The organism is Rhodococcus sp. NPDC059969, assembly GCF_042738325.1.
In the GTDB taxonomy this organism is placed as follows: domain Bacteria; phylum Actinomycetota; class Actinomycetes; order Mycobacteriales; family Mycobacteriaceae; genus Rhodococcus_F.
Window position 1 is genome coordinate 1 of record NZ_JBHWUF010000001.1, and the last position, 57,166, is coordinate 57,166.

The following is a 57,166-nucleotide window of genomic DNA, read 5'->3' on the forward strand; positions in this document are numbered from 1 at the left end:
CCCTCGCAGGTGGGAGTCGGTGTCCGTGTCGCTCTGACCTGGACAAAGTTACGCGAAGATCAACACAACACCAAATCGCCAGGTCAGAGCACTGCGGTCGGTAAACTTCACGGAACCCAGTACCTCTCGGCCAGTTCTTCGACGATCGGATCGCCTTCTTCGGCCTGTTCCAAGGCTTCGAGGTCGTCGTTGATCGAAACCAACCGGGGATCGTCACCCTCAGCTTCCTGAATCGGGTGCCGACCGTCCTCGGCGAGTTGCCGCAGCAGCTTCTCCTTGACGCGAGCTTTCAACGAATCAGCCATACCGCCAGCATGTTCCCCACCGGCTCAGTTGTCGAGACCTACTCGTCGTCCTTCTTGCCGAAGACACGCCGTGCCGTCGGAATCAGAATGATCAGCGCGCCGAGCAGAACGATGAGCGAAAAAACCTGCATTGCCATGTCGACCTCTTACCGTCACGCCGGCGCGAGCCAGCTCCCCCATGGGGTGTTTCGAACAACCGTAAATGCAACGAGAACTCCGAGCACCACGATCGTCACGGTCGGCCGAAGCACGATCATGCGATCCCGCGTGCCTTTCCAGCGGCGCACCGTCCAACCGATCCACGCGATCACCAATACCGCGACAAACGGCACGATCAAGATATTGCTGGACACTGCGGCACCAAGATCCAGATTAGTCAGGTCGTTGACCGCACGAAGGCCACCACACGCCGGGCACCACAATCCCGTCAACGCGTACATCGGACAAACGCCGTAACTACCCGCGCTGTGGGGATCGCGGAAATGGAGAACCGCGGCGGCCGTCACGGCCACGGCAGCGACACCGACGGGTGCGGCCAGCGCGCGTCGTCGACTTGCCACCGCTTCCAACTCCATGGCACCCACTGTAAGAGACCCCGGCAGCGACTAGCTCGCGCGAACGACTACCGATCGAACCACCATGTCGTGCCAGCACTGGTGCTTCGAGTCCCAGAGCGGCCAAAGATAGTTGAGGAAGCAGGCGCCACCCAGGATCGCCATCAAGATCCAACGAAGCAGCGCCACCACCGGTCCGAGAGGCACACCGTCGGACTCCCGAATCACAGAAATCCCCAGCCACTTCTTGCCGAGCGTCTGTCCGGTGTTCCCTTGTCTGAAGACGAGATTCCACACCTCGATCAAGAAGATGGCCAGTATGCCGACGACCATGACGATCACGCCGACCGGATTGCCGCCCTCAGCGCTCACGCTGCCGTCGTCGTATGTGGTCACTTCGGATCCGGAGAACGCGATCACCGCCCCGATGATCGCGAGGATGACCCCCGGAAGCGGAACGACAAAGCCGTCGAGGATTGACGCGAGAACACGAGAGATCCACGTTGCGTACGGATAGGCGGGCGTCGGTGACTGATAACCCTGCGGCGGCATGGGCGGCATCTGCCCGTACGGCGGCGGATTCTGCGGTGGTTGGCCCGATCCCCAGTTCTGATCCGACATCGAAGTCTCCCCTGCTCAGGCACGTGTTCGCCAGAATCAGGATAATCGGCACATACGTAGGAATGGGAACAAACGACAAGAGCCCCACATCCGAATTTCCGGGTGTGGGGCTCTTGGCCGAGCTGCCTGAGAGAATCGAACTCTCGACCTTTTCATTACGAGTGAAATGCTCTACCGACTGAGCTAAGGCAGCGTGCCTTTCGGCGGTGGCGAGTCTATCTGGTCAACCCCCGGATCGCGAAAACGGGGGTCTGAAAGCGGCTCCGATGGAGGCAACCATCGCGTCGAGCGCCCACTGCAACTTGACGTTGAAGTCGACAGCCTCACGGCATTCGAGCACGGCTTCGATGCACTTCAGCAACCCCTCCGGGGACGTTCGGGCAGCCAACTCGGCGGCCTGACGAGCCATGTCGGGATGGGTCGCCGTCGACGTCGACCCCAGTGAACAGGAAAGTGCGTCCCGGTACATGCCGGCCAGGTCGATCAGGGTCCGGTCGAGGAGATCGCGGCGGGCCCGCGTGTCACGCGATTTCTGACGCGCTTCGAGGTCTTTGATCAGACCAGCCGATCCGCGCAGAGTTCCGGCCGTTCCCTTGCCGGTACCACCGCCGCCCAGCGAGACCTTGAGCTCTTCGAGTTCCTGTTCCTTGAGTTCGGCGTAGAACGCCTTGGTGTCGGCCTCGATCGACTTCACCAAGTTCTCGGCCGCCTTGTAGGCCGTCGACGCACCGATCGCGTCGGCAGCTAGCCGCAACGAACGCTGACGCTCGTCCCGCGCACTCTCGTCGGTAGCAAGACGCCGAGCCCGACCGACATGTCCACCGCTGATCGATGCCGCGATTCTCGCCCGCTCCGGATCCAGGCCGTCGCGGTCGATCAGCACCTGAGCGATCGATTCGACGGACGGCGTCACCAACGGCATGTGCCGGCACCGCGAGCGCAAGGTGACAGACATGTCTTCCGGATCGGTCGTCGGCGCGCAGAGCAGGATGACCGTGCGGTCCGGTGGCTCCTCGACAACCTTCAGGAGTGCGTTGGCCGCGCCTTCGGTCAAACGATCGGCATCCTCGACCACGATGACCTGCCACCGCCCCGTCGTCGGCCGACGCGAAGCGATATTGACTATCTCGCGCATGCCTTTGACGCTGATGCTCAGGCCGTCGGGGATGATCCGTCGTACGTCACCGTGGGTTCCACCCATCGTCGTCGTACACGCATGGCACTCACCGCACCCTGGTGCACCCTCGGAGGTGCATTGCAGGGCCGCGGCGAAGCAGAGAGCAGCAACCGAACGACCTGAGCCAGGTGGCCCGGTGAACAGCCACGCGTGAGTCATTTCCGAGCCGCTGGTATCGCCGCGAGCCGACAGTGCAGCGTCACGCAGACTTTTCTCGACGTCGTGCTGACCCACCAGCCGACCGAACACACCTCGTTCGGCCACTTCAGTACTCATGCAAAAACCCTAACCGTCGCCACCGACGAAGCCCTACGAGTCCTTCTTCGCCGGAGCCTTCTTGGCAGCTGCCTTCTTTGCCGGAGCTTTTTTCGCAGCAGTCTTCTTGGCAGCGGCCTTCTTCGCCGGAGCCTTCTTGGCAGCCGCCTTCTTCTTGACCGGGCCGCGGGCCCGACGATCAGCCAGCAACTCCGACGCACGAGCATCGGAAATGGATTCGACGTCGTCGTCCTTGCGAAGGCTGGCGTTGGTCTCGCCGTCGGTGACGTACGGACCGAATCGGCCGTCCTTGATCACCATCGGCTTCTCGCTGACCGGATCGACACCCAACTCACGGAGCGGAGGCGTTGCCGACGCCTGACGCCCACGACGCTTCGGCTCGGCGTAGATCTTGAGCGCCTCGTCGAGCGTGACGGTGAACATCTGCTCTTCGTTGGCGAGCGAGCGTGAGTCCGTGCCCTTCTTCAGGTACGGACCGTAACGGCCGTTCTGCGCGGTGATCTCTTCCTTCGATTCGGGGTCGACACCCACGACGCGCGGAAGCGACAGCAGACGAAGCGCATCTTCCAAGGTGATCGTCGCCAAGTCCATGGACTTGAGCAGCGATCCGGTCCGTGGCTTGGGGCCTGCGACCTTCTTGGCAGCCTTCTTCGCAGGCGCCTTCTTGGCCGCGGCCTTCTTCACCGCAGTCTTGGTGCTGCCCGAACTGATTTCTTCCGGCTCGGGAGCGGTGACGGGAACGATGTCCGGTTCCGGCTCGGCCGGCGGTTCGGGCAGGATCTCGGTCACGTAGGGACCGAAGCGGCCTTCCTTCGCGACGATCTCGTGGCCCGTCAGCGGGTCGACGCCCAGCTTGCGGCCCTCTTGAGGCGTCGAGAACAACTTCTCGGCATACTCGGGAGTGAGCTCGTCCGGTGGCAGGTCATCGGGAAGATTTGCCCGCTGCGAGATCAGATCGCCTTCGGGATCGTCCGGATTCTGAACCATGCGCTCGAGATACGGCCCGAACCGGCCGACGCGCACGTGAACCTCGCGGCCCTCGGCGTCGTCGAAGAGACGGATGGAGTTGACCTCGCGAGCGTCGATCTCCTCGAGGTTGACGCCGACCATCTTCTTCAGCCCGCCCTCGCGGGCGACCGAACCTTCTGCGCCTGTCTCGCCGCCGAAGTAGAAGCTGCTCAGCCAGTTGCCGCGCTGCTCACGGCCGCCGGCGATCGCGTCGAGATCGTCTTCCATTCCTGCCGTGAAGTCGAAGTCGACCAGTCGGCCGAAGTGCACCTCAAGCAGTCCGATGACGGCAAACGCCACCCAGGACGGCACCAGTGCGCTGCCACGTTTGTAGACGTATCCGCGATCGAGAATGGTCTTGATGATCGACGAGTAGGTCGAAGGACGGCCGATGCCGAGTTCTTCGAGCGTCTTGATCAGGCTGGCTTCTGTGTAGCGGGCGGGCGGGTTGGTGCTGTGCCCGTCGGGATCGAGCTTGGTCGCCGTGACTTCCTGACCCTTGACCAGTACCGGAAGCCTGGATTCGGCGTCGTCGGACTGACCGCCGGCCTCTTCGTCGACACTTTCGACGTAAGCCTTGAGGAAGCCGGCGAACACGATGGTGCGACCTGAAGCGGAGAACGTGCAGTCCTCGCCGGTGCCTGCCGTGCCGGAGATGCGAAGCGTGAGCGTCGTACCGCGGGCGTCGGCCATCTGCGAGGCGACGGTGCGCTGCCAGATGAGTTCGTACAGCTTGAACTCGTCGGAGTCGAGCTTGGAGTGCAACTGACCCGGGGTCTGGAACACGTCACCAGCGGGGCGGATCGCCTCGTGAGCTTCCTGCGCGTTCTTGACCTTGCGGGTGTACTGGCGCGGGGTCGGATGAACGTATTCAAGACCGTACAACTCGGTGGCCTGCGCTCGAGCGGCAGCGATCGCCGACTCCGAGAGCGTCGTCGAGTCGGTACGCATGTAAGTGATGTAGCCGTTTTCGTACAGCCGCTGCGCGATACGCATGGCGCGCTCGGACGTGAAACGAAGCTTGCGTCCGGCTTCCTGCTGGAGCGTCGACGTCATGAACGGCGGGTAGGGCTTACGGGTGTACGGCTTGTCCTCGGCGGACGAAACCGTGAGGTCGACGCCCTGTAATGCTTCTGCGAGACGACGCGCATAGGCCTCGTCGAGCACGGTGACCGCGCTGCCCTTGAGCTTTCCGTCTGCTCCGAAGTCGCGGCCGGAAGCGACACGCGAACCGTCGACGGAGACGAGGCGTGCGCCGAAACTGCGCGGACTGGCCTCTGCACCGGCGTCGAGCGTCGCGGAAATGTCCCAGTAAGACGCCGACTTGAACGCCATGCGCTCGCGTTCGCGCTGGACGATGACGCGAGTGGCCACCGACTGGACGCGGCCGGCCGAGAGCTTCGGCATGACCTTCTTCCAGAGAACCGGGCTGACCTCGTAACCGTAGAGACGGTCGAGGATGCGGCGGGTTTCCTGAGCATCGACGAGGTCGGTGTCGAGTTCGCGGGTGTCTTCGGCGGCAGCACGGATTGCCGGCTCGGTGATCTCGTGGAAGACCATTCGACGAACCGGAATCTTGGGCTTGAGAGTCTCGAGGAGATGCCAGGCGATTGCCTCGCCCTCGCGGTCGGGGTCAGTTGCGAGGAAGAGCTCGTCGGCGTCCTTCAACAGAGACTTGAGTTCGGCGACCTTGCCCTTCTTTTCCGGGCTCACGACATAGAGCGGCTCGAAGTCGTGATCGACGTTGACGCCGAGGCGGGCCCATGACTCGCCCTTGTACTTGGCCGGAACGTCTGCTGCGCCGCGCGGCAGGTCGCGAATGTGACCGACCGATGCCTCTACGACGTAGTCCTTACCGAGGTAGGGAGCGATTTTGCGCGCCTTGGTCGGTGACTCGACGATCACGAGGCGACGAGGGTTACCGGACGCTCCCTGACCGCTGCCGTTGTCCGCTTTAGCCACCTGCTGCCCGAGCCTTCCTTTGGACGTTCACTGCCGTCGGCAGTTCTTCAGAACTAGACGTGTGGAGCAAGTTATACCCCGTGTCTCTCTTTACAGAGTGACATACCCGCAAGACATTCGTGCAGATCAGTACAGTATGGGCTCCGTCGGACACGCGGCATCGACACCGTCGGACATGCGACATCGGTACCGTCAGACGTGCGGCCAGGCGACCGAAGTGTCGACGTGTTTCGGCGCCTCACCGAGGTATTCGACGAGCTTTGTCAGTCTCTTCTTTCCCGACACGCGGAGTCCGGGACCCGGTGTCCGGTTACCCAGTTGAGTCGGCGCGATACCTACTCGCATCAAAGCCTGGGCGAGCGGAGCATGAGTTTCCTTGGCATGGGGGTCGAGGCCGAACACGAATCGTTCACCGCCTTCTTCGAGACGGCCGGCGGCGACGGCCCAGACTCGGAGTTGCCGAGAATTAGGAACCCACCCGACCGGCACCGCCTTCACTGCACCCTTGGTCCACTGCACGGACAGCGGAAGCAGTGCGGGCGTCGACTGAGTACGCACGAGTGGACTGCCCTCGTCACTGCGCGTCACCTCGGCCCCGAGTCCACACTGCGCGATCAACTCGGCCACGGCCTGCGCTCTCCAGTCCCGATCCACGACGATCGAGATCCGGGCTCGATCCTCCGAGGTCACGACCTGACCCGGTCCGGCCAGCATTCCGGCAAGGTCCGTCACGGCAGGTGGAATCGACTCGGCAGAGAAAAAGGACAGTTGGCTCACAGAGTGAAACGTAAGCCACGAAGGTAGTGACGGCATAGACGACCGGCCGTGGTCGAACAGCTGCGTGTATTCACTCCGGATGGAGAAGACTCTTGCTTGCACCGAAAAGATTTGTCCCCCACCGCACAGATGCGATGGGGGACAAATACTGTCCGAACTATTCGCTCAGCAAGTGAGCGGAAAAATCAGACCGCGCGAACGCCGGTAGCCTGGGGACCCTTGGTGCCCTGGCCGACCTCGAACTCCACACGCTGGTTCTCCTCGAGGGTACGGAAGCCGTTGCCCTGAATTTCGGAGTAGTGAACGAAGACGTCTGCGGAACCGTCTTCGGGAGCGATGAAGCCGAAGCCCTTTTCAGCGTTGAACCACTTCACAGTGCCCTGTGCCATGCTTTTCCTTCTCTTTCTAACACCGGATTCGGTGAACAGCCCTTACAGTCCACCGGGCCGGTTCCGACCGCTGTACGTCTTTATTTCCCCCTCAGGAAAGGCAGAGCACCGCGCCCGCAACAACGATCCTGCGAGCGTGCACTTTCTCAAGCCTACGAACACAGAAGCTGCGACCGATTGTCAGTCAACCATGTTCTCCGCGTGCACAACAGTCGAAAACGGAACTAAAAACGTTAAAAGTTCGCTACGAGAAAAACAGCCCGCGACCGTGGTTTCCCGCGTGCGCGCCGACCACCCGGTTTCACCAAGACCGTTGACGGTTGCGTATCATCAAAACTGCAGGTAGCGACAGTTTCCGATTGCCGCCACGCCCCTACGCCGAGCCCGGAGAGTCACGTGAACGCACCTTCCCCGATCCCCGCCCCGGGAGGGAAGCCTGGCGAGACCTACGGGCAGATGCTGCTCGATCGCGTCGTCGCCGGGGTCAGTGGAAGCGAAAAACCACTGATGTTCACCGCGCAGCTACCGGCTCGCGTAGCCGAGTTCACCGAATGGCCGGAGTGGGTGCACCCCAGCGTCGTACGCGCGCTCGCCGAACACAGCGTTCGGTCCCCGTGGATCCACCAGAGCGAGGCTGCCGGCCTCGCATACGACGGAAAACACGTGGTCGTGGCCACCGGTACCGCGTCGGGTAAGTCTCTGGCATACCAACTCCCGGTGCTGACGGCCATGGCAACCGACCCGCTCGCAACAGCCCTCTACCTCTCGCCCACCAAAGCGCTGGGCTCCGATCAACTGCGAGCGGTGCTGTCCCTCACCGACTTCGACGTGGAACTTCGCAGCACCAACGCCAGTGCGTACGACGGCGACACCTCGCAAGAACTCCGCACCTGGGCGCGCGAGAACTCACGCTGGCTCTTCACCAACCCCGACATGATCCACATTTCACTGCTCCGGACCCATCAACGATGGGCGCACTTCTTCCGCAACCTGAAATACGTGATCATCGACGAATGCCACTCCTACAGGGGAGTCTTCGGATCGAACGTCGCGCTCGTGATCCGGCGACTGCGAAGGATTGCGGCCCGTTACGGCGCCGAACCCACCTTCATCCTGGCCAGCGCAACCACCGCAGATCCCGGCGCGGCAGCCTCGCGGCTGATCGGCGCCCACTGCACCGAGGTCACGGAAGACGGATCGCCGCACGGCCCACGTACCGTCGCGCTGTGGGAACCGCCGCTGCTCGAAGCATTGACCGGCGAAAACGGTAGCCCGGTACGACGTCCCGCGGGTGCGGAAGCTGCGCGGATCATGGCCGACCTCATGATCGAGGGCGCCCGCACTCTCACCTTCGTACGCTCCCGCCGCGGCGCCGAGCTGACCGCGATGGCCACCAAACGTCTACTCGCCGAGGTGGACCCGGACCTCGCCGAGCGAGTCGCGTCGTATCGCGCCGGATATCTGGCCGAGGACCGACGCGAACTTGAAGCTGCACTCGCCGACGGCACACTGCTGGGCGCAGCCACCACCAACGCACTGGAGCTCGGCGTCGACATCGCCGGCCTCGACGCCGTTGTCGTGGCAGGCTTCCCGGGCACCGTCGCGTCGTTCTGGCAGCAGGCCGGTCGCTCCGGGCGACGCGGTGAGGGTTCACTCGTCGTGTTGATCGCCCGCGACGATCCACTCGACACCTACCTCGTTCATCATCCGTCGGCGGTACTGGACAAACCTGTCGAGGCGACGGTGACAGATCCCGGAAATCCGTACGTTCTAGGACCACAACTTCTCTGCGCTGCAATGGAACTCCCACTTTCCGACGCCGAGGTGGACGCATTCGGGGCTCTCGAAGTTCTGACCAGACTGTCGGAGGAAGGCAAGATCCGGCGCCGAAAGCACGGGTGGTTCGTCACCGCTGATTCGAACCCCCACGGCTCTTTGGACATTCGCGGCGGCATCGGAACGCAGGTGGCCATTGTCGACGGTGAATCCGGCCGGATGCTCGGCACTGTCGACGCGGGCCGCGCTCCGGCCACAGTTCATCCCGGCGCCGTCCACATCCATCAAGGCGAGACCTACGTCGTCGACGAACTGGACCTCGACGTCGGACTCGCACTGGTTCACACCGAGAATCCTGACTGGACCACCTCGGCTCGCGAGACCACCGAAATCACGATCACCGAACAACTCGAGCACAAGAACTACGGCGACATCGCCGTCGCTCTCGTCCAGGTCGAGGTGACACATCAAGTCGTCGGGTACCTACGACGGTTGACTTCGGGTGAAGTCCTCGACTCGATCGAACTCGACATGCCCGCACACACTTTGCCCACCAGGGCAGTGATGTACACGGTCACGCCCGAACTCCTCGAATCCATCGGGGTGCCGCCCGAACGGTTCCCCGGATCACTGCATGCCGCCGAACATGCAGCGATCGGACTTCTGCCGCTGGTGGCGATCTGCGACCGCGGAGACATCGGCGGAGTATCGACCGCGATGCACGCGGACACCGGACTCCCGACGGTCTTCGTCTACGACGGTCATGCCGGCGGCGCCGGGTTCGCCGACCGGGGGCACAGCGAACTGTCCCGATGGCTCACCGCGACGCGGGACGCCATTCTGTCCTGCGAATGCGCTCACGGCTGCCCGTCCTGCGTCTATTCACCCAAGTGCGGCAACGGAAACGATCCGCTCGACAAGGACGGCGCGGTGAAGGTTCTGACCGCCGTCATCGACACGATCAGCTGAGACACGATCAGCTGACCGGACCCGCACGAGCGTAAGCCTGCGCATCCCCGATCCCGAAGCCCGACAACAACACCGGTGCGCGTATCTCGACGACTACATCCCACCCCTGGACATCGCACTCCTCGAGCACCGTGCGCATCCGCTCCGCGATCACCGCGGACATTTCACACGCCGCCTCGTCACCGCCGTCCAAGGCGCCCGCACCGCCGAGGGCCGAAAGATCAGCCGCCGACTGCGCCGTGTGCCTGGCCACCACCGCGGACCCGACATGCAGTATCCCGCCGGTCACCAGCACGATCGCCGCCAGAATGCAGCATGCCAGAACCGTGGCAACACCTTCGTCGTCACGTAGGTTCACCCCTCTTCCACCTCCGGTTCCACTGCTGCCACCGCCTCGGAAGAGATGTCGACCAACGGCAGCAGCGTACTTTCGGCGCTGACGACGGCCACCGCAAAGCCGTCCACGATCTCCACCGAGACAGATGCACCGTCGGGTGCGATCCGGCGGGCCGTGGTGACCGCAGACTCACGATCACCACGTGCCACCAGACGTGCAGCCTCACGAGCGGCGTCAACACACCGAACCTGCATCGACACCGCCAGGACTCCGCCGATACACAGCACGACCACCGTGACGATCGAAGCCAGAGCAATCGCGGCCTCCACCGTCACGGCGCCGTCGTCGGCTTGCCGAATACCTCTCGTGGACAACATCACACAGCCGTCTTGAGCGCCTTGTCGATGATGCCCGTCAGCGCGGAGACGATGGAGTCACCGGTGACCACGGTGTACAGGACGGCTCCGAACGCCGCGGCCGCAATCGTGCCGATCGCATACTCCGCGGTGGACATGCCGTCGTCCTCCGTTACCAACAGCGCAAATCTGGCTGACACCGACCTCAACGTCTTCGAAATCATTTCTCCCCCTTCAATCGAAACCTGTGGCAGCACTTCTGCCGCAGGAGCTTTCACACGGATCCGGCTCACAGCAGGCCGTTGCCGAGCACAGTCGTGGCAAGCCCGATCACCACCGGGACGATGCCCAAGGCGATGAACGCCGGCAGGAAACACAGCCCGAGTGGGCCGCTGATCAACACTCCCGCGCGTTCGGCAGCGGCAGCCGCCAGATCCTCTGCCTCGCCCCGACTACGCTCGGCGAGCTCGGTCATGGACGAGGACAACGACGAACCCGAACGCGCCGAACGCCGGGCCATCCTGGCCAGGGCTTCGGTATCCGGATCGAGAGCGGCCTCGCTCCACGCGGCGTCGGGATCAGCACCGAGCGCAAGAAGGTCGGCGACGCGACGAAGCGAATCTGCCATCGGTTTCGGCGCGGTCGACGCCATCGCTGTGATCGCGGCGGAGACGGGAAGCCCCGCTCGTAGGCAGGCCCCGAGAAGGTCGAGACTTGCGGCAACTGCGAGTGGATCCGGCTTGTCCGGGACTGAAACCGAATTTTCTGTTGTTGTGTCCGCGAAGAGAATTTCTGCCGCCCTGGCCGAAGCACCGCGCCGAGCGGGAATGATCGCGAGCGCCAACGCCATCATCGCCACGGATGCCCAACTCACGACGTGACCTTCGCAGTTATCCGGTCGGTCCAGAGCAGACCAGCTGAGACACAAGCGGTTCCGATCACCAGGAGCACGCCGCCGAGCCCACCTCCGAACAGCACGCGCAGCGGCGAAGCACCCATCAATTGCCCGAGACCGATCCCCAACAGCGGGAGAAAGGCCAAGACCGCAGCGGTCGCCCGCGCGCCCGCCAACCCGGCCTCGGTGCGTTGACGAAAGCGTCTACGTCCCAACATGTCCGTCCGGACGGCGCCGAGTAGTTCCGCCAGAGCCAGCCCGTGTTGGTCTGCGACCCGCCAGACGGATCCGATGCGGGAGAACTCACGCTCGATGCCGGAATCCGGTACCACGAAGGCCGCTGCGGCAGAACCGCCGAGACGCGCCCTCGCCCCAGCGGACCGGAACACCGCGCTCACTTCGCCGGTACATTCCTCGCCTGCAACAGAACTGGCCGATGCAGGATGTGCGCCGACGCTCAACTCTGCGATCAGCACCTCCAAACCGGCGAGCAGCATCTTCTGTGAGAGGTCTCGGTTTTCGGCCGCCTTCGCGCGTCGGCCACGAAAGATCATGGTCCCGGCGAGGACGACCGCCGCGCACCCGGCCGGAAGACCTCCGAGAACCCACGCGGCCGAGATCGCGAGAAATGCGGCGACGAACTCCCATGGAATCTGCCGGGAGGGCTTGTGGATACTCGGGTTGTACGTTGCGAGCCGAGCTCGTGAATCCCTCACCGGCGCAATCGAGACCGCCAACGCGAACATCAAGAGCGAGACTGTCACGTCCCGACCTCCCGATTGCGAAGCCGGAACATCCGCTCGAGCTGCTCACGACCCGAACCGCCGTCCGGCCACGCCTGCGTGATTCGCACGTATCCGTCCGCACTGCGGTCGATGACACCGATCTGTTCGAGACGCCTCGATCCGTCGGCCAACCTGTGCACGTGCAGGATCACTTGAACCGCCGCGGCAAGTTGACTGTGCAGCGCGTGGCGATCCATACCGCCGAGTGCAGCCAACGCCTCGAGCCTGGCGGGCACCTCTTCGGGCGAATTGGCGTGGACGGTGCCGGCCCCGCCGTCGTGGCCGGTGTTCATCGCCGTGAGCAGATCCGTCACCTCTGCGCCGCGAACCTCACCGACAACGATGCGATCGGGACGCATCCGCAGAGCCTGCCGAACCAGATCGCGAACCGTCACCTCTCCGACGCCCTCGACGTTGGGAGCTCTGGCCACGAGACGGACGACGTGCGGATGCGGCGGCGCGAGTTCGGCCGCGTCCTCGACGCAGACGATTCGCTCGCGCGGGTCGACGGCACCGAGCATCGCGGACAACAACGTGGTCTTTCCCGCGCCAGTTCCGCCGATCACAAGGAAAGCCAAGCGACAAGAGATGATGTGATTGAGGAGCTCCCGCGCGTCCGGTTCCACGGCGCCGTGAGCGCACAGCGCGTCGAGGCCCTGTGTCGCCGGGCGCAGCACTCGCAGTGACACGCAAGTCCCGCCCTGGGCCACCGGTGCCAGTACGGCGTGCAGTCGCACCCCGAAGTGCCCGTCGCCGACGCCCCGCAGGCGCCCGTCTACCCACGGTTGGGCGTCGTCCAGGCGTCGACCTGCCGACAGCGCCAACCGTTGCGCCAGTCGACGCACAGCTGCCTCGTCGGTGAACCGCACCGCTGACCTTTCGAGGCCGACCCCGCGGTCCACCCAGACCTGATCCGGCGCTGTCACCAGTACGTCGGCGACACCGGGTTCGTGCAGCAGGGGTTCGAGCGGCCCTGCGCCCGTCAGTTCCGTCTGGAGCACCCTGACGACCTCCAACAGGTCGGTGTCCGCCAGAACGCCGGAGGACTCGGCTCGTACGGCATCGGCAACGGTGGCTGCCGTCGGCTCGCCGGCCGATGACGCCGTCAGTCGCTCGCGAACGCGGTCGAGCAGTTCGGCCGTGACCAACGCACTCATGCTGCAGCCCTGCGCGGGCGTGCGCCGGATTCGACGGCGTCGAGTACCGCTGTTGCCGCCAGACTCAACGGACAACCGCGGGTCAATTCGAGGCCACCGCGCTCGAGCATCGGCGCCAGCGAACGGTGGCCACGCATGACGGCCGTCAGGGGCAGGCCGAGCATGTCCGCCACATCGGCGCCGCGTAGCCCTCCCGGCGCCGGCCCACGCACGACGAGTCCGACGTTGGAGTTGTGTCGCATCACCCAGGCCCCGACCTTCTCGGCAGCGACACACGCGGCCACGGTGGCCGGAACCACGACGAGGACAAAATCCGAGATCTCCAGGACAGCTTGGCCGACTTCGCTGGGGTGACGCGGCAGGTCGCAGACCACGAGTCCACCGGATCTGCGACCTGCGTCCAGCACAGCACGAACAGCGGTGACCGTCGGACCGTCGATCTCACGCCGACTGCTCGCCAGAACCCTCAAGAACTTTCCCTTTGCCGGCAACGCATCACGCAGCGCGTCCGGCGCCAACCGTCCGCCCTCGACGGTCAGTGCACCCCAGCGCAATCCGGGGGCCGTCTCGATACCCAACAGGACGTCGGCGCCGGAACCGAGTGCGTCGACGTCCACCAGCAGCGTCGGGACGTGACGCGCCGCCGACGTCAACGCGACGGCCGCCGCTGTTGCCGAAGCTCCGCCGCCGCCACAACCACCCACCACGCTCACGACGGTGCCGTCACCCCCTACGTCGACGTGGTCGGCCAGAACTGCGACCAACGCGTTCTCCTCTTCGGGCAGAGACAGGACGCTGTCGGCTCCGATCGCTGTGGCGCTCTTCCAATCGTCGACGGTCGGTGTGCCGTCGCATACGAGGAACACTCGCGTTCGCTTGGGGGAACGAGCCAGCGCATCTCGCGCAGCCGACGCGTCCAATACGATCGCCGAAGCGCGGTTCCACTGTTGCCGGGACACGGGATGCTCGGCCTCGTCCACACGGCGGTCCACCGCGGCAGCGACGCGTCGCACACTCGCGAGGACCTTCGCGTCGTCGACGAGAACCAGAATGCAGGCGCCGGTTTCCCGAGAATTGATCGTCGTGTTCATGACTGCAGAGCCTGAACGAGCACGGGCACCGAAAACAGTGCGGTGAACGACCCTGTGGACAACTACGAAGTTGTGGAGAAACGGGCCGCAGACAAAGGACGACCCCCGCCAATGGGGGGAGGAGGCGGGGGCCGTCTGAGTTCAGCCCCGGGGGGTCGGGCTGAACTAGTTCGAACGAATCGAACAGCAACGATCTTACACCCGACATCGGCGAGAAACGCAAGCCTGAGCTGCACTGAACTGCTGTTTTTCGCCGAAAGAGGATGCTTGCCGAGGAGCACACGAACCGCCTGTCGGACTATCCTCATTCCTGTGACCGACAAGCCTGCGAACGGACTGAATACCGGGCGGACAGCCGCTTTCTTCGATTTGGACAAAACGATCATCGCGAAGTCGAGCACCCTGGCGTTCAGCAAGCCATTCTTCGCCCAGGGTCTGATCAATCGACGCTCGGTTCTCAAGAGCAGCTATGCACAATTCCTGTTCCTACTGTCCGGCGCCGATCACGATCAGATGGAGCGCATGCGCGAGCACCTGACGGCGATGTGTGCGGGTTGGGACGTGGAGCAGGTGAAGGCCATCGTCGCGGAGACTCTGCACGACATCGTCGACCCACTCGTCTTCGCCGAGGCGGCCGATCTGATCGCAGATCACAAGCTGCGCGGACACGACGTCATCGTGGTGTCGGCTTCGGGTGAGGAGATCGTCGCACCGATCGCCCGCGCCCTCGGCGCCACCCATTCCGTCGCGACGTCGATGAGGGAAGAAGACGGCCACTACACCGGCGAGGTCGACTTCTACTGCTACGGTCCGGGCAAGGTCGAGGCGATGGAAAAACTTGCCGCGGAGTACGGCTACGACCTCGCCGCCAGTTACGCCTACTCCGACTCGGTGACCGATTTGCCCATGCTCGCGGCGGTCGGACATCCCACCGCGGTCAACCCCGATCGTGCATTGCGCAAGGAAGCAGCCGTAAACGGTTGGCCCATACTGACTTTCTCGAATCCGGTCTCACTTCGTGCGCGATTGTCGGCCCAATCCACGACGACGGTGGCCACTACTGCCGCGGTGGGAATCGCAGCAGTGGTGGCCGGCGCCATGACCTTCGGGCTACTACGCCGGAAACGCTGAAATCCAAGGCCCACAAACAAAAATTGGTACTTGCTGTGAGCCCGGACACAGGGTACAAAGGAGTTACGGAAGAACGGAAGGCCAGGAACGGCTCGGAAGAGAAGGACCGTTTCCCCAACTGAAATTCCTAGCACGGGCACTAGGGCACCCACGCGGAGCACAAGCCACTATAAGGGCAGAAGCGTTGTGGGCCTGCGAGATTCGTTCAATTTGAGCGAGGACCCCGCACAGGTTGCGGGGACGACCTCAGAAAGTGCGATCCCTCGCCGAGGCCACCCACACAACCCACCGAGCACGCTTGGTAACGAGTAGTCCGTGCTGACGGGCGGCGAAGTCGATTTATCGGCAGCGCCGCCCGTTCGTTATGTTCCGACAGGGGCAATTGTCCGGACTACCCGGTAGCTGCGTTTGCAATCGAAGTCGCTTCTCGCGCACCGGCTTCGAGCGCACCGCAGCACAGGATCACCCAGCTGCCGACGCCCGCCGGATTTCCCGAAGCGAATCCCGCCGCGCCGTCCGTGTACGCCTGTGGCCGCCGAAGCCAACTGACCTCGGGGACCCCGAGATTGTGCGGATCCAACCCCGACGAGACCGCAACCAGACGCGAGGCCGCGCGGGCGACGATGCCGTCAGCTGTGCCGAACGGGCTCAGCGCCAAGAGTTCTCCGTGAACGACGGCTGCCAGAACCGGTGCCGGTGCAGTGGTTCCGCCGGTGACGAGTTGGGCGAGAGCGTCCAAGCGCTCCCCCACGCCGCGGTCCGACCGCGGCCGTCCCAGTTGATCCGCGTCCTCGACGAGGTCTGCCGCGGCCAACAGGTGCAGCCGGGCCAAAGCCTGCAGTGGGGCGCGCTTCCACGTCGACTCCATGAGCGGAAGGCTGTCGCCGTCCAGAGCCTGAGCTACCCGGAGCGCACCCGCGAGAATCGGGTCGCCGGCCATGCCCTCGGCCGGCAATTCGGTGGTGCCGCCGGCCAACGAAGCGGAGGCTCGCGCAGCGCGAACCGCGGCTTCGGCGGCAGTGGTGGGCCAACCGCGACGGTTGGTCTTGTGCCGATGAACCTCACCCAGAGCGTCGCGCGCATGATCGGCGGCGGCGCGTACGCCTGGAAGATCGACGAGGGGCTGCAAGGGGTCCGTCACGATTAACGACGGTACCCTTGCAGCCCCTCTGCGGACTTGCCTACCTACCTGTTGCGTCAGCTTCCCAGCTTGATGGACCCACCGGGAATCGCGTCGAGCAACTTGCGTGTGTAGTCCTGCTGCGGATTGCCGAACACGTCGTCGATCGGCGCCGATTCGACGATCGAGCCACGCGACATCACCAACACGTTGTCCGCGATCTGACGAACCACGGCCAGGTCGTGCGTGATGAAGAGGTACGTCAACCCGAACTCTGCCTGCAGGTCATTCAGCAGGGTCAAGATCTGATCCTGAACGAGCACGTCGAGAGCGGAGACCGCCTCGTCGCAGATCACGACCTCCGGTTGCAGAGCCAGCGCGCGCGCAATTGCGACGCGCTGACGCTGTCCACCGGAGAGCTCGTTCGGGAAGCGTCGCATGACCGACTGGGGCAGACCGACCTTGTCGAGAAGTTCGCGGACACGAGCCTCACGCTCGGCCTTGGTCCCGACCTTGTGGGTACGCAGCGGCTCCTCGATCGTGCGGTAGATCGAGTACATCGGGTCGAGCGTGCCGTAGGGGTTCTGGAAGATCGGCTGCACTCGGCGACGGAACGCAAAGGTTTCCTTCGCGCCGAGTTTCGCCACGTCCTGACCGTCGAAGACCACGTTTCCTGCCGTGGGCTCGAGCAGGCCGAGGACCATCTGCGCGACCGTCGACTTACCGGAACCCGATTCACCGACGATCGCCGTTGTGGTTCCGCGGCGGACCTTGAAGGACACGTCGTTCACGGCTGTGAAGTCGGTGGTCTTGCGGAAACCCTTGCGCAGCTTGAACACCTTGGTCAGATGATCGACGACAAGAACGTCGTCGGTCGCCTTGCCGAAGGACTCTGCCGTACTTTCCTCGGCTTTGACCGCTTCGGCGACCTCTTCCGCTTGTTCCCGAATCTCGGCGCGCGCTACCGAAGAACTGAGTCGCTTCGACGCCAACGACGGCGCAGCAGCGACCAGCTTCTGCGTGTACGGATGCTGCGGGCGCTTCAGAATCTCCAGTGCCGGACCGGATTCGACGATGCGCCCCTTGCTCATCACGATCAGGTGCTCGGCGCGCTCAGCGGCCAAGCCCAGATCGTGAGTGATGAGCAGAACTGCGGTGCCGAGTTCCGTGGTCAGACCGTCGAGATGATCGAGGATCTGACGCTGGACGGTGACGTCGAGCGCCGACGTCGGCTCATCCGCGATCAGAAGCTTCGGACGAGCGGACAACCCGATCGCGATGAGTGCGCGCTGACGCATACCGCCCGAGAACTCGTGCGGGTACTGCCCCAACCTGCTCTCGGCTTCGGCGAGGCCGGCCTCCTCGAGCAGTTCGGCGGCCCGAACCTTGGCAGCTTTACCCTTGGCGATCCCGTTGGCGGCCAGTGCTTCCTCGATCTGAAAGCCCACTTTCCACACGGGATTCAGATTCGACATCGGGTCCTGCGGAACCAAACCGATCTGGCTGCCCCGGATGTGGACGAAGTCCTTCTCCGAAAGCTTCGAGATGTCCTTGCCATCGAAGATGATCTCGCCTGCCGTCACCTTGCCGGTACCGGGAAGCAGATTGATGATCGAGTGGGCGGTGGTGGACTTACCCGAGCCCGATTCGCCGACGATGGCGACCGTTTGCCCCGGGTACACCGTCAGGCTGACGCCTCGAACTGCCGGAACCGGACCGGAATTGGACTGGAACGACACCTCGAGATCACGAATCTCGAGCAACGGAGTTTCCTCCGAGGTGAGAGTTTCCTTGGTGGTCATCGTGCTCACCGCTTCCGAGACTTGGGATCGAGAGCGTCGCGCAGAGCGTCACCCATCATGATGAATCCGAGGACGGTGATCGCCAAAGCCGTTGCCGGGTAGAACAGAATGGTCGATCCCTGACGCAACGTCACCTGAGCGTTGCTGATGTCGCCGCCCCACGAAACCTCGGTGGACGGAAGTCCGATACCGAGGAAGGACAGCGTCGCCTCGGCGACGATGTACGTGCCGAGCGAGATGGTGGCGACAACGATGATGGGCGCCAACGAGTTCGGGATGACGTGGCGGATCAGTGTCTTGAGCTTCGAGACACCCAACGCTTCCGAAGCCATGACGTAATCGTTGTTCTTCGCCGAGATCACCGCGCCACGGGCAATTCGTGCCATCTGCGGCCAACCGAAGAGTGCCAGGACGCCGACGACGGTCCAGATGGTGCGATCGGTGAACAGCTGCATCAGAACGATGGCAGCGAGGATCAGCGGGATACCGAAGAAGATGTCGGCGACGCGGGAGAGAATCGAATCGGTCCAGCCGCCGTAGAACCCGGAAAGCGCGCCGAAGATCACTCCGATCACCAGCACCGACGCAGTGACGCCGACGCCCACGAGTACGGACGCTCGAGCACCGTAGATGGTGCGCGAGTAGACGTCACAACCCTGGCGGTCGAACCCGAACCAGTGGCCGGAGGTCGGTCCCTGCATGCTGTAGGTGAGGTCGCAGAATCGCGGATCGGTACTCGTGAACAAGCCCGGAAACGCTGCGATGACGATGACCGCGAGGATGATGATCGTCGAGATGATGAACAGGGGACGCTTGCGCAGATCGCGCCACGCGTCGGTCCACATGCTCGTCGGCGCCTGGTCGAGTTTGACGGCGTCCGTCTCCCCCGGTGCCGCAACTTCGGGCGGTGCCACGAAATGACTTTGCCGGACGGCGCGTCCGGTCTTCACGGTCTCAGACATAGCGGATCCTCGGATCGAGCGCGGCGTACAAGAGGTCGACGAGCAGATTTGCGATCAGGTAGATCACGATGAGAATGGTGACGAACGAAACCACCGTCGGCGCTTCACCTCTGGTGACAGCCTGGTAGATCGTGCCGCCGACGCCGTTGATGTTGAAGATGCCCTCGGTGACGATGGCGCCGCCCATCAACGTTGCGAGGTCGGCACCCAGGAACGTGACCACGGGGATCAGCGAGTTGCGCAACACGTGCACGCGCACCACTCGTCCGCGGGAGAGTCCCTTGGCGGTGGCGGTGCGCACGTAGTCGGCACTCAGGTTCTCCGCCACGGATGTTCGGGTCAGTCGCAGTACGTAAGCGAACGAGACCGAACCCAGAACCAGGGCGGGGAGCAGGAGATTCTTGAAGCTGGTGTTGCCACCGACCGTCGGCGGGACGATGCCCCATTTGACGCCGATGAAGAACTGAGCCAGGAAGCCGATCACGAAGATCGGGATGGCGATGAGAACGAGGCTGAACAGCAGGACGGTGCTGTCGAAGAATCCGCCCTTACGCAGGCCGGCGATGAGGCCGAAGCCGACACCGAAGACCGTCTCGACGATCAGTGCCATGAAGGCAAGTTTCATCGTGATCGGAAATGCCTGTGCCAGAACTTCACTGACAGGTCGTCCGGAGAACGACGTGCCGAAGTCCAGCGTGAAGATGCCCTTCAGGTACAGCAGGTACTGCTGATAGAAGGGGAGATCGAGGTGGTAGCGCTCCCGAAGCTGTGCTGCCACAGCCGGACTGAGCGCCTTGTCGCCCGCCAACGCGGCAATCGGATCACCGGGAAGCAGGAAGACCATGGCGTAGATCAGAAGAGTGGCCCCGAGAAAAACCGGGATCATTTGAAGCACTCGGCGACCGATGTACCAGAGCATCGGATCACCTCCTTGTCGATGATCGTGTACGTCAGCGGACAGTCCGGTGTGAACACGAGTTCGGGACGGCAGGCAGGGCGCCTGCCGCCCCGAACTCACGTTTCAGATGCGGATCGTTCTACGCGTCAGTTCTTTTCGATGTCTTCGTAGACCGGAATGCCATTCCAGCTGATGGTCACGTTGGAGACGTTCTCCGACCATCCACTGGCTGCGTTGCGGTACCACGTCGGAATTGCAGGCAGGTCCTTGAGCAGCACTTCCTGAGCCTGATCGAGCAGTTCCTGAGCCTTCGCCTTGTCCGTCTGACCGGCCGATTCGCGCAGGAGACGGTCGAACTCGGGGTTGGAGTACTCACCGTCGTTGGAGCTGCCGCCGGTCTGGTAGTTCTGCGCCAGGAAGCCGTACTGCTGCGGGTAGTCGCCCTGCCAGCCGGAGCGGAACGCGCTCTGGATGGTGCGGTCGGTGGCTTCGGTGCGGATCTGCGCAAAGGTGGCGTACTGCTTTCCCTTTGCATCGATGCCGAGCGTGTTGCGGATGCTGTTCGCCGTGGCGTCGACCCATTCCTGGTGTCCGCCGTCCGAGTTGTATCCGATCTCGAAGCTGCCGGACCACGGCGCGATGGCGTCGGCCTTGGCCCAAGCGGCCTTGGCTGCCTCGGGGTCGAACTTCAGGTTGCCGTTACCGGTCAGCGAGTCGTTCCAACCCTCGATTGCGGGGCTGGTGAAGTCGAGAGCAGGCGTCCTGGTCTTGTTGAAGATCTGCTGCGTGATCTGATCGCGGTTGATCGCCATCGAGATCGCCTGACGGCGGAGCATGCCTTCTTCACCGCTGAAGTGCGCCAGGCGCCCCGGGATCGTGAACGTCTCGATGGTTGCCGACGGCTGGTTGACCGTGCGACCGGCAAGATCGGACTCGAAGGTCGTGACCGCGCTCGGCGGGACCTGGTCGAGGACGTCGACGTTGTTGGCGAGGAGATCGGTGTACGCCGTGTCGAGGCTGTTGTACATGATGAAGTCGACGCCGGCGTTCTTCGGCTTACGGTTGCCGTTGTAGTCCGGGTTCACGACCGTGTCGATGCGGACGTTGTGCTGCCACGCGCCGGTTCCGTCGAGCTTGTACGGGCCGTTTCCGACCGGGTTCTCGCCGAATGCGGTCATGTCCTTGAACGCGACCTCGGGCAGCGGGTAGTACGCCGTGAAACCGAGGCGGTCGGGAAACGCCGACTCGGGCTGCTTGAGTTCGATGGTGAAGGTGGAGTCGTCCACAACCTTCAGACCCGACATCGTCTGAGCCGTCGGAACCTCGGCGGCAACTTCGTCGTAGCCCTTGATCGGATCGAAGAACGATGCCTGGATCTGAGCGTTGGTGGAGAGGGCTCCGAAGTTCCATGCGTCGACGAACGACTTCGCGGTGACGGGGGTGCCGTCCGTGAAGGTCCAACCGTCCTTGAGCTTGACGGTGAAGTTCTGACCGTCGGTGCTCTCGATGGACTCGGCGACCTCGTTCTCCGTGCCGCCGTCGGCGGTGTACGAAACGAGACCGGCGAACAGGGAGTCGAGGACGCGGCCGCCCTGGTTCTCACTCGTGTTCGTGGGGATGAGCGGGTTCTGGGGCTCGCCCGCCCAGGCGTTGACGACGCCGCTGGACGATCCGCCCGACGAATCGCCGGACGAACATGCCGTGATCAGCACTGCCGTCATTCCGAGCGCGACCGCGCCGGTCGCTATGCGTGAGATACGCAAAGGAATTCCTTCCACATCTAAGTGACCCCGAGCATGCTCGCGGCCTGCCGACAGCCGTAACTGCCGGCGTCGTGTCGCCTACAACTGAAAGTGAACGTGACTTCGAGTTGCGGTCGAATAATGGTTTGACAATAGACACATCGAACCCGAAGCGCGCACCGCACCCATTGTTGGAAAATTGGGGGTAATTGAATTCGGACACATTCATTCGTCGGCAGATGCGACCACCCGTCGCATCGTTTCGACCGATCGTCGCAGGACAACGGGTTGCAACGTGATGCAACGGTGCGTTTGCGCGAGCTTGTGACTACCCTCACACGGAGTCAGAAAAGTGTCGATCAAAGTGGAAAGAAGGCCGTCAGCCATGACAAGCGCAGCCGAAACAGACGTCCCCCAGGCATATCCGCCGAGCGCAGAGTTCGCTGCGGCCGCCAACGCGGGACCGGAGTTGCAGGCTGCCGCAGATACCGACCGCCTCGCTTTCTGGGCGAATCAGGCTGAGCGCCTTCACTGGCACGAGAAATGGACCGACGTCCTCGACTGGACCGACGCCCCCGTCGCCAAGTGGTTCGTCGGCGGAAAACTCAACGTCGCCTACAACTGCGTCGACCGCCACGTCCTCGCCGGCAACGGCGACCGCGTCGCCATCCACTTCGAAGGCGAACCGGGCGATTCCCGCGATCTGACCTACAACGACCTCCTCGCCGAAGTCAGCCGTGCTGCAAACACTTTCACCGACCTCGGCCTCGTCGCCGGTGACCGCGTCGCGATCTACATGCCGATGATCCCCGAAGCGATCGTCACCATGCTCGCCTGCGCCCGCCTCGGCCTGACCCACTCCGTCGTCTTCGCCGGATTCTCCGCCACCGCCCTGCGCTCACGCATCGACGACGCCCAGGCCAAGCTCGTCGTCACCGTCGACGGTCAGTGGCGACGCGGCGCAGCAGCACCCATCAAGACCGCGGTCGACGAATCCGTCGCCGGCGCCGAATCCGTGCAGAACGTGTTGGTGGTCAACCGAACCGGCATCGACGTCGACTGGACCGACGGCCGCGACCTGTGGTGGCACGAGACCGTCGCACAGGCCTCACCCGAACATCAGGCGCAGGCTTTCGACGCCGAACATCCCCTGTTCATCCTCTACACCTCCGGCACCACCGGTAAGCCCAAGGGCATCATCCACACCTCCGGCGGCTACCTCACCCAAGCCTCCTACACACACCACAACGTCTTCGATCACAAAGCCGGACAAGACGTTTACTGGTGCACCGCAGACATCGGCTGGGTCACCGGACACTCCTACATCGTCTACGGCCCCCTCTCCAACGGCGTCACCCAGGTCGTCTACGAAGGCACCCCCAACTCCCCCGACGAGCACCGCCACTTCAACATCATCGAGAAGTACGGCGTCTCCATCTACTACACCGCACCCACCCTCGTGCGCACCTTCATGAAGTGGGGCCGCGAGATCCCCGACGCCCACGACCTGTCTTCCATCCGCCTCCTCGGCTCCGTCGGCGAGCCCATCAACCCCGAAGCGTGGCGCTGGTTCCGCGACGTCATCGGCGGCAACAAGGCACCCATCGTCGACACCTGGTGGCAGACCGAGACCGGCGCGATCATGATCTCCCCGCTGCCCGGTATCACCGCCACCAAGCCCGGATCCGCCATGGCGCCGCTCCCCGGCATCTCAGCCAAGATCGTCGACGACGACGCCAAGCCCCTCGGCCCCGGCGGCAACGGCTACCTCGTCCTCGACGAGCCGTGGCCGGCGATGCTCCGCGGCATCTGGGGCGACATGGACCGTTACCGCGACACCTACTGGTCCCGCTATGCCGAAGAAGGCTGGTACTTCGCCGGTGACGGCGCCAAGTACGACGACGACGGCGCACTCTGGGTCCTCGGCCGCGTCGACGACGTCATGAATGTCTCCGGGCACCGCATCTCCACCTCCGAAGTGGAATCGGCACTGGTCAACCACCACGGCGTCGCAGAAGCCGCCGTGGTCGGCGCCGCAGACGAGACCACCGGACAGGGCATCGTCGCCTTCGTCATCCTGCGCGAAGGCGTCGAGAACACCGGCGACGTCCTGATCGCCGAGCTCAAGGCTCAGGTCTCCACCGACATCAGCCCCATCGCCAAGCCCCGTCAGATCACGATCGTGCCGGAACTGCCCAAAACTCGATCCGGCAAGATCATGCGCCGTCTCCTGCGTGACGTCGCCGAAGGTCGAGACCTCGGAGACACCTCAACCCTGGTCGATCCCAAGGTATTCGACGCAATACGCGGCAAGTAGGGCCTTCGGCCCCCTGTGCGCCTTTTTGGTAGTGGGAACTACCAAGAAGGCGCACAGGGGCGGAGCCCCTCCCGCAACTTCACTTCCTCTTTCGACGTCAGCCAGGACTCCTCGGCCACGCGAATATCTGCAGCAACCCGCTTGTGCAAGGACTTTCCGCGCGCGGAGAGAAACACGCGCACCTTCCGGCGGTCGTCCTCACCGACCTCGCGATAGATGAGCGCCAGCGAGACCAACTTGTCCGCGACTCGCGTCAGCGTCGGAGCCGGCGTTCCCGTTCGATCGCGCAGCTCAGCCATCGTCAGCCCCTCGGTCGACGCCAAGGCTTCGAGCGTCATCCAGTGATCGAGAGTGAGATTCTCTGCCGCCAACGCCTTCTCCGCCGCTGCCGCGGCCATTCGAGCTGCTCGGACCAGCGCGGTCGTCAGCGACGCATCAAGAATTCCGGAGTCACTTTTTCCCACTGATCGCTCCCCCGCTGTTGCGTAGTTCACACTTCTCGGGCAATACTTTCAAATGAAATGATAGTAACCCAGGCCAGGCCGCTGACTCCCGATTCCGGCGGCGACGCATGAGCGCTACCGGCGCGCTCGAACGCGCGCGCAGCGCGGTATGGCGCCTGGGCATGGTGGTTCCCCTCCAGGGACCGGCCGGACTGTTCGGCCCCTCCTGCGAAGCAATCAGCGAATTGGCCGCCCGCGACCTCAACAACTCCGGTGGCGTACTGGGACGCGAAGTCCAGATCGAAGTGATCGACGGCGGCGCTTCGCCGAGCGCCGTCGCCGCCCGCGTGCAACAGCTACTCGACGCCGGCGACATCGACGCCGTCAGCGGCTGGCACATCTCCTCGGTGCGCCACGCGCTTGCGCCCGTGGTCGCCGACCGCATCCCGTACTCGTACACCTCGCTCTACGAGGGCGGCGAGGTCAGGTCCGGCATCTACTGCTCGGGTGAGACACCACGGCAGCAGATCGCGCCGGCACTGAAGTGGCTGCGCGACAACGTCGGAGCGCGTAAGTGGTTTGTCGTGGGCGACGACTACATCTGGCCGCACAGCTCACTGGGGGCCGTCCGACAGTTCGCGACCGAACTCGACCTCACCCTGGTCGGTGGTTCGTTTGTCGACCTGGGTCGCGGCAACATGAAACAGCTGGTCGAGACCGTCTCGAACTCCGGGTGCGACGGCGTGATCATGCTCCTCGTCGGCCAGGACGCCGTCGACTTCAACCGCGCCTTCGCCCGCCGCGGCCTCGACGAATCGATGATCCGATTCAGCCCGTTGATGGAAGAGAACATGCTGCTCGCAAGCGGACCGAGGGCAACCCGAAACCTGTTTGCCTCCGCCGCATACTTCCGTTCGATGGTCGACGGCAACTCCATGGACCTGCTCGGACGCTACGTCGCACTGCACGGCGCGCACGCCCCAGCGCTGAACAATGCCGCCGAGTCGTGTTACGAAGGGATACATACCCTTTCGGCCCTGGTTCGACGCGCCGACAGCACACATCCGCGCGACCTGGACGCCGTCGTCGAAGGCGCCGCGTACGACGGACCTCGCGGAACCGTCGAGTTTCGTGATCGTGTTGCACGGCAGAAGATTCAGCTTGCCGTCGCCGACGGACTCGACTTCTCGATCATCGCCACCCTCTGAAATCTTTCCCTGAGATTCACCTCTTGACTTCTGTGGCGCGCATCACTTAGTTTCATTTGGAATCATTTCATTTGAAAGTAACCCGTCCCGAAAGTAACCGGAGGTGCCCGATGGGCAGTGTTGGTTTGCTTTACGTGGGAGCCGTCCTCTTCGTCAACGGACTGATGCTGCTCGGCACAGTTCCCGTTCGATCCGCCTCGGTCCTCAACCTCTTCGTCGGCGCTCTTCAGTGCGTCGTCCCCACCGTCATGTTGATTCAGGCACAGGGAGATTCGAGTGCCGTCCTGGCAGCCTCGGGGCTCTACCTGTTCGGATTCACCTACCTCTACGTGGGCATCAGCAATCTCGCCGGCTTCGAACCGGAAGGAATCGGATGGTTCTCGCTGTTCGTCGCGTGCGCCGCACTGGTGTATTCCTTCCTCTCGTTCACGGTGAGCAACGACCCGGTATTCGGCGTCATCTGGCTCGCGTGGGCAGCACTCTGGACACTGTTCTTCCTGGTGCTCGGCTTGGGCCGGGAAAATCTCGGCCGCTTCACCGGTTGGGCAGCAGTCCTTCTGAGCCAGCCCACCTGCACGGTTCCCGCCTTCCTGATCCTGACCGACAACTTCCACACCACGCCTGCCGTCGCGGCCGGCTGGGCCGGAGCACTTCTGGTTCTCCTGGGTCTGGCCAAGATCCTCGCCGCCCCCAAAGCCGCAGTACCCCAATCCCGTCCAGTCTTCAACTGATCCACACAACCAAGGAGTGAAAGACAATGCGACACGGTGACATCTCCTCGAGCAACGACACAGTCGGCGTAGCAGTGGTCAATTACAAGATGCCCCGCCTGCACGATCGCGCGGGCGTCCTCGAGAACGCGCGCAAGATCGCCGACATGATGATCGGCATGAAGACCGGTCTCCCTGGAATGGATCTCGTGGTCTTCCCCGAATACTCCACGCAGGGAATCATGTACGACGAAGAGGAGATGTACGCGACAGCGGCCACCATTCCCGGTGACGAGACCGCGATCTTCTCCGCTGCATGCCGCGAAGCCGACACGTGGGGAATCTTCTCCATCACCGGCGAACAGCACGAAGATCACCCGAACAAGCCGCCGTACAACACGTTGATCCTCATCGACAACAAGGGCGAGATCGTTCAGAAGTACCGAAAGATCTTGCCCTGGTGCCCCATCGAAGGGTGGTACCCCGGTGACACCACCTACGTTTCCGAGGGACCCAAGGGGCTGAAGATTTCGCTGATCATCTGCGACGACGGTAACTACCCGGAGATCTGGCGCGACTGCGCGATGAAGGGCGCCGAACTGATCGTCCGCTGCCAGGGATACATGTACCCCGCCAAGGACCAGCAGGTGATGATGTCGAAGGCGATGGCCTGGGCCAACAATTGTTATGTGGCAGTTGCCAATGCGGCCGGATTCGACGGCGTCTACTCCTACTTCGGGCACTCGGCGATCATCGGATTCGACGGTCGAACGTTGGGCGAAACCGGTGAGGAAGAATACGGAATCCAGTACGCGCAGCTGTCCGTCTCGGCAATTCGCGATGCGCGCGAGAACGATCAGTCCCAGAACCACATCTTCAAGCTCCTCCACCGCGGCTACTCCGGCGTCCATGCAGCCGGTGACGGCGACAAGGGCGTCGCGGACTGCCCGTTCGAGTTCTACAAGCTGTGGGTCACCGACGCCCAGAAGGCTCAGGAACGCGTCGAGGCCATCACCCGAGACACAGTGGGTGTAGCGGATTGCCGCGTCGGAAACCTGCCGGTCGAGAAGACAATCGAAGCGTAAGGATCTCGCCGTGCCGTACATCACCGACATGCTCCATGACCGAAACCGTGCAGCACCACCACCGGCCGAGGAACGAACCGAACCCGCACCGGTAGGAGCCTTCGACGCACAGAAGCTCTCGAAGACCCTCGGTTCCAAGATCGTCGGACAACAGGCCGCCGTCGACGCTGTGGTTCGCGCAATTTCGATCGCGCATGTCGGTGCCACGGATCCGACGCGTCCGCTCGCCAACATCCTTCTGGTCGGCCCCACCGGCGTCGGCAAGACGGAGTTGGTGCGGCGGGTGGCCGCGGAACTACGTTCAGGACCCGACGATCTGTGCCGCATAGACATGAATGCTCTAGCACAAGAGCACTACGCGGCATCGTTCTCCGGCGCTCCGCCTGGATATGCCGGAAGCAAGGAGTCCTTCACACTGTTCGACAAGAACACCGTCGAGGGCGATCCGTACACCCCCGGAATCGTTCTGTTCGACGAGGTGGAGAAGGCCGACCCCACCGTGCTGCGTGCGCTCCTGCAGGTCCTCGACAACGGTGAGCTCCGGTTGGCGAACGGTCAGCAGAAGATCTCGTTCCGCAACAGCTACGTGTTCCTGACGTCGAATCTCGGTTCGGCTGCGGTGGCCGAACATCGACGGTCCCGGCTACGCCAGATCGCCGATCGCGTCCGGATCGATAGACCACGCCACGGTCACCACCTGGTGCAGCGCGCGTTGGAGAAGTTCTTCGACCCCGAGTTCTTCAACCGCATCGACGAAACCGTGATCCTCGACGAGTTCGACGAACGGACGGCGGAGCAGGTCACTCGGCTCGAAATCGGACTGATCACAGCTCGGCTGGCCAGGAGAGGCGTCGACGTGGAGGTGGACGACAGCGCCGTCGCTCTACTGCAACGACGCGGATTCGATCCGGTGTACGGAGCGCGCGGGCTGCGCCGGACCATCCGGAACGTCCTGGCTGACCCGGTGGCCGGCGCCGTTCTCGACCTGCGACCGGTCGGGACGCAGCCACTCGTCTTGCAGGCCCGGGCAGTTGGTGATCAGATACAGGTAAAGAAAGCCCCATGAGTGCTCGCTCACGTTGCGGATCGAATCCGCAACGTGGGCGACACATTTCAAACATGTCCGCGTAACGCCACCTCCCTAGGTTTGGTGCCTGCACCACAAAGTGCACATGCACAGGCACCCAGGGGAAGTGACGTCATGACAGCAGTAAACGAGCAGGTGTCCGCAGTCGCGCCGGGCAGCGCGAATCCCGGCCAGAACACCGCACTGAAGGAGACGCTGGAGGACTACACCCTCCGTTTTGCGCCGCGCAGCTACCGCAAATGGGGAACCGGGGTCGTCGCGACGTCCGCACTCGGCGGAATCGCATATCTCGCAGACTTCTCGATCGGCGCCAACATCGGCATCTCTTACGGCACCGGTAACGCGCTTCTGGGCATCGCAGTGTTTGCCGTCGTCATCATGGCCACGGGCTTCCCACTCGCCTACTACGCTGCGCGATACAATATCGACCTCGATTTGATCACCCGCGGAAGCGGTTTCGGATACTACGGTTCGGTTGTCACCAACGTCATCTTCGCGACGTTCACGTTCATCTTCTTCGCCCTCGAGGGTTCCATCATGGCCCAGGGTTTGAAACTGGGGCTCGGAATCCCACTCTCGATCGGGTACGCGGTCTCGACGCTGATGGTCATCCCACTGGTCATCTACGGAATGAAGGCTCTGGCGAAGCTCCAGGTATGGACGACGCCCTTGTGGCTCGTCATGATGGTTCTGCCGTTTCTGTATCTGCTGTTCAAGCACCCTGATTCAGTGAGCGCATTCTTCGCCTTCGGCGGCGAGGACGGCGCAAACGGCAAGGGCGTCAACTTCGGTTCGGTGATGTTGGCCGCGGGTGTCTGCCTGTCGCTGATCGCGCAGATCGCCGAGCAGATCGACTACTTGCGCTTCATGCCGCCCAAGACGCCGGAGAACACCCGTCGTTGGTGGGCTGCAGTTATTCTCGCCGGCCCCGGCTGGGTCATCTTCGGTGCGTTCAAGCAGATCGTCGGACTGTTCCTCGCCGTGTACATCATCGCGAACGTCGTCGACGGATCCTCGATCGCCAACCAGCCCGTGCACCAGTTCCTCGAGATCTACCAGGACATGATGCCGCACTGGCTCGCCATGACGCTGGCCGTGATCCTCGTGGTCATCAGCCAGATCAAGATCAACGTCACCAACGCGTACTCCGGCTCACTGGCCTGGACCAACTCGTTCACCCGCGTCACCAAGACCTACCCGGGGCGCATGGTCTTCGTTCTGGTCAACCTGGCGATCGCACTGATCTTGATGGAAGCCAACATGTTCGACTTCCTCAACACGATCCTCGGGTTCTACGCCAACTGCGGTATCGCCTGGGTCGTGGTCGTCGCCTCGGACATCGCGATCAACAAGTACTGGTTGAAGCTCTCCCCGAAGGTCCCCGAGTTCCGACGCGGGATGCTCTACGACGTCAATCCCGTCGGCTTCGTGTCGATGCTGCTCGCTGCGGGAGTGTCGATCCTGGTGTTCTTCGGCGCTTTCGGTTCGGCGATCAAGCCGTTCTCCCCGATCGTCGCCATCGTCATCGCACTGGTGATGCCGCCGGTCCTGGCCGTCGCCACCAAGGGCAAGTACTACCTACGACGCACTGACGACGGCATCGATCTACCGATGTTCGACGAGTACGGAAACCCCTCCGGCGAAACGCTTCTGTGCTGCGTCAGCGGAATCGAGTTCGAGCGTCCCGACATGCTCGCGTCGAACATTCCCGGCCCGAACGGCGAGAAGCAGTACATCAGCTCCTTGGCATTGAGCACCGACAAGACCGGTGAGCACGTCCTGCCGGCTCAGCCCTGACAACTGCTGTGCGCCTTTATTAACCGCCGGGGGTTAATAAAGGCGCACAGCAGGGGGCTACGCCCCTACATCATCCAGCGACTCACCCTTCGTCTCACGCATGACCAGCAGCGCAACAAAAGTCAGTGTCGCCGCTACGAGAAGGTAGATGCCGACCCAGCCGACGCCGTAGTTCTTCGCGAGGTAGACGGCGATGAACGGCGCCACCGCAGCGCCCAGGATGCTGGCCGTGTTGTACGCGATTCCCGAGCCCGTGTAGCGGACGTTGGTCGGGAAGAGTTCCGGGAGAACGGCACTCATCGGACCGAAGGTCAGGCCCATGAGCAGCATGCCCACGATGAGGAACGCCAACATGCGTCCGTCGTTCATTCCGTCCGGTTCGAGGAAGACTCCGAAGGTCAAGCCGAACACCATGATCAGGCCGGTGATGATCAGCAACGTGATCCGGCGCCCGTAACGGTCGGCGAGCCAACCCGAGACCGGCACGGCGGCGGCGAAGAAAACGACTGCGATCAGCTGCAGGACAAGGAAATCGGTGTATTTGAAGCCCGCACCGGTTCCGCCGTCGGCCGCCGTCTTGCCGGTTCCGTGACTGAGCACCCAGGTGGTCATGATGTAGAAGAGCGTGTACGTCGCGAGCATCACGAACGTACCGATGATCAGCTGGCGCCAGCTGGTCTTGAACACCTCGGCAACCGGGGTCTTGACCTTCTCGCCGCGCTCGACCGCACGCGCGAACACCGGGGTTTCTTCGAGCTTGAGCCGCACGTACAGGCCGATCATCACCATGATTGCGCTGAGCAGGAACGGAATTCGCCAACCCCAGCTCAGGAACGCACCCTCGAGGTCCGGGCTGGAATTGTCGTGGTTCATGAACAGCGTGATGATCAGGAACAGGCCGTTGGCCATGAAGAAGCCGATAGGGGCACCGAGTTGTGGCCACATCGCCGCCCGGGCCCGCTTGCCTTCCTTGGCTGTCTCGGTAGCGAGTAGGGCAGCACCCGACCATTCACCGCCGAGTCCGAGACCCTGGCAGAAACGCATGAGCGCCAACAACGCCGGGGCCAGCAGACCAATCTGGTGATAGGTGGGCAGCAGACCGATGAGGAAGGTCGCGATGCCCATCGTCAGCAGCGAGCCGACCAGAGTTGCCTTGCGTCCGACGCGGTCACCGAAGTGCCCGAAGAGAATCGAACCGAGGGGACGGGCGACAAACGCGAGTCCGAACGTCGCCAACGACGCGAGAAGCGCGGTGGTGTCGTTGCCCTTCGGGAAGAACAGGTGCGGGAACACCGATACTGCCGCGGTTGCATAGATGTAGAAGTCGTAGAACTCGATGGACGTACCCACCATGCTGGCAACCACGATTCGGCTGCGTGGCACTCCGGCGACGGTATCTACTCCACCGTCCTCGGGCTTGGGTGGGTTCTCACTGACTGACGTGCTCAAAGCATGCTCCTGCGCCGATTTTCGGAAGATGTCCAATTGGTGGGATGCTGTCCCAATCAGTAGGAATTGAACACCCGCGGGGTTTTCCTGCGCAAATCCGACTCCGCGAATTCGGCTCAGCGGGCAATCCGCGATAAAATTCCGTAAAGGTGAGCCGGGAAGTCTGGTCGGCACGTGCATTCGATGCGTCACAACGTCGAGCACGTTCATGTCTGTTGCAACCGAATTCGGTTGCACGAACAAAGGTCGTCCCCACGCGTGATCTCCACTCTGCGTTCCGAACTGTCCCGCTATCTCCGCACCGAAACGGTGGGCGGATCGATACTCCTGATCGCCGCTGCCGTCGCTCTGATCTGGGTGAACTCGCCTTTCGGTGAGAGCTACATCGCACTACGCGACTTCCAGATCGGCCCGTCCGCACTCCATCTCGACCTCAGCCTGGGCACGTGGGCGCAAGACGGACTGCTCGCCGTCTTCTTCTTCGTCGCCGGCCTCGAGCTCAAACGCGAACTGGTGGTCGGCGAACTCGCGGACCGTAAAGCCGCGATGCTGCCGATCATCGCGGCGTGCGGCGGCGTCCTGGTCCCCGCGATCATCGCGGCGTCCATCGGCTTCGGCACACCCGGCATGGACAAGGGCTGGGCCATTCCCGTCGCGACGGACATCGCTTTTGCCCTCGGCGTGCTCGCGCTCACCGGCTCGAAGATCCCGGCGAGCGCCCGAGTTTTCCTGCTCAGCCTGGCCGTCGTCGACGATCTGCTCGCCATCATCCTCATCGCCGTGCTGTTCACCGGTTCCCTCGCGATGCTGTGGCTGCTGACCGCGGCCGCCGCCCTGGCTGCCTACGCCTACGCCCAACACAAACGCATCACGACGCCGTTCCTCTACGTCCCGCTGGCACTACTGACCTGGTACGCGATGCACGAAGCGGGGATCCACGCCACACTCGCCGGCGTCGCGCTCGGCCTACTCACCCGGGTCAGGCGTGATCCGGACGAGGAGTACGCGCCGGGCAGCCGTCTCGAGCACCGCATTCAGCCGTACTCCGCAGGCTTCTGCGTTCCCGTCTTCGCACTGTTCGCCTCCGGTGTTCCGATCAACGCCGCGGTACTCGGCGACATTTTCACCGACCCAGTCGGGCAATCGGTTGTCGTCGGTCTGCTGGTCGGCAAAACCGTCGGAATCTTCGGGATTTCCCTGCTCGCGATCAAATTGGGGATCGCAACCAAACCCAAGACACTGGAATTGAGAGACATGTTTGCCCTCTCAGTTCTCGGTGGCATCGGGTTCACCGTTAGCCTGCTTGTAGCAGACCTCGCATTGGACGGGGTCGGCGATGGCAGCGAGGCCGAGATAGCGAAGGCCGCAGTTCTCGTGACATCGTTGGTGGCATCGCTGATCGGATCAGCGCTGCTGTGGCGACGTGGACGGGTTCATGCGGCTCGAGACGACGCTTCCACCGCCATTGCCACGGACGCGAGAGAACTACCTGGAGAGGTCGACAAGTGAGCTTGACCAACGGAGAGAGCCAGCGCTTCACCGGAGATGGAGTACCGAACACGGTCTCTTCCATCCCTCTCACCGATGTGGACGCCCGCACGCCGGGCGAGGCCACCATCGGGGCCCTCGTCAAGGATGCGACCGCACAGGTCTCCACCCTCGTGCGCGCCGAGGTTGAACTCGCCAAGGCCGAGGTCACGGGCGAGGTCAAGAAGGGCCTGCAGGGCAGTGTCTTCTTCATCCTGGCCTTCACAGTTCTGCTGTTCAGCTCGTTCTTCTTCTTTTTCTTCCTGGCCGAGATGCTCGACACCTGGGTGCCGCGCTGGCTGGCGTTCCTCATCGTCTTCCTGATCATGGTGGTGACCACCGCGATTCTGGCGCTGCTCGGCTATCTACGCGTGCGCAAGCTGAGGGCTCCGGAGAAGACGATCGAATCGCTCAAGCAGGCCAGGAACGTCATCCCCGGCAGCCATGACGACGCAAAGCCGTCCGTCGATTTCAACGCGCGCCGTTAGCGAGTCTGATCGAAAGTGGCAGCCCCAGATCCATCCACCGTCAGGTTCGACGGCCCCTGGATTCACCGGGACATTCACGCCAACGGCATCCGGTTTCACGTCGTCGAGGTTGGCGACGCGGAGCCGGATGCTCCGTTGGTGGTCCTGTTGCACGGATTCGCCGATTTCTGGTGGTCCTGGCGCCATCAGCTGACGGCGCTGTCCGAGCAGGGCTTCCGCGTCGTCGCGATGGATCTTCGTGGGTACGGCGATTCCGACAAGCCCCCTCGCGGCTACGACGGTTGGACGCTCGCCGGTGACGTAGCCGGCCTCATTCGTGCGATGGGTTACGGCAAGGCCACGCTGATCGGTCATGCCGACGGAGGTCTGGTGTGCTGGGCGACCGCCCTCCTGCATCCACGCCTGGTGCGGTCCATCGCGCTTGTCTCGTCACCACACCCGATGGCGCTCAAGCAAGCCGTCGTCCGCGACCCCTATCAGCGCCGGGCACTGTTGCCCTCGTTCCTGGCCTACCAGGTACCGCTGCGCCCGGAGCGACGGCTGACGGCCGACAAGGGCTCCGAGGTGGAGCGCCTCGTTCGTTCGCGGTCCGGCCCCACCTGGCCGCAGCAACCCGAGTTCGCGGACGTCATGAGCAAGATGCGATCCGCGATCCGGATCCCGGGCGTCGCGCATTCCACGTTGGAGTACCAGCGCTGGGCCTTCCGCAGCCAGCTCCGCCCCGAAGGGCGTCGCTTCATGAAGTTGATGGATCAGGTGCTTCGCATCCCGATCCTCCAGATCCACGGCGAACTGGACCCGTACGTCCTGACGCGCACCGTGCGCCGCGACAGGCACTGGGCACCTACCGAGAAACTCCACACCATCGCAGGCGTCGGCCATTACGCACATCAGGAAGCCCCGGAGCGCGTCAACAGCACGCTCCTGCACTTCCTGACCGACGAGCCTTCCTGACCGCTACAGAATGCAGGCGCCGGTCGGCACGGGCGTCGAGGCCGACGCGGCCGCGTTCAACTGACGCGAGACTTCCTGCGCGGTGAGGACGAATCCGGTGTCGCTGTCGTCGACGGCAGCGCCGAACACGACGCCGAGGACCCGTCCCTGATCGTCGACCATCGGTCCACCCGAGTTGCCCTGCCTGATGGATCCGCGAACGGTGTAGACCTCGCGCTGGGTGGTTCCGGCCTTGTAGATGTCCGGCCCGTTCAGGTTCAGAACCTCACGAACGCGGGCTGCGCTGGCCGTGTACGGACCACCGCCGGGGTAGCCGAGCACCAACGCGTTGTCACCGGTCCGAGCTTGCTCCGGAGCAAACGGCAGCACCGGCGCGTCCAATCCGGGAACCGCCAGAATCGCGATGTCGACGGCGGAGTCGAAGAGAACCACCTGCGCGGGCAGTGCGCCCTCCATGGTGTCCACCGTGATGCTCTCGGTTCCGGCAACCACGTGTGCGTTGGTCATGACGCGTTCGGGAGCGACGATGAATCCGGATCCCTCGAGCGCGCGCTGGCAACTCGGTGCGACGCCGTTGATGCGGAGGACGCTCGGACGCAACTGCGCCGCCAACGGACTGGCCAGAACGCTCGCGTCGGGTGCTTCGACCTCGGTGATGGGAGTGCGCCCGAACGGGCCGATGACGTCCGGCAGGCCGGAAGTGTCGAGCAACGCCGAAAACTCGGTCGGGATGCGGCGCAGCCACTGCGGCGCCACTTCGTCGACACTGGCGAGTACATCCGAACCACGAACAGCGGCGGCAATATTCGGCTGCGACGAAGAAGTGAGCGGAATCGCAAGCAACCATGCCGCGACCACGACGGCCACCGCCTGTAGACCCGCACCGATGACGCTGTCGACGGATCTCGCCGTCGGACTGTGCATTCCGCTGCGCGCTGCGCGTCCGAGCACCATGCCGGCGACCTCGCCGATGATGACCAACACCACGATCAGCGAGATGCCCGCGAGGATGCGCAGTTTGCCTTCGGTGACGTGCACGAGCAGGTGCGGCGCCAACAGAATTCCGGCGACGGCACCGAGGATCACTCCGACAAACGCCAGCGCCGACGCCACCGCACCCTGACGCCATCCGGACGTGGCCGCGATGAGAGCGACCAGAACGATGGCGATGTCCACCCAACGAGAACCTGTCATCGCGGCACCGCCGAATCCTCGACACCTTCACCGAACTCGGACAGCGCTGTGTCCAGGTCTCTCACGTCCTCGTAGTTCCACGGAATCTCCCAGCCGGACACCGTGAACAGCGCCGCGAGGATTCCTGCTGTGAACCCCCAGACCAGCATGCCGTCGGCGCGGAACGCCGGGCCCTGGTATCCGAGGGGATGTCGAACCTGAAACCGGTTGTCTGGGTCGAGCAACGTGCGCAGCGGCACCCTGGCCACCCGTCCGACCTCGCCCTCGTCCTGAATGCCCACCGTCGTCGGCTGCTCCCAGTAGCCGAGCACCGGCGTCACGTCGAAACCTGACGGCGGGATGAAGATCTCCGGCAGCACGGTGAGCGGCTGAACACCGCTCGGATCGAGTCCGGTCTCCTCCTGGGCTTCACGCAGCGCGGTGCCGATGGGACCGTCGTCGCCCGGGTCGGCTGCGCCGCCGGGGAATGCGACCTGTCCGCTGTGCTGACGCATCGTCGACGCCCGCTGGGTCAGCAAGACGTCTGCGCCATCAGGCAAGCCGCCGACGGCCAGAGGATCGGCCTCACGCGGGCCGCCGAAGAGCACCAGCACCGCGGCCGGACGCGTCACGGTGCCGCGCGGGGCACGACGCTCGAGGACGGGGTTGATCCGGTGGGGATCGGTGGGCTGTGTGCCGGCGACAGCACGCAACCACTCGGGAACCGGTGTACTCATACGACGACTCCCAGATATTGCGCCGCAGCGGCGGCGATTTCGTCCGCACTGCGGAAAGGTTGGGGCAAGACCTTGGCGACTGTTCCATCGGCGCGCACGAGCACCGAGACCGGCAGCACCGGCGGTGCGCCCACCGCGATCCGCACCTTGCCGTCACCGTCCTGGACGCCGGGCAAACGCACGGAGTAGTCGATGAGTCGCGTCAAAGCGTTCTCCTGATTCGGATCGGAATGCACCGTCAGAACGTTGATGCTGCCGTCGGCACGCTCCGCGAATTCCTGAAGGTACGGAAGCTCTTCGGCGCACGGCGCACACCAGTACGCCCACAGATTGAGCAGAGTCGGCTTTCCGCCCACCGCTGCGGCAAGGTCGACGGGCGCTCCGTCGGAGACGCAGTCGAGGGTGATTCCGGCGAGAGCCGAGCCGGCAGGCGCTTCGCCGGTCGGAGTCGGGCAGGGGGCCAGAGCCGCCTGGCTACGGAGTTGATCGAGCGATTCCGACGACGGCGTGAACGTCGGCGGCTGATACGCGGACGAGGACGGACCCGTCGACGTAGGCGTCGTGTCGTCCCCACCGCGAGGCCAGATCGCCACGACGAGAGCGGCGACGACCACGAGCGCAGCGAGAGACCATCTTCCGGCACTTGTCATCGGCGATCACAACCCTGCCAGGGCGAGCAGGTGGTCGGTCTCGGGGCCTTTCACCAGGGCCGCGGCCTCGGTTTTGTCGGTCGGGCCGAGACCGTACGACGGGCAGTCCTTGGCCAGAACGCACACTCCGCACGCCGGCTTGCGCGCGTGGCAGACCCGTCGACCGTGGAAGATCACGCGATGTGAAAGCAGCGTCCATTCCTTACGTTCGATCAGTGCCCCGACGGCGTGTTCCACTTTGACGGCGTCTTCTTCCTCGGTCCATTTCCACCGCCGCACGAGCCGGCCGAAATGGGTGTCGACGGTGATTCCCGGAATGTCGAAGGCATTGCCCAGCACGACGTTCGCGGTCTTGCGTCCGATGCCGGGGAGTTTCACCAGATCTTCGAGCTTGTTCGGGACCTGACCGTCGTGGCGTTCGAGTAGCGCCTGACCTAGTCCGATCAACGACGTCGTCTTGTTCCGGTAGAAGCCGGTGGAGCGGATGTACTCCTCGAGTTCGGTCCGATCGGCTTCCGCGTATGCCTTGGCGTCGGGATAACGCGCGAACAGTGCGGGCGTGACCATGTTGACGCGGACGTCGGTGCACTGCGCCGACAGGATTGTCGCTACTGCCAACTCCAACGGTGTCGTGAAGTCGAGTTCGCAATACACGTGCGGAAAGGCCACGGCGAGCTCACGATTCATCCGACGCGCCCGGCGCACCAATCCGAGGTGTGATTCTTCTTTCCGCGCACCCCCCGAACGCGGTTTCTTCCGCTGCTCTGAACTGCCTGTCGGGGTGGTCTGCACTCAGACAACTGTACGGATACGACATGAGTGGAGACTCCGTCGTGTCGATTCTGAGACCTTCGACGTGTTTACTTCCCCCTATGCAAGGACTCGCAGTAATTCTCTTTCCGCTACTGCTGATGCTCTTTGCCCTGGCGATGGAACGAGTCGAAGGGCGATTGCGTCGGCTCTCGGTTCAAGAGCACGAAGTAGAAGACTTCCTCGATCAGGCAAGTCACGACGACGTCGCCCGCCTGGCAAGCGATGGGTTTCCCCATGCTTTCGCTCGCTTCCACCGGAAGCGGAAGGGCCGTCAGTCGGAGGCTCCCGAAAGCGCCAGCCTGGGCGAAATCCGGACACAACGGGCAAGTTGACGGCCATACAAAGTAGTCATCACGGCGGATTCCGGAAGAATTTTCGGCTCTTACGTGGCATCAATCACTCGTCGCGAGCTATCGGGACGTAGACTTCGATGCCGTACCTGTTGCATTGAACACAGATTGCATTGGACACAGTGTCTCACTCATGAGGGCTGAGCCTGTGTACGACGGTTTGTGCGCGGCGCGGGTACAAAGATAGATAGCGCAAAAATGACACCACAAACGAACAAATCCCAACAAGGAGCGCACGTGGACGACGTCCTGGCAAGAGCCGGCATCTTCCAAGGAGTCGAGCCCTCAGCGGTAGCGGCGCTGACAAAGCAGCTGCAGCCCGTCGACTTCCCCCGTGGACATGTCATCTTCAACGAAGGTGAGCCCGGTGACCGCCTGTACATCATCGTGTCCGGCAAGGTGAAGATCGGTCGACGCTCACCCGACGGTCGCGAGAACCTGCTGACGATCATGGGCCCGTCCGACATGTTCGGCGAACTGTCCATCTTCGACCCCGGCCCCCGCACCTCGACGGCTACGACCGTCACCGAGGTTCGCGCCGTGAGCATGGACCGCGACGCTCTCAAGGCATGGATCCAGCAGCGCCCCGAGATCGCCGAGCAACTGCTGCGCGTTCTCGCCCGCCGACTGCGTCGTACCAACAACACCCTGGCCGACCTGATCTTCACGGACGTTCCCGGCCGTGTCGCCAAGGCGCTCCTGCAGCTCGCGCAGCGCTTCGGCACTCAGGAAGGTGGCGCCCTGCGCGTCACCCACGACCTCACGCAGGAAGAGATCGCCCAGCTCGTCGGCGCTTCCCGCGAGACCGTCAACAAGGCACTCGCCGATTTCGCACACCGCGGATGGCTTCGCCTCGAAGGCAAGAGCGTTCTGATCTCGGATTCCGAGCGTCTGGCCCGTCGCGCACGCTAGTTCTTCCTGTTCTACTTTTTCGGCCGCTCCCACTTCGGCGGGGGCGGCCGAAGTCGTTCCCTGGACTCCTATTGTACCTATCGGTAAAGTCTGTACCGATAGGTACACGTCTATTGGAGAGGCCGCACCATGACCGTCCGAGCACCCATTCCGCCCTTCACCCACGAAACCGCCACCCAGAAGGTTCGACTTGCCGAGGACGGATGGAACTCGCGCGATCCACAGAAGGTATCGCTGGCTTACACGCCGGACAGTTGGTGGCGTAATCGGTCGACGTTCGTCACCGGCCGATCCGAAATCGTCGAACTTCTGACCGAGAAGTGGACCCGCGAGCTGGACTACCGGTTGATCAAAGAGTTGTGGGCACACAGCGACGACCGCATCGCCGTGCGATTCGCGTACGAGTGGCACGATCACGACGGGCAGTGGTTCCGCTCCTACGGCAACGAGAACTGGGAATTCGACGCCGACGGCCTCATGCACCACCGTCATGCCAGCATCAACGACGTCCCCATCGAAGAGTCGGAGCGAAAGTTCTTCTGGGATTCGACCGGACCACGCCCGCACGATCATCCGGGCCTGAGCGAGCTGGGTCTGTGATGAAAGAATGAGCACATGGCCAGACAGGTAGCTGAACGCTCCGACACGATCCCCGCGCTCGCGAACGTGTTCCGAACCTACGGGTTCGACGGAGCGAGCCTGGCCGTCATCACCGAACACACCGGATTGGGCAAAGGCAGCCTCTACAACTTCTTTCCGCGGGGAAAGGAAGAGATGGCCGAGGCGGTGCTCGACGAGATCGACGGATGGTTTCGCACCGAGGTCTTCGAACCGCTTCGAGCAGAGCCGGTTCCACCGAGGCAGCGCATCCAGAGCATGTTCGCCACCGTGGGCGACTACTTTCGATCAGGACAACGCATTTGCCTGTTCGGCGCATTTGCACTCGGTGAAGAACGAAACCGCTTCGGCGCCAGGGTGCGAACCTACTTCGACGAATGGACCGTCGCTCTCGAGGCGGCACTCGCCGGCACCGAAAACCCCACCGGGCTTGCCGAAGAAGCCGTGGCCGGGATCCAAGGCGCGATCGTGATGTCGCGAGCACTGGGCGACGACGCGGTGTACACACGAGTGACGACACGACTCGAAGATCGACTGGTCCAAGCCCTCTCGCTGTAACGCATACCGCACGACCACAAAGGCATTTGTGCCGCGGCATCCACCTGGCATGCTCGAAAAGGCATGCACAAGAAGAAAGGAACCCATGCCCTCGTCCGAGACGGTGATCGCATCCACAACTTCGGGGAAGGTCCGCGGCCGCAAGCGTGACGGCTCCTACTACTTCGGTGCGATTCCCTACGCCCGCGCACAGCGTTTCGAGAAACCGCGGCCAGTGGAACCGTTCTCCGACGTCCTCGACGCCACAGCTCTCGGAACGGTGTTCCCCCAACCACCTTCACGTCTCGAACGGATCATGGGACCGCCGCTCCCCGAGCCGGAACAGAGCGAGGACAGCTTCACCGTCACCGTCACAACCCCCTCGCTGACCGGTCGCCGCCCAGTTCTGGTCTGGCTGCACGGCGGCGGCTACTCCAGTGGCGGCGGCTCCCTCCCCTGGTACGACGGCCACGCTTTGTCAGCCGAAGGCGACGTCGTCGTGGTGTCGGTCAACTATCGCGTCGGCGTGCTCGGATACCTTCTCCTCGACGGCGTCAGTGAAGGCAACCTCGGAGTCCACGATCAGATCGCGGCCCTCGACTGGGTGCGCGAGAACATCGAGGGATTCGGCGGCAACCCCGAATCGGTCACCGTGTTCGGCCAGTCTGCCGGCGCTCATTCCGTTTTGAATCTGTTGAGCAGTAACAACTCTCGAACTCTGTTCCATCGAGCAATTCTGCAGAGCACCCCACGACCCGACCTCAACTTCACGCAGGCTGCGGCAATCGAGAACGGCGAGACGTTTGCCCGACTGCTCGACGGAGATCCTCGAACCGCGCCGCTCCCCCGTGTTCTCGACGCATTCCGCGGCACGGCAATCGAGTTCAGCCAACGGTCCCCCAATGTCGTTCAGCCGCCATTTGCGCCGATTTCCGGGCTTGAACCGGTGATCCGAACTTTCGAAGCAGCGCCGGACGTCATCGTGGGCTACACCCGCGACGAGGGATCCGCGTTCCTGCGCAACGTGGTGGGCGCACCCGATCCCGAACGTGTCGCCGAAGAAGCACTGACACAGAACATGTTTGCCGAACCAGCGATGGCGCTGGCCGACACCTTCACCGCGGCCGGCGCGTCGGTGTACACGTATCGCTTCGACTGGACACCGTCCGACGACGTCTTCGGAGCCACCCACTGCATCGAACTGCCCTTCGTGTTGGGAACCGAGCAGTCCTGGCAGGGCTCGCCGATGCTGGGCAGCAGCGACTGGCCGAGCATCGACGCACTGGGCCGTCGTGTGCGCAGGCACTGGACGTCGTTTGTGCACACGGGAAGTCCGGACAGCAGCGAATCGTGGGAGAAGTACACAACGGCCCAACCGATCGGAATCACCTTCTCCTGAGCAACTTCGGGCGCCTACCCACCAGGAGAAATCCCGACTAGGATTGCTCCATGGACATGCCCAAGCTCCTCGACGGGCGACTCAAACTCCGCCATCTCCTGCTCGTCGACGCATTGAGCCGTCAGGGCAGCGTGGTCGGTGCCGCTGCCGCACTTCACATCACGCAACCGGTCGCGACCCGCAGTCTGCACGACATCGAGTCCATTCTCGGTGTCTCGCTCTTCGATCGCGGCCCGCGCGGAATCACCCCGACCATTTTCGGTGAGGCATTCACCACTCATGCTCGGGCCGTGATCGCGCAGCTGACCGAAGCGGGGCGGCACGTCGTCGAGCTTGCCGACGCCAATCGCGGAACCGTCATCGTGGGAACACATCTCGCCGGATCCAACGTGCTGCTTCCGGGCGCCATCGCGCGACTGAAGGTCCAGCACCCCCTGCTCACGGTCATCGTTCGCGAAGGCACACCCGAGCAGTTGCTCACCGACCTGGAAGCGGGTCGGATCGACCTGATCGTCGGCCGTCTCACCTCACCTACCGACGACACCGCGATCAGGCGAAACCTCTACGCGGAGTCGGTTGAACTCGTCACCCGCGTGGATCATCCACTCGCCCATCGCGAGGACATCCAACTCGAAGAACTGCGTGGCTTCCCCTGGATCCTGCCCGGTGTCGAGACAGTGCTTCGCCGCGAGCTCGAGGAGTTCTTCGCCCGCAACGGCCTGCCGTTGCCCGAAAATCGCGTCGAGGCAACCTCTTTCCTCACCGTGCGTCAGCTGCTGGTCGAGACCGACATGATCGCGGTACTACCGAGTCTCATCCCCCGAGACGACGCACGTTTGACCACCCTGTCCATCACTCTCGATCCGATCGGGCACAGCGTCGGCATCACCTCGTCGGCGACTCGAACGTCGAGCCCGTCCGCGCAGGCGTTGATCGCGACGCTGAAGTCCTTTGCAGACGAGCTCATGCGACCGTGAAACGTAGATCGGCCCGCTCCCTCGCAGGGAGCGGGCCGATTCGGAACAATCTCGCACTCAGGAGTTTTCGGAGACCCGAATCTCTTCGTTCTCCAGACCCCGCGACGAATCGGGGACAAGCTTGAACAGTGCGATGGCGCCGACCAGGCTGATCGTGCAAATCGAGGCGAGGTACCAGGTGACGCCCACCGAAGACCCGGTGGCGTCCAGCAGTGCGGTGGCGATCATCGGCGCCAGTCCGCCGCCGAGGATCGCACCACTCTGGAGGATCAGAGACGAACCGGAGTAGCGGACCTTGGCCGGGAACGTGTCGGCGATGATGCTGCCCTGAACACAATGGGTGACCGGCACGATCAGACCCATACCCAGGAACGCGATGACAGCGATCACTTTGTTCTCGGTGTTCAGTAGCGGGAAGAACACGATGCACCACAACAGGATTGCGGCCGATCCGCCGATGAACATGTGTCGACGCCCGTACTTGTCGGCGATCTTGGTCCAGAACGGTATGGAGAGGAACCAGAGGACAGCCGCCGCAGTCACGCTGAGCACGAGGAACTGCTTGTCGTAGCCCAGATGTTGAGTTCCGTACGACAGAGTGAACACCATGAAGGCGTACGCCACGGCGGAGTTCGCCAAGCACGCGGCCAGCGTCAGCGACAGACGCGGGAAGCCGACCTTGAGCGATTCACGCAACGGGAAGCGGACTATTTCGCCCTTCTCCATGATCCCGGCGAACGACGGCGACTCGGTGACGCGCAAGCGAATCACCAGACCGATCGCCACCAGAACGAAGCTGAGCAGGAACGGGATGCGCCATCCCCACGAGGCAAACGCGGAGTCCGACATCACGGCATTGGTCGTGAGGAAGATGCCGTTGGCCAGAACAAGTCCGGCCGGTGTGCCCATCTGCGGGAAACCTGCGTACAGATTCTTCTGCCCCGCCGGCGCGTGCTCCATCGACATGAGTGTCGCGCCGGCGCCTTCACCGCCCAAACCGATGCCCTGGACGACGCGCATGGCCACCAGAAGGACGGGTGCCCAGAATCCGATGGAGTCGTAGTTCGGAATGAGGCCGATGAGTGTGGAACCGACGCCCATCATCACCAGGGAGACCACAAGAGTGGCCTTGCGCCCGATCCGGTCACCGAAGTGCCCGAACACGAGTCCGCCCACCGGCCGCGCGATGAATCCGACGGCGAAGGTGCTGAAGGCAGCCAGCGTGCCGGCAGTGGGGCTCAGGCTCGGGAAGAATTGTTTGTTGAAGATCAGCGCGGCAGCTGTGCCGTAGAGGAAGAAGTCGTACCATTCGAGAGTTGTGCCGGCTAGAGTTGCCATGGCAACTCGGCTACGGGCAGCTTTCTCCGGCAACGGCTTTCCGTCACTCGTTGTGCTGTTGGATATCTTGTCTGACATCGCGGAACCTATCGATTGGATGGGGCAGGCGGACGATGAAATCTGTAGTCACCGACCCCGTCTTCGGGATTGTCGGCATCACGAGCGTCGTCGATCGTTGTGTTTGGAATTGTGCTCGCTCGAGACATGACTCACAAATGCCGAATTCACCGTCCGCCATACCGGAAAGGGTATAGCCGGGGTCTCAGACGAGACCCAGGAAACGTTCGGCATTCCCCCGCGAGATCAGTTGGCGCGCAGTATCATCCAAGAACTCACTCTTGCGAACCACCTCACCGACCGGACGCTCCCCCAAGGGGTACGGGTAATCACTACCCACCATCACACGGTCCACCCCCACCGTGTCCACCAGCAGTCGCAGCGCACGCTCGTCGAAGACGACGGAATCCACGTAGAACCTTCCCAGGTAATGCGACGGTGGGAACTCCGACGTACCGATGATGTCGTTGCGACCGTGCCAGGCGTTTTCCATTCGCCCCAACCAGAACGCGAAAGATCCACCACCGTGCGCAAATCCGATCTTGAGACGATCGTCGATCTTGTCGAACACACCACCGAGAATCAGCGCGAGTATCGACAGATGCGTTTCGGCCGGCATCGCGGTGAGCCACTGCGCCATCCAGCGATCGAGACGCGGCGAGTTGGCCATGTCCCACGGGTGCACGAATACCGGCACGTCCAGCGACGCACAGTGCTGCAGGAACGTCACCACACCTTCGCTGTCGAGGTCCAGATCGCCGACATGATTGCCGATCTCGACCCCGCGGTGCCCGTTCGCGATGCACCGCTCGAGCTCACGGCATGCGGCGTCGGTGTCCTGCAAGGGCACCTGGCAGAACGGAATCAACCGATCCTTCGCCGGCTCCACGATTTCGAGAGCGAGGTCGTTGAAGATCCGTGCAATGCGACTTGCCTGCTCGCCGCTCCGGCCGTAGTTGAAGAACGCCGGAGTGGGCGAGACGACCTGCGTCTGCACGCCGTCGGCATCCATGTCCCGAAGCCGCACCTCGGCGTCCCAGGCATCGGACTGGATGCGGCGGAACTCCTTGGTGCCCATCATGATCATGGCTTCGGTTTCCGACTCGACCTTCAGCCACGGTGCCTGCGGTCCCGCGTCTTCGGTCAGATCCGGCCACCCGTTGGGCACGTAGTGGGTGTGGATGTCGATCAGGTTGCTCATCGCTCAGCCCTTGCCGGGATGGAGCGTGCCGCACTTGTCACACGTGCGGGCTTCTTCGCTCTCGTAGAACTTGACGAACACCGGCGGCAGGTCGGCCACGATGTCACGCACCTGAAGTTCGACCTCGTGAATCTTGTGATCGCATTCGAGGCAGTACCACTGGAACTTCTCGAGCGTGCCTTCCTTGCGGACTCGTTCGATGACCAGGCCGATCGAACCCGCGGTGGGACGCTGCGGCGAATGCGGAATGTCTCCCGGCAGCAACCAGGTTTCACCCTCACGAATGTCGACGCGCTGAGGACCGTCCTCGGTCATGACGTTGACGTGGATGTCGCCTTCGAGCTGGTAGAACCACTCCTCGTACGGATCGAGGTGGTAGTCGGTCCGCTGGTTGGGGCCGCCGACGACCTGCACGATGAAGTCGTCTCCCAGCGCCATCGTCTGATTGTTGACGGGCGGCTGCAGGAGGTGGCGGTTGTCGTCGATCCACTTCTTGAAGTCGATGACGGGAGGAATCGTGGTCATGATGCATTCTCCGTATCTTCGGACGCTGAGCGCTTGGCGGCGGGCACGTACGCCACACCGGAAATTTCGATGAGCAGGTGCGGGTGGGGCAGTTGGTGGACAGCCACAGTCGTTCTCGTCGGACCGTTTTCGTCGAACAGTTCGGCATACACCTCGTTGTATCCACCGAAGTCGTTCATCGACACCAGGTACGAGGTGACCTGAACCAGATCACTCAGTTCTCCGCCCACTTCGGCAAGGATCGCCGCGATGTTCTCGATGACGGCACGGGTCTGCGCCCGAATGTCGAGCGCCGTGGTCCCCATCTCGTCGACCTCGACGCCCACAAACGTGTTGTCGGGCCGACGCGAACTGGTGCCGGAGACGTAGACGAAGTCGCCAACCACCTTGACGTGCGGGAACTTTCCGCGCGGCTTCGCCAGCTTCTGGATGACCTGCGCCCCACTCATCGCTTCACACCTTTCACCGTGACGGTTCCGAGGCCGTCGATGCTGCACTGCGCGACGCCCTCGTCGAGTCGCACAGCTGCTGTGGCGGCGCCGGCCAGAATTACCTGCCCAGCGCGCAACGGAATTCGGCGTCGGCGAGCGATGTCGAGCAGTGCGTGCAGAGCTCGCACCGGGTCGCCGAGAATGGCTGCTGTGGTACCGACTACCGTCTCGCCGCCGACTTCCATACGCACGGAACGGTCCTCGACGTTCTGCAGTGGCAACCAACGCCCGATCACGTAGCCGGCAGCGCTGGTGTTGTCAGCGACGACGTCGGTGTAGGTGAAGCGGAAGTCGCGGTAGCGCGAGTCGATGATCTCCATTGCGGGAGCCAGTGCGTCGACGCAGGTTTCGATGTCGACGTTCGGATCGTCGAGATCGACGTCCTTCGACAGACGGTATGCCACTTCGGGTTCGATCTTGGGATGAATGAACGTCGTCAGGTCGACTTCGCCGCCGTTGCTCACGCACATCGCGTCGGTCAACTGACCGACGATCACCTCGGAGACACCCATCTGCGCCATCTTCGCTTTGCTGGTGAAGCCGAGCTTGATGCCCACGATCGATTCACCACGGCTGGTGCGTCGTTCGAGGAGTTCGTTCTGGATCCGGTAGGCCTCGTCGATGTCGATGGTGTGATCGTCGGCGAGGCTGGGGGTGTCGGTGCGACTCTGCGCAGCGTCGTCGAGGCGACGGGCGAGCGCGGATACGGTGTCTTCTGGGGCTGTCATCACGCCTCGCTCATTTCTGGAGAACTTTCGCGGTTTCGATGTTCACAGTTGCACACACACGTTTGTCGGTTCGGTGTAGAAGTGCAGTGAGGACTCGCCGCCCTCACGTCCGATGCCGGACAGGCCCATGCCGCCGAAGGGAGATCGCAGCTCACGGGTGAACCACGTGTTGACCCAAGAGATTCCGACGTTCATCTTCTGCGCGACGCGGTGTCCGCGGCGCAAGTCGTTGGTCCACACGGAGGCAGCCAGGCCGTACTCGGTGTCGTTTGCCAGGGCGATCGCTTCGGCTTCGGTGTCGAACGGAATCAGTGCTGCGACGGGTCCGAAGATCTCCTCTCGCACCGCGCGATCCTTGTTGGTCAAGCCCGTCCACAGGGTGGGTTCGATCCAGGATCCGCCCGACAGTTCCTGTCCGAGATCCGGAATACCGCCGCCGGTCAGCACTTTCGCGCCTTCCTGCTCGGCGATCTCGAAGTAGTCGAGTACCTTCTTCCGGTGCGCCTGCGAGATGAGCGGACCGGTGGTCGTCGCAGCGAGCGTCGGGTCGCCCAGCCGCAATCCTGCTGCCCGCTCGACGAGTCCACCGGCAATGTCGTCGAAAATGCTGCGGTGCACGTACACACGCTCGGTGCACAGGCAGACCTGGCCCGTGTTGGTGAACACCGACTTGGTCAGACCCGTCAGCGCTTCGTCGATGTCGACGTCGTCGAATACGATCGCGGCGTTCTTGCCGCCGAGCTCGAACGAGACCGGACGGACCCGCGGGGCAACGGTTTTCATGACATGGGAACCGGTTGCCGAAGATCCGGTGAAGGTGACGCCGTCGATACCGGGGTGCGTGGTGAGGAACTCGCCGGCCGAGTTCGCGCCGAATCCATGGACGACGTTGTAGACGCCGGCAGGCAGGCCGACCTCTTCGAGCACCTCGGCCAGCAACGACGCAGTCGCCGGGGTCTCCTCGGAAGGTTTGACCACCACGGAGTTTCCGCACGCGAGCGCGGGCGCAACCTTCCAGGTCAGGAGAAGCAGCGGCAGGTTCCACGGAACGATGACCGCGACCACGCCGAGCGGCTTGCGGATCGCGTAGTTCAGCGCCTGCTTGCCACCCGCGAGATCGGTGACAAACGATTCCTGTCCGGAAGCGGCGACGATGTCGGCGAAGGTGCGGAAGTTCGTCAGGGCGCGCGCGACGTCGAGTTCGCGTGCCTGCGTGATCGGCTTACCGGTGTCCGCCATTTCTGCGGCGACGAACTCTTCGAATCGTTCCTCGATCCGGTCGGCGGCCCGCCTCAGCAGAGCCGTCCGCTCCCGGACCGGCGTATCGGCCCAACCGTTGTCCAGAGCGCGCCTGGCAGAGGTCACGGCCCGATCGACCAGGGCCTTGTCAGCCTCGTGGACCCGGGCGAGAACACGGCCCGTTGCGGGGTCAACCTGATCGAAGCTCGACGACTCGTCGGGTTCGACATAGGAGCCGTCCACGTAATTGCGGATCCATCCGTCGCATTGTGAGGTCATGGACTAACTATTGGCCCGTGACCCATATCAAACAAATGCAAAAACTGCCGCCAGCTATACCTCGATCGGCATAGGTGGCGGCAGTTCGGCCAGACAGCTCAGCTCCTTATGTCGGCGCCGAGCGTCTCAGCGGCGCAGATACGCCAACTGCACGTTGACGGATTTCTCCGCGACCGGCCACAACTTCGGGTCCACGTCGGAGTAGACGTGTTCGACTACGTCGCGCACCGAGGCCGACTCCCCCAACGTCGACAGAGCGGCCCGCACCTGATCCAGACGCTCCTCGCGGTGGGCGAGGTACTGCTGCGAAATCGCCTGCAGATCGGGTAGGTCCGGACCGTGCCCGGGCAGAACCGTCAGTCCTTCGCCGAGTGCGGCCAGCGATCGCAGCGAGGTGAGGTAATCCCCCAGATCGCCGTCGGAATCGTCGAGAACTGCCGTGCCGCGGCCGAGAATGGTGTCGCCCGTCAGCACGCTCGAATCGTTCTCGATGACTATCGACACCGAGTCAGCGGTGTGCCCCGGAGTCGCGAGGATCCGCAACTTCAGGCCCGCGACCTCGATCACTTCACCGTCGACAAGCGCCGAAGCGCCCCCGCGAAGAAATGTGGGGTCGACGGAACGCACTGGAGCCGAAGTCAATTCGTGGAAACGGTCCACCCCGCCGGTGTGGTCGTAGTGCCGGTGCGTGATCAAGGTCAGCGCTACCGGACCGATACCAGCGACACGTTGCAGGTGTTCCTCGTCGTTGTCGCCTGGATCGACGACAACACACTCGACGCTGCCCGGAGCATGCAGAATCCAAGTGTTCGTACCGTCCAGCGTCATCATGCCCGGATTGTTCTCGAGCAAGACCGAGGCGATGTCGGTGACGCGGCGAAGCTGCGCGTAGGCGGGATGGACCGTCGACATCAGCGAACTTCGACGATCAGTTCCACCTCGACGGGTGAGCCGAGGGGAAGTTCTGCCACTCCGACAGCCGAACGAGCGTGGATGCCGGCGTCGCCGAGCACCTCGCCGAGGAATTCGGAAGCGCCGTTGATCACGCCGGGCTGACCGGTGAATCCTTCGGCGGATGCCACGAAGCCGACGACCTTGACGACGCGGACGACGTTGTCGATGCCGACCAGCGCGTCGATGGCAGCGAGGGCGTTGAGCGCGCAGGTACGTGCCGCGGCCTTGGCGTCCTCATCCGACACGCCCGCGCCGAGCTTGCCGGTCAGCGCCAACTTTCCGTCGACGAACGGAAGCTGACCCGACGTGTACACGTGGTTGCCGCTGCGAACCGCGGGAACGTACGCAGCGACGGGTGCCGCGACGGCGGGAAGTGCAATGCCCAGTTCGGCGAGACGCTCCGACCAGGTCTGTGTTGCCTCTGCCATGTGATTCAGCCCTTCGGACGCTTCATGTACGCGACGTGCTGCTCGCCCGACGCGCTCGGCAGGACTGCGACGAGTTCCCAGCCGTCGACACCCCAGTTGTCGAGAATTGCCTTCGGATTGTGGACCAGCAACGGAGTCACGGTGTATTCCCAGGAAGTTATTTCGCTCATGCGCTGAGCCTATCCCGCGTACATCTTCGGCCCCAGACTTATAGGCTCGCGGTGTGGTTGCATCCCAAGATGAGCTGAGCAGGACCTGGCCCGAGTCTGCGACGAAGGCCCGCCTGCACTTTGTGTCAGGTAAAGGCGGTACCGGTAAGTCCACGGTTGCCGCCGCGTTGGCGCTCGCGTTGGCCGAAGGCGGCAAGCGCGTTCTCCTCGTGGAGGTCGAGGGCCGTCAGGGAATCGCGCAGCTCTTCGACGTACCGCCGCTTCCGCCGCAGGAGACCAAGGTCGCGGCCGCCGAAGGTGGCGGTGAAGTGATGGCTCTCGCCGTCGATATCGAGACCGCGTTCCTCGAATACCTCGAGATGTTCTACAACCTCGGCTTCGCCGGCCGGGCAATGCGTAAGTTCGGCGCCATCGAATTTGCCACGACCATCGCTCCCGGTCTTCGCGACGTTCTGCTCACCGGCAAGATCAAGGAGTGCGTCATCCGCACCGATCGAACCGGCAAGCGCGTGTACGACGCCGTTGTCGTCGACGCTCCCCCGACGGGACGAATCGGCAGCTTCCTCGACGTCACCAAGGCGATGGCCGATCTCGCCAAGGGCGGCCCGGTGCACTCACAGAGCGAAGGTGTCGTTCGGCTGCTGCACTCGCCGGAAACCGTCGTACATCTTGTTGCGCTTCTCGAAGCGCTGCCCGTTCAGGAAACTGCCGACGCCGCCGCAGAACTTGCGCGTGACGACCTCAACCTCGGTGCCATCATCGTCAATCGCGCCAGCCCGAGGTTCTTGCCCGAAGGTCAACTCGCCGGTGCCGCGGCTGGCAATATCGACGCCGCTTCGATCCGGTCGACGCTCTCCGACGTCGGCATCGATCTGTCCGACGACGACTTCGCGGGCCTGCTCACCGAGACGATCGAACATGCTTCGGTGCTCGAAGCTCAAGAATCCAGCGCGGAGAAGCTCCGCGAGATCGACGGCGCGCGGATGCAACTTCCCGCACTCGCCGACGGCGTTGATCTCGGTGGGCTCTACGAGCTGGCCGAATACCTCACGGAACAGGGCGTGTGATGACCGAGACCACCGAGAACGTGACGGTCGGCAGTTCCAGGACCGGCCGACGCGCAGCTCCTGCCCTCGATATTTCGGCGATCATCAAGGACCCGACGGCACGGATCGTGGTGTGTTGCGGCGCGGGTGGCGTCGGCAAGACCACGACGGCTGCGTCGCTGGCATTGCGTGCGGCCGAAGAAGGCCGACGCGTAGTCGTTCTCACCATCGATCCGGCCCGTCGCCTCGCGCAGGCCTTGGGTGTGGCCGAACTCGACAACACTCCGCAGCCGGTGAAGCTGGGCCCCGAGGCCACGGGTGAACTGCACGCGATGATGCTGAACATGCGTCGGACTTTCGACGAGATGGTTATCGAGCATTCCAGCCCCGAGAAGGCCGAGCAGATCCTGGCGAATCCCTTCTACCAAACCGTTGCCACATCGTTCTCCGGAACGCAGGAGTACATGGCGATGGAGAAGTTGGGGCAGCTGGCGTCGAACGACGCGTGGGATCTGGTGATCGTCGATACCCCGCCGTCACGTAATGCCCTCGACTTCCTCGACGCTCCGCAGAGGCTAGGCACGTTCCTCGACGGACGGATGATCCGGTTGCTCTCCGCACCCGGCCGAGGCCTGACCCGGCTCGTGGCCGGCGCTATGGGGTTGGCACTGAAGGGTGTCTCGACCATCGTGGGAAGCCAAATGCTGTCGGATGCATCGGCATTCGTACAGTCACTCGACTCGATGTTCGGCGGTTTCCGCGAACGCGCGACGAAGACCTACGAGTTGCTACGTCAGCCGGGGACTCACTTCCTGGTGATCGCAGCGGCCGAACCCGACGCTCTCCGTGAAGCGGCATTCTTTGTCGATCGTCTTGCCGGCGACTCGATGCCGTTGGCCGGGTTGGTTCTCAACCGCACACACCCGACATTGACGGCATTGCCTGCCGATCATGCGGTGACTGCCGCCGACAAACTGGAAGCGAAGGAAAGTGCGACCGAGGCCGAGGCCCTCACCGCAGCTGTTCTCCGTATCCATGCCCATCGGGCAGTGATCGCGAAGCGAGAAATCGCCTTGCTGAGCCGATTCACCGCAGCTCACCCGAAGGTGCCGCTGATCGGTGTTCCGTCGCTACCGTTCGAGGTCTCGGACCTCGAGGCGCTGCGTGCGGTGGGAGATCAGCTCACTCGTAAGGGCTGATCCCCCGATCGGCCGGGGTCAGACTGCCGAGTGATGCTGGCGCTGGTCTTCGAAGAACTCGGACCAGGAATCGACGTCGGGGTGCTGCTTGAGCAGTGCGCGGCGCTGACGTTCCGTCATTCCGCCCCACACACCGAACTCGACACGATTGTCGAGAGCGTCGGCTCCGCACTGCATGAGTACCGGGCAGTGACGGCAGATGGTGGCCGCCTTGCGCTGCGCGGCGCCACGAACAAAAAGTTGGTCGGGGTCGACCTCGCGGCATCGTGCCTGAGTTACCCAGGCAATTCGTGCCTCGGCCTGCTCGATGTCCAAACGGCTACTCGGGGTGGCTGTGTACATTCTGGGTCCCCTCTACAAAGTCTGACCGTCGCCATGGGGCGAGCAGCGCACCATCTCAGCAGTCCCGCGGTAGCACGTGAAAGCTGAGACACATTCGTGATCGAGTGTTACGTCGATCACACTGATCACAATTTAGGTAAAGAACGGCCCTAACGCAAGACGGTCGGGGGCATTTTTTGGTACGGCAGTACAAAGCGCGTGTTCAGGAGGTTTTGAACACCCGCAAAACACTGAAACCGGTTCCAATGGGTGGGCACACGTACTCTGTAGATCGTGTCGATTGCAAAAACAGTGGCGAAGCTCGCCGGAAGCTCCGCATTGGCGGGTGTCCTGGTCGCAGGGGTGATGTTCCCAGTGGCGGGCGGATTCGGATTCGCGTCCAACCGCGCTGCCGATACCGTCGACAACGTCTCGGCCGAACTGGTCGAAGGCACGGTCCCCGCGGTGTCCACCATGGTCGATTCCGCCGGCAACCCCATTGCCTGGCTCTACGACCAACGACGCTTCGAAGTCCCGAGCGAGAAGATCTCCAACAACATGAAGTTGGCGATCGTCTCCATCGAGGACCGACGGTTCCCCGACCACAAGGGCGTCGACTGGCAGGGAACGCTGCGCGCCTTCCTCACCAACACGACAACCGGTGAAGTGCAGCAGGGCGCGTCGACGCTCGATCAGCAGTATGTGAAGAACTACCAGCTGTTGGTCGTGGCCAAGACGGATGCCGAGCGTCGCGCTGCCATCGAGACCACCCCGGCCCGAAAGATCCGCGAGATCCGGATGGCACTGACACTGGACAAGGAACTCACGAAAGACGAGATCCTCACCCGGTACCTGAACCTCGTCCCGTTCGGCAACGGATCCTTCGGCATTCAGGACGCGGCTCAGACCTACTTCGGCGTCGATGCAGCAGATCTGAGCGTTCCGCAGTCGGCAATGCTTGCCGGCATGGTTCAGTCCAGCTCCGCACTGAACCCCTACACGAACGTCGAAGGCGTCACCGAGCGTCGTAACACCGTGCTCGACACCATGATCACGAACATTCCGGATCGCGCCGACGAGTTCCGGGCCGCGAAGGAAGAACCCCTCGGCGTCCTGGAAACTCCCAACAACTTGCCGCGCGGCTGCATCGCCGCGGGCGATCGTGGTTTCTTCTGCGACTACGCACTGAAGTACCTCTCGGACGCCGGGATCACCCGTGACCAGATCAACGACGGTGGTTACCTCATCAAGACCACTCTCGACCCGCAGGTGCAGGCATCAACCAAGGCCGGCCTGAATGCGAACGCGAGCGCCAACCTCGACGGCATCGCCAACGTCATGAACGTGATCAGGCCCGGTCAGGATTCACACAAGGTCATCGCGATGGCCAGCAGTCGCACGTACGGACTCAATGCGGACGCCGACGAAACCGTCCAGGCGCAGCCGTACTCACTGGCCGGCGACGGTGCGGGCTCCGTCTTCAAGATCTTCACGACGGCTGCGGCGATGGAGAAGGGTCTCGGTATCAACGCGACCCTCGACGTACCCAAGCGCTTCGAAGCCAAGGGCATGGGTAGCGGCGGCGCCGCCGGTTGCCCGGTTTCGACGTACTGCGTGGAGAACGCGGGCAACTACCCGCCGACGCTGTCCGTGACCGACGCGCTGGCTCAGTCCCCCAACACCGCTTTCGTCAAGCTCATCGAGGCAACCGGTGTCACGCCGACGGTCGACATGGCTGTCCGTCTCGGCATGCGCTCGTACGCCGATCCCAACACCTCGGGCTTCGACGAGCGCAGCATGGCCGACTTCCAGAAGGAACAGAACCTCGGTTCGTTCACCCTCGGCCCCACCTGGATCAACCCGCTCGAACTCTCCAACGTCGCTGCCACTCTCGCCTCGCACGGCAAATGGTGCCCGCCGAGTCCCATCGATTCGGTCTTCGACCGCTACGGCAAGCCGGTGGCCGTCACCGAGCAGGGCTGTGAGCAGGTTGTCGAGCCCGGCTTGGCAGACACCCTCGCCAACGCCATGAGCCGTGACGACGTCGGCGCCGGTACGTCTGCCGGTGCCGCGAGCAGCGCCGGATGGAGCCTGCCGATGTCGGGCAAGACGGGTACCACCGAGACCCACAAGTCCTCGGCGTTCCTCGGCTTCACCAACAACCTCGCTGCTGCGGTCTACATCTTCGGCGACTCCCCGACGCCCGGCGAGATCTGCTCGAGCCCGCTGCGCCCCTGCTACAGCGGCAACCTGTACGGCGGTACCGAACCGGCGAGATCCTGGTTCGCGGCAATGAACCCGGTCGCCAACAACTTCGGGCCCACCTCGCTGCCCCCGATCGACGAAAAGTACGCACGGGGATCACAGAACGGCCAGGTTCCCGAGGTTGTCGGCCTGAGCCAGTCGGCAGCGACGTCCCGGCTTCAGGCATCCGGCTTCACCGTCAATTCCGTGACGACGGCATCCGGAGCGCGCGCGGGAACGGTCACCGGAGTTTCGCCGTCCGGGTCCGCGATCCCGGGTTCGACCGTCACGATCTACATCAGCGACGGTTCCGTAAGAGCTCCGGCTGCACCCGCATCCCCCGCGGCCCCGGCACCGGGCGCAACTCCCCCGGATGCGACTCCGCCCGGAGGTGAACCCGCACCGCCTGCGGGGACCCCGCCGAACTGACGGCCCTGAAACAAGAACGGCCGCGATCTCCGAGTGATTCGGAGATCGCGGCCGTTTTCGGTTCTGGAAGCGCGCTACTACAGGCGGGACTTCACTGCTGCAGAGATACGTGCGCCGTCGGCCTTGCCCTTGGCCAGAGCGTTGGCGGCCTTGATGACCTGGCCCATCTGACGCATCCCGGGACGCTCACCGAGCTCCTCGGAAACCTGAGCAAGGGCGGTGTCGACGACGTCGACAAGCTCGGCGTCGGTCAACGGCGTCGGCAGGTACTCGTCGATGATCTGAGCTTCTGCGCGCTCTTTCGCGGCAAGCTCACCGCGACCGTTCTCGGTGTAGATCTCGGCCGATTCGCCGCGCTTCTTCGATTCCTTTGCAAGGACTTTGATGATTTCTTCGTCGGTGAGGACGCGAGCTTCCTTACCGGCTACCTCTTCGGTCTGGACGGCTGCCATGAGCATCCGAAGGGTGGCTGTACGTAGCGGATCCTTCGCCTTCATGGATGCAACCATGTCGGTTCGGAGGGTGGCTTTGAGCGATGGTGTCGTGTCGGACATGGTGGAAACGCTACGCGCTCGGCGTTTCGCGCGTGCCGATAGTTACCTCCGCCCGGACACAATTCTCTGTGAAATAGCTGTAAATGGCGGCGAGAGCGACGCAGAAGAACGCCACACCCGTATCCTTGAGAGGTGTCTTCCCAGTTCCGCACCAATCTGACCCGCACCGCACTTGGTGCCGCGGGCGCCGCTGCACTAGGGATCGGGTACGCATCCGGCATCGAACGCAATGCATTTGCACTGCGTGAGGTGACGATGCCAGTCCTGGCGCCCGGTTCGTCGTCGCTGCGGGTCCTCCATCTCAGCGACTTGCACATGATGCCGAACCAACGGTTGAAACAGAATTGGTTGCGTGAGCTCGAAGGCCTCGACCCCGACCTCGTGGTCAACACCGGCGACAACTTGTCGCACCAGCGCAGCGTTCCAGCAGTGGTCCAGGCGCTCGGAGATCTGTTGGCTCGACCGGGTCTGTTCGTCTTCGGCAGCAACGACTACTTCGCCCCGAAACCGAAGAACCCACTGAGCTACATCTTCAACAAGGACAAGCGCATCACCGGGGATCCTCTCCCCTGGGGCGACCTGCGTGCTGCCTTCACCGAGCGTGGATGGCTCGACATGACCCACGTGCGCCGCGAACTCGAA

At 63.2% G+C, this 57,166-nt stretch carries 57 protein-coding genes and 1 tRNA gene (1 of these 58 cut by a window edge); 21 read left to right on the top strand and 37 right to left on the bottom strand.

The features are described 5' to 3' along the window. Window positions 1-107: 107 nt before the first annotated feature. The 8 genes from ACFWAD_RS00005 to ACFWAD_RS00040 form a co-directional block, all read right to left on the bottom strand. Window positions 108-305 carry a hypothetical protein gene (locus tag ACFWAD_RS00005; protein WP_003946112.1) on the bottom strand — a complete coding sequence of 66 codons (198 nt, stop codon included), beginning with the start codon at window positions 303-305 and terminating at the stop codon, window positions 108-110. Window positions 306-457: 152 nt separating this feature from the next. Continuing rightward, on the bottom strand, window positions 458-880 hold the full coding sequence (locus tag ACFWAD_RS00010; RefSeq protein ID WP_378537140.1) for a DUF2752 domain-containing protein: 423 nt from the start codon (window positions 878-880) through the stop codon (window positions 458-460). Window positions 881-910: 30 nt separating this feature from the next. Further along, entirely contained in the window at window positions 911-1,480 is a 570-nt protein-coding gene (locus tag ACFWAD_RS00015; RefSeq protein ID WP_378540415.1) for an RDD family protein, read from the bottom strand. 120 nt (window positions 1,481-1,600) lie between these two features. Further along, window positions 1,601-1,673, bottom strand: a tRNA-Thr gene (locus ACFWAD_RS00020). 30 nt (window positions 1,674-1,703) lie between these two features. Next, window positions 1,704-2,933: a DNA polymerase III subunit delta' gene (locus ACFWAD_RS00025; RefSeq protein WP_378540417.1), complete on the bottom strand. Its 1,230-nt coding sequence runs from the start codon at window positions 2,931-2,933 to the stop codon at window positions 1,704-1,706. 33 nt (window positions 2,934-2,966) lie between these two features. Next, window positions 2,967-5,903, bottom strand: coding sequence for a type I DNA topoisomerase (topA, locus tag ACFWAD_RS00030; RefSeq protein WP_378540419.1), 2,937 nt, complete (start codon window positions 5,901-5,903; stop codon window positions 2,967-2,969). Window positions 5,904-6,095: 192 nt separating this feature from the next. Further along, a complete protein-coding gene (locus tag ACFWAD_RS00035) occupies window positions 6,096-6,680 on the bottom strand; it encodes a hypothetical protein (RefSeq protein WP_317553427.1) in 585 nt (194 codons plus the stop codon). Window positions 6,681-6,865: 185 nt separating this feature from the next. Next, the gene (locus tag ACFWAD_RS00040) at window positions 6,866-7,069 is read right to left on the bottom strand and encodes a cold-shock protein (RefSeq protein WP_003946117.1); all 204 of its coding nucleotides are present in this window, start codon (window positions 7,067-7,069) and stop codon (window positions 6,866-6,868) included. A gap of 456 nt (window positions 7,070-7,525) precedes the next feature. On the opposite strand from ACFWAD_RS00040, the gene ACFWAD_RS00045 reads away from it, so the two are divergent. Continuing rightward, complete coding sequence (locus tag ACFWAD_RS00045; protein ID WP_378542868.1) at window positions 7,526-9,814, top strand: DEAD/DEAH box helicase; 2,289 nt, start codon at window positions 7,526-7,528, stop codon at window positions 9,812-9,814. 7 nt (window positions 9,815-9,821) lie between these two features. Here the strand turns inward: ACFWAD_RS00045 and ACFWAD_RS00050 are convergent, their stop codons facing one another. The 7 genes from ACFWAD_RS00050 to ssd all read right to left on the bottom strand — a co-directional run bounded on the left by ACFWAD_RS00050 (window position 9,822) and on the right by ssd (window position 14,435). After that, the gene (locus tag ACFWAD_RS00050; RefSeq protein WP_378540421.1) at window positions 9,822-10,172 is read right to left on the bottom strand and encodes an Rv3654c family TadE-like protein; all 351 of its coding nucleotides are present in this window, start codon (window positions 10,170-10,172) and stop codon (window positions 9,822-9,824) included. Next, complete coding sequence (locus tag ACFWAD_RS00055; protein WP_378540423.1) at window positions 10,169-10,528, bottom strand: TadE family type IV pilus minor pilin; 360 nt, start codon at window positions 10,526-10,528, stop codon at window positions 10,169-10,171. The genes ACFWAD_RS00050 and ACFWAD_RS00055 overlap by 4 nt, the downstream gene beginning before the upstream one ends. Then, window positions 10,528-10,731 carry a DUF4244 domain-containing protein gene (locus ACFWAD_RS00060; RefSeq protein WP_378540425.1) on the bottom strand — a complete coding sequence of 68 codons (204 nt, stop codon included), beginning with the start codon at window positions 10,729-10,731 and terminating at the stop codon, window positions 10,528-10,530. The genes ACFWAD_RS00055 and ACFWAD_RS00060 overlap by 1 nt, the downstream gene beginning before the upstream one ends. A gap of 65 nt (window positions 10,732-10,796) precedes the next feature. Then, window positions 10,797-11,381: a type II secretion system F family protein gene (locus tag ACFWAD_RS00065; RefSeq protein WP_378540427.1), complete on the bottom strand. Its 585-nt coding sequence runs from the start codon at window positions 11,379-11,381 to the stop codon at window positions 10,797-10,799. Continuing rightward, a complete protein-coding gene (locus ACFWAD_RS00070; RefSeq protein WP_378540429.1) occupies window positions 11,378-12,166 on the bottom strand; it encodes a type II secretion system F family protein in 789 nt (262 codons plus the stop codon). The genes ACFWAD_RS00065 and ACFWAD_RS00070 overlap by 4 nt, the downstream gene beginning before the upstream one ends. After that, a complete protein-coding gene (locus ACFWAD_RS00075) occupies window positions 12,163-13,344 on the bottom strand; it encodes a TadA family conjugal transfer-associated ATPase (protein WP_378540431.1) in 1,182 nt (393 codons plus the stop codon). The genes ACFWAD_RS00070 and ACFWAD_RS00075 overlap by 4 nt, the downstream gene beginning before the upstream one ends. Further along, window positions 13,341-14,435 carry a septum site-determining protein Ssd gene (gene ssd, locus ACFWAD_RS00080; protein WP_378540433.1) on the bottom strand — a complete coding sequence of 365 codons (1,095 nt, stop codon included), beginning with the start codon at window positions 14,433-14,435 and terminating at the stop codon, window positions 13,341-13,343. Before ssd ends, ACFWAD_RS00075 begins: the two co-directional genes overlap by 4 nt. Window positions 14,436-14,747: 312 nt before the next feature. On the opposite strand from ssd, the gene ACFWAD_RS00085 reads away from it, so the two are divergent. After that, a complete protein-coding gene (locus tag ACFWAD_RS00085; protein ID WP_378540435.1) occupies window positions 14,748-15,566 on the top strand; it encodes an HAD-IB family hydrolase in 819 nt (272 codons plus the stop codon). 391 nt (window positions 15,567-15,957) lie between these two features. On the opposite strand, the gene ACFWAD_RS00090 is transcribed toward ACFWAD_RS00085, so the two are convergent. The 5 genes from ACFWAD_RS00090 to ACFWAD_RS00110 form a co-directional block, all read right to left on the bottom strand. Further along, on the bottom strand, window positions 15,958-16,707 hold the full coding sequence (locus ACFWAD_RS00090; protein WP_378540437.1) for an oxidoreductase: 750 nt from the start codon (window positions 16,705-16,707) through the stop codon (window positions 15,958-15,960). Window positions 16,708-16,763: 56 nt separating this feature from the next. Next, the gene (locus tag ACFWAD_RS00095; protein ID WP_099696931.1) at window positions 16,764-18,488 is read right to left on the bottom strand and encodes an ABC transporter ATP-binding protein; all 1,725 of its coding nucleotides are present in this window, start codon (window positions 18,486-18,488) and stop codon (window positions 16,764-16,766) included. A 5-nt stretch (window positions 18,489-18,493) separates the two neighbouring features. Then, window positions 18,494-19,450: an ABC transporter permease gene (locus ACFWAD_RS00100; RefSeq protein ID WP_003946092.1), complete on the bottom strand. Its 957-nt coding sequence runs from the start codon at window positions 19,448-19,450 to the stop codon at window positions 18,494-18,496. Continuing rightward, entirely contained in the window at window positions 19,443-20,369 is a 927-nt protein-coding gene (locus ACFWAD_RS00105; RefSeq protein ID WP_003946101.1) for an ABC transporter permease, read from the bottom strand. Before ACFWAD_RS00105 ends, ACFWAD_RS00100 begins: the two co-directional genes overlap by 8 nt. Window positions 20,370-20,494: 125 nt before the next feature. Further along, a complete protein-coding gene (locus ACFWAD_RS00110; protein WP_378445749.1) occupies window positions 20,495-22,111 on the bottom strand; it encodes an ABC transporter substrate-binding protein in 1,617 nt (538 codons plus the stop codon). A 364-nt stretch (window positions 22,112-22,475) separates the two neighbouring features. Here ACFWAD_RS00110 and acs point away from each other — a divergent pair, with 364 nt between their 5' ends. After that, on the top strand, window positions 22,476-24,407 hold the full coding sequence (gene acs, locus ACFWAD_RS00115; protein WP_378445748.1) for an acetate--CoA ligase: 1,932 nt from the start codon (window positions 22,476-22,478) through the stop codon (window positions 24,405-24,407). 38 nt (window positions 24,408-24,445) lie between these two features. Here the strand turns inward: acs and ACFWAD_RS00120 are convergent, their stop codons facing one another. Further along, a complete protein-coding gene (locus tag ACFWAD_RS00120) occupies window positions 24,446-24,871 on the bottom strand; it encodes a MarR family winged helix-turn-helix transcriptional regulator (protein WP_378540439.1) in 426 nt (141 codons plus the stop codon). A gap of 107 nt (window positions 24,872-24,978) precedes the next feature. Here ACFWAD_RS00120 and ACFWAD_RS00125 point away from each other — a divergent pair, with 107 nt between their 5' ends. From ACFWAD_RS00125 to ACFWAD_RS00145, 5 genes are all read left to right on the top strand, one after another. Continuing rightward, window positions 24,979-26,058, top strand: coding sequence for a substrate-binding domain-containing protein (locus ACFWAD_RS00125; protein WP_378445746.1), 1,080 nt, complete (start codon window positions 24,979-24,981; stop codon window positions 26,056-26,058). Window positions 26,059-26,168: 110 nt separating this feature from the next. Beyond that, on the top strand, window positions 26,169-26,789 hold the full coding sequence (locus ACFWAD_RS00130) for an AmiS/UreI family transporter (protein WP_378445745.1): 621 nt from the start codon (window positions 26,169-26,171) through the stop codon (window positions 26,787-26,789). Between the two features lie 26 nt (window positions 26,790-26,815). Further along, window positions 26,816-27,853 (top strand): aliphatic amidase, encoded by a 1,038-nt coding sequence (locus tag ACFWAD_RS00135; protein ID WP_230816507.1) that lies wholly within the window; start codon window positions 26,816-26,818, stop codon window positions 27,851-27,853. 10 nt (window positions 27,854-27,863) lie between these two features. Beyond that, the gene (locus ACFWAD_RS00140) at window positions 27,864-28,919 is read left to right on the top strand and encodes an AAA family ATPase (RefSeq protein WP_378540441.1); all 1,056 of its coding nucleotides are present in this window, start codon (window positions 27,864-27,866) and stop codon (window positions 28,917-28,919) included. Between the two features lie 135 nt (window positions 28,920-29,054). Further along, complete coding sequence (locus tag ACFWAD_RS00145) at window positions 29,055-30,737, top strand: purine-cytosine permease family protein (RefSeq protein ID WP_378540443.1); 1,683 nt, start codon at window positions 29,055-29,057, stop codon at window positions 30,735-30,737. Between the two features lie 57 nt (window positions 30,738-30,794). Here the strand turns inward: ACFWAD_RS00145 and ACFWAD_RS00150 are convergent, their stop codons facing one another. Next, window positions 30,795-32,186 carry an MFS transporter gene (locus tag ACFWAD_RS00150; RefSeq protein WP_378540445.1) on the bottom strand — a complete coding sequence of 464 codons (1,392 nt, stop codon included), beginning with the start codon at window positions 32,184-32,186 and terminating at the stop codon, window positions 30,795-30,797. A gap of 174 nt (window positions 32,187-32,360) precedes the next feature. Here ACFWAD_RS00150 and nhaA point away from each other — a divergent pair, with 174 nt between their 5' ends. The 3 genes from nhaA to ACFWAD_RS00165 are packed head-to-tail and all read left to right on the top strand — an operon-like array spanning window position 32,361 to window position 35,155. Next, window positions 32,361-33,695 (top strand): Na+/H+ antiporter NhaA, encoded by a 1,335-nt coding sequence (nhaA, locus tag ACFWAD_RS00155; protein ID WP_378540447.1) that lies wholly within the window; start codon window positions 32,361-32,363, stop codon window positions 33,693-33,695. Beyond that, window positions 33,692-34,201 carry a phage holin family protein gene (locus ACFWAD_RS00160; RefSeq protein ID WP_230816512.1) on the top strand — a complete coding sequence of 170 codons (510 nt, stop codon included), beginning with the start codon at window positions 33,692-33,694 and terminating at the stop codon, window positions 34,199-34,201. Before nhaA ends, ACFWAD_RS00160 begins: the two co-directional genes overlap by 4 nt. A gap of 15 nt (window positions 34,202-34,216) precedes the next feature. Further along, entirely contained in the window at window positions 34,217-35,155 is a 939-nt protein-coding gene (locus tag ACFWAD_RS00165; RefSeq protein ID WP_378540449.1) for an alpha/beta fold hydrolase, read from the top strand. Between the two features lie 3 nt (window positions 35,156-35,158). On the opposite strand, the gene ACFWAD_RS00170 is transcribed toward ACFWAD_RS00165, so the two are convergent. Genes ACFWAD_RS00170 through nth form a run of 4 tightly spaced genes read right to left on the bottom strand, consistent with a single transcriptional unit; the run spans window position 35,159 to window position 38,507 of the window. After that, window positions 35,159-36,349, bottom strand: a complete 1,191-nt coding sequence (locus ACFWAD_RS00170) for a MarP family serine protease (protein WP_003946095.1) — start codon at window positions 36,347-36,349, stop codon at window positions 35,159-35,161. Next, window positions 36,346-37,065 (bottom strand): NUDIX hydrolase, encoded by a 720-nt coding sequence (locus ACFWAD_RS00175; RefSeq protein WP_378445739.1) that lies wholly within the window; start codon window positions 37,063-37,065, stop codon window positions 36,346-36,348. Before ACFWAD_RS00175 ends, ACFWAD_RS00170 begins: the two co-directional genes overlap by 4 nt. Beyond that, a complete protein-coding gene (locus ACFWAD_RS00180; RefSeq protein WP_095973494.1) occupies window positions 37,062-37,715 on the bottom strand; it encodes a TlpA disulfide reductase family protein in 654 nt (217 codons plus the stop codon). Before ACFWAD_RS00180 ends, ACFWAD_RS00175 begins: the two co-directional genes overlap by 4 nt. Before the next feature lie 6 nt (window positions 37,716-37,721). Then, window positions 37,722-38,507, bottom strand: coding sequence for an endonuclease III (gene nth / locus ACFWAD_RS00185; protein WP_003943471.1), 786 nt, complete (start codon window positions 38,505-38,507; stop codon window positions 37,722-37,724). A gap of 80 nt (window positions 38,508-38,587) precedes the next feature. On the opposite strand from nth, the gene ACFWAD_RS00190 reads away from it, so the two are divergent. The 6 genes from ACFWAD_RS00190 (at window position 38,588) to ACFWAD_RS00215 (ending at window position 43,321) form a co-directional block, all read left to right on the top strand. Further along, complete coding sequence (locus tag ACFWAD_RS00190) at window positions 38,588-38,860, top strand: hypothetical protein (RefSeq protein ID WP_019746620.1); 273 nt, start codon at window positions 38,588-38,590, stop codon at window positions 38,858-38,860. A 255-nt stretch (window positions 38,861-39,115) separates the two neighbouring features. Then, entirely contained in the window at window positions 39,116-39,790 is a 675-nt protein-coding gene (locus ACFWAD_RS00195; RefSeq protein ID WP_003943506.1) for a Crp/Fnr family transcriptional regulator, read from the top strand. Between the two features lie 129 nt (window positions 39,791-39,919). Then, window positions 39,920-40,390: a DUF1348 family protein gene (locus ACFWAD_RS00200; protein ID WP_378540452.1), complete on the top strand. Its 471-nt coding sequence runs from the start codon at window positions 39,920-39,922 to the stop codon at window positions 40,388-40,390. Window positions 40,391-40,405: 15 nt separating this feature from the next. Continuing rightward, window positions 40,406-40,966 carry a TetR/AcrR family transcriptional regulator gene (locus tag ACFWAD_RS00205; protein WP_378540454.1) on the top strand — a complete coding sequence of 187 codons (561 nt, stop codon included), beginning with the start codon at window positions 40,406-40,408 and terminating at the stop codon, window positions 40,964-40,966. Window positions 40,967-41,051: 85 nt separating this feature from the next. Beyond that, window positions 41,052-42,344, top strand: coding sequence for a carboxylesterase family protein (locus ACFWAD_RS00210; RefSeq protein WP_378540456.1), 1,293 nt, complete (start codon window positions 41,052-41,054; stop codon window positions 42,342-42,344). A gap of 50 nt (window positions 42,345-42,394) precedes the next feature. Next, a complete protein-coding gene (locus ACFWAD_RS00215) occupies window positions 42,395-43,321 on the top strand; it encodes a LysR substrate-binding domain-containing protein (RefSeq protein WP_230816521.1) in 927 nt (308 codons plus the stop codon). 57 nt (window positions 43,322-43,378) lie between these two features. On the opposite strand, the gene ACFWAD_RS00220 is transcribed toward ACFWAD_RS00215, so the two are convergent. From ACFWAD_RS00220 to ACFWAD_RS00260, 9 genes are all read right to left on the bottom strand, one after another. Then, the gene (locus ACFWAD_RS00220) at window positions 43,379-44,737 is read right to left on the bottom strand and encodes an MFS transporter (RefSeq protein WP_378540458.1); all 1,359 of its coding nucleotides are present in this window, start codon (window positions 44,735-44,737) and stop codon (window positions 43,379-43,381) included. 184 nt (window positions 44,738-44,921) lie between these two features. Continuing rightward, complete coding sequence (locus ACFWAD_RS00225) at window positions 44,922-45,917, bottom strand: amidohydrolase family protein (protein WP_235171169.1); 996 nt, start codon at window positions 45,915-45,917, stop codon at window positions 44,922-44,924. 3 nt (window positions 45,918-45,920) lie between these two features. Continuing rightward, window positions 45,921-46,442, bottom strand: a complete 522-nt coding sequence (locus ACFWAD_RS00230; protein WP_003943511.1) for a 3-hydroxyanthranilate 3,4-dioxygenase — start codon at window positions 46,440-46,442, stop codon at window positions 45,921-45,923. Beyond that, on the bottom strand, window positions 46,439-46,891 hold the full coding sequence (locus tag ACFWAD_RS00235) for a RidA family protein (protein WP_378540460.1): 453 nt from the start codon (window positions 46,889-46,891) through the stop codon (window positions 46,439-46,441). The genes ACFWAD_RS00230 and ACFWAD_RS00235 overlap by 4 nt, the downstream gene beginning before the upstream one ends. Continuing rightward, window positions 46,888-47,661, bottom strand: coding sequence for a 2-keto-4-pentenoate hydratase (locus ACFWAD_RS00240; protein WP_378445731.1), 774 nt, complete (start codon window positions 47,659-47,661; stop codon window positions 46,888-46,890). The genes ACFWAD_RS00235 and ACFWAD_RS00240 overlap by 4 nt, the downstream gene beginning before the upstream one ends. A gap of 42 nt (window positions 47,662-47,703) precedes the next feature. Beyond that, window positions 47,704-49,179, bottom strand: coding sequence for a 2-hydroxymuconic semialdehyde dehydrogenase (locus ACFWAD_RS00245; RefSeq protein ID WP_378540462.1), 1,476 nt, complete (start codon window positions 49,177-49,179; stop codon window positions 47,704-47,706). Between the two features lie 126 nt (window positions 49,180-49,305). After that, window positions 49,306-50,091 (bottom strand): MBL fold metallo-hydrolase, encoded by a 786-nt coding sequence (locus ACFWAD_RS00250; RefSeq protein ID WP_378537080.1) that lies wholly within the window; start codon window positions 50,089-50,091, stop codon window positions 49,306-49,308. Next, window positions 50,091-50,561 (bottom strand): RidA family protein, encoded by a 471-nt coding sequence (locus ACFWAD_RS00255; protein ID WP_003943508.1) that lies wholly within the window; start codon window positions 50,559-50,561, stop codon window positions 50,091-50,093. The genes ACFWAD_RS00250 and ACFWAD_RS00255 overlap by 1 nt, the downstream gene beginning before the upstream one ends. Before the next feature lie 5 nt (window positions 50,562-50,566). Continuing rightward, window positions 50,567-50,731 (bottom strand): hypothetical protein, encoded by a 165-nt coding sequence (locus ACFWAD_RS00260; RefSeq protein WP_003943454.1) that lies wholly within the window; start codon window positions 50,729-50,731, stop codon window positions 50,567-50,569. Between the two features lie 53 nt (window positions 50,732-50,784). Between ACFWAD_RS00260 and ACFWAD_RS00265 the strand changes: the two genes are divergently transcribed. Together ACFWAD_RS00265 and ACFWAD_RS00270 are read left to right on the top strand one after the other, a co-directional pair. After that, window positions 50,785-51,798 carry an ArsA family ATPase gene (locus ACFWAD_RS00265; RefSeq protein ID WP_378540464.1) on the top strand — a complete coding sequence of 338 codons (1,014 nt, stop codon included), beginning with the start codon at window positions 50,785-50,787 and terminating at the stop codon, window positions 51,796-51,798. After that, complete coding sequence (locus ACFWAD_RS00270; protein ID WP_378540466.1) at window positions 51,798-52,976, top strand: ArsA family ATPase; 1,179 nt, start codon at window positions 51,798-51,800, stop codon at window positions 52,974-52,976. The genes ACFWAD_RS00265 and ACFWAD_RS00270 overlap by 1 nt, the downstream gene beginning before the upstream one ends. A gap of 18 nt (window positions 52,977-52,994) precedes the next feature. Here the strand turns inward: ACFWAD_RS00270 and ACFWAD_RS00275 are convergent, their stop codons facing one another. Beyond that, on the bottom strand, window positions 52,995-53,318 hold the full coding sequence (locus ACFWAD_RS00275) for a WhiB family transcriptional regulator (RefSeq protein ID WP_007732375.1): 324 nt from the start codon (window positions 53,316-53,318) through the stop codon (window positions 52,995-52,997). A 291-nt stretch (window positions 53,319-53,609) separates the two neighbouring features. Between ACFWAD_RS00275 and ACFWAD_RS00280 the strand changes: the two genes are divergently transcribed. Then, window positions 53,610-55,970, top strand: coding sequence for a penicillin-binding protein (locus tag ACFWAD_RS00280; RefSeq protein ID WP_378445777.1), 2,361 nt, complete (start codon window positions 53,610-53,612; stop codon window positions 55,968-55,970). 77 nt (window positions 55,971-56,047) lie between these two features. Here ACFWAD_RS00280 and ACFWAD_RS00285 read toward each other — a convergent pair whose 3' ends face one another. After that, complete coding sequence (locus tag ACFWAD_RS00285) at window positions 56,048-56,524, bottom strand: GatB/YqeY domain-containing protein (RefSeq protein WP_230816530.1); 477 nt, start codon at window positions 56,522-56,524, stop codon at window positions 56,048-56,050. 132 nt (window positions 56,525-56,656) lie between these two features. Between ACFWAD_RS00285 and ACFWAD_RS00290 the strand changes: the two genes are divergently transcribed. Beyond that, window positions 56,657-57,166, top strand: the 5' portion of a protein-coding gene (locus ACFWAD_RS00290; protein WP_003943461.1) for a metallophosphoesterase. Its footprint extends 459 nt past the window's final position; only the first 510 of its 969 coding nucleotides appear in the window; its start codon is at window positions 56,657-56,659; the stop codon falls past the right edge of the window.

Coding starts and splice junctions, on each gene's coding strand:
- ACFWAD_RS00005 (WP_003946112.1), bottom strand. CDS start 305: ATGGCTGATTCGTTGAAAGCTCGCGTCAAGGAGAAGCTGCTGCGGCAA.
- ACFWAD_RS00010 (WP_378537140.1), bottom strand. CDS start 880: ATGGAGTTGGAAGCGGTGGCAAGTCGACGACGCGCGCTGGCCGCACCC.
- ACFWAD_RS00015 (WP_378540415.1), bottom strand. CDS start 1,480: ATGTCGGATCAGAACTGGGGATCGGGCCAACCACCGCAGAATCCGCCG.
- ACFWAD_RS00025 (WP_378540417.1), bottom strand. CDS start 2,933: ATGAGTACTGAAGTGGCCGAACGAGGTGTGTTCGGTCGGCTGGTGGGT.
- ACFWAD_RS00040 (WP_003946117.1), bottom strand. CDS start 7,069: ATGGCACAGGGCACTGTGAAGTGGTTCAACGCTGAAAAGGGCTTCGGC.
- ACFWAD_RS00045 (WP_378542868.1), top strand. CDS start 7,526: ATGCTGCTCGATCGCGTCGTCGCCGGGGTCAGTGGAAGCGAAAAACCA.
- ACFWAD_RS00055 (WP_378540423.1), bottom strand. CDS start 10,528: ATGTTGTCCACGAGAGGTATTCGGCAAGCCGACGACGGCGCCGTGACG.
- ACFWAD_RS00060 (WP_378540425.1), bottom strand. CDS start 10,731: ATGATTTCGAAGACGTTGAGGTCGGTGTCAGCCAGATTTGCGCTGTTG.
- ACFWAD_RS00075 (WP_378540431.1), bottom strand. CDS start 13,344: ATGAGTGCGTTGGTCACGGCCGAACTGCTCGACCGCGTTCGCGAGCGA.
- ssd (WP_378540433.1), bottom strand. CDS start 14,435: ATGAACACGACGATCAATTCTCGGGAAACCGGCGCCTGCATTCTGGTT.
- ACFWAD_RS00095 (WP_099696931.1), bottom strand. CDS start 18,488: ATGACCACCAAGGAAACTCTCACCTCGGAGGAAACTCCGTTGCTCGAG.
- ACFWAD_RS00100 (WP_003946092.1), bottom strand. CDS start 19,450: ATGTCTGAGACCGTGAAGACCGGACGCGCCGTCCGGCAAAGTCATTTC.
- ACFWAD_RS00105 (WP_003946101.1), bottom strand. CDS start 20,369: ATGCTCTGGTACATCGGTCGCCGAGTGCTTCAAATGATCCCGGTTTTT.
- acs (WP_378445748.1), top strand. CDS start 22,476: ATGACAAGCGCAGCCGAAACAGACGTCCCCCAGGCATATCCGCCGAGC.
- ACFWAD_RS00125 (WP_378445746.1), top strand. CDS start 24,979: ATGAGCGCTACCGGCGCGCTCGAACGCGCGCGCAGCGCGGTATGGCGC.
- ACFWAD_RS00130 (WP_378445745.1), top strand. CDS start 26,169: ATGGGCAGTGTTGGTTTGCTTTACGTGGGAGCCGTCCTCTTCGTCAAC.
- ACFWAD_RS00135 (WP_230816507.1), top strand. CDS start 26,816: ATGCGACACGGTGACATCTCCTCGAGCAACGACACAGTCGGCGTAGCA.
- ACFWAD_RS00145 (WP_378540443.1), top strand. CDS start 29,055: ATGACAGCAGTAAACGAGCAGGTGTCCGCAGTCGCGCCGGGCAGCGCG.
- ACFWAD_RS00170 (WP_003946095.1), bottom strand. CDS start 36,349: ATGACAGGTTCTCGTTGGGTGGACATCGCCATCGTTCTGGTCGCTCTC.
- ACFWAD_RS00175 (WP_378445739.1), bottom strand. CDS start 37,065: ATGAGTACACCGGTTCCCGAGTGGTTGCGTGCTGTCGCCGGCACACAG.
- ACFWAD_RS00180 (WP_095973494.1), bottom strand. CDS start 37,715: ATGACAAGTGCCGGAAGATGGTCTCTCGCTGCGCTCGTGGTCGTCGCC.
- ACFWAD_RS00190 (WP_019746620.1), top strand. CDS start 38,588: ATGCAAGGACTCGCAGTAATTCTCTTTCCGCTACTGCTGATGCTCTTT.
- ACFWAD_RS00200 (WP_378540452.1), top strand. CDS start 39,920: ATGACCGTCCGAGCACCCATTCCGCCCTTCACCCACGAAACCGCCACC.
- ACFWAD_RS00205 (WP_378540454.1), top strand. CDS start 40,406: ATGGCCAGACAGGTAGCTGAACGCTCCGACACGATCCCCGCGCTCGCG.
- ACFWAD_RS00210 (WP_378540456.1), top strand. CDS start 41,052: ATGCCCTCGTCCGAGACGGTGATCGCATCCACAACTTCGGGGAAGGTC.
- ACFWAD_RS00215 (WP_230816521.1), top strand. CDS start 42,395: ATGGACATGCCCAAGCTCCTCGACGGGCGACTCAAACTCCGCCATCTC.
- ACFWAD_RS00220 (WP_378540458.1), bottom strand. CDS start 44,737: ATGTCAGACAAGATATCCAACAGCACAACGAGTGACGGAAAGCCGTTG.
- ACFWAD_RS00225 (WP_235171169.1), bottom strand. CDS start 45,917: ATGAGCAACCTGATCGACATCCACACCCACTACGTGCCCAACGGGTGG.
- ACFWAD_RS00230 (WP_003943511.1), bottom strand. CDS start 46,442: ATGACCACGATTCCTCCCGTCATCGACTTCAAGAAGTGGATCGACGAC.
- ACFWAD_RS00235 (WP_378540460.1), bottom strand. CDS start 46,891: ATGAGTGGGGCGCAGGTCATCCAGAAGCTGGCGAAGCCGCGCGGAAAG.
- ACFWAD_RS00240 (WP_378445731.1), bottom strand. CDS start 47,661: ATGACAGCCCCAGAAGACACCGTATCCGCGCTCGCCCGTCGCCTCGAC.
- ACFWAD_RS00245 (WP_378540462.1), bottom strand. CDS start 49,179: ATGACCTCACAATGCGACGGATGGATCCGCAATTACGTGGACGGCTCC.
- ACFWAD_RS00250 (WP_378537080.1), bottom strand. CDS start 50,091: ATGTCGACGGTCCATCCCGCCTACGCGCAGCTTCGCCGCGTCACCGAC.
- ACFWAD_RS00255 (WP_003943508.1), bottom strand. CDS start 50,561: ATGGCAGAGGCAACACAGACCTGGTCGGAGCGTCTCGCCGAACTGGGC.
- ACFWAD_RS00260 (WP_003943454.1), bottom strand. CDS start 50,731: ATGAGCGAAATAACTTCCTGGGAATACACCGTGACTCCGTTGCTGGTC.
- ACFWAD_RS00270 (WP_378540466.1), top strand. CDS start 51,798: ATGACCGAGACCACCGAGAACGTGACGGTCGGCAGTTCCAGGACCGGC.
- ACFWAD_RS00275 (WP_007732375.1), bottom strand. CDS start 53,318: ATGTACACAGCCACCCCGAGTAGCCGTTTGGACATCGAGCAGGCCGAG.
- ACFWAD_RS00285 (WP_230816530.1), bottom strand. CDS start 56,524: ATGTCCGACACGACACCATCGCTCAAAGCCACCCTCCGAACCGACATG.